This window comes from Hydrogenophaga sp. A37 (assembly GCF_002001205.1).
Lineage (GTDB): Bacteria > Pseudomonadota > Gammaproteobacteria > Burkholderiales > Burkholderiaceae_C > Hydrogenophaga.
Genome location: NZ_MUNZ01000144.1, coordinates 1 through 55,935, shown reverse-complemented (window position 1 = coordinate 55,935; position 55,935 = coordinate 1). Strand labels below are relative to the sequence as shown.

Annotated in this window: 52 protein-coding genes (1 of these 52 only partly in view); 28 read left to right on the top strand and 24 right to left on the bottom strand. The window is 66.5% G+C overall.

The window, feature by feature from the left end; genetic code table 11:
* The 10 genes from B0E41_RS20075 to B0E41_RS20030 all read left to right on the top strand — a co-directional run.
* Positions 1 to 668 carry the 3' portion of a CoA transferase gene (locus B0E41_RS20075; protein WP_077333741.1) on the top strand. Its footprint begins 553 nt before the window's first position, so only the last 668 of its 1,221 coding nucleotides appear in the window; its start codon lies beyond the left edge, outside the window; its stop codon occupies positions 666 to 668.
* A 23-nt stretch (positions 669 to 691) separates the two neighbouring features.
* Entirely contained in the window at positions 692 to 1,513 is an 822-nt protein-coding gene (gene aroE / locus B0E41_RS20070; protein ID WP_077333739.1) for a shikimate dehydrogenase, read from the top strand.
* Positions 1,514 to 1,577: 64 nt separating this feature from the next.
* Positions 1,578 to 2,261 carry a TetR/AcrR family transcriptional regulator gene (locus B0E41_RS20065; protein ID WP_077333737.1) on the top strand — a complete coding sequence of 228 codons (684 nt, stop codon included), beginning with the start codon at positions 1,578 to 1,580 and terminating at the stop codon, positions 2,259 to 2,261.
* Positions 2,262 to 2,385: 124 nt separating this feature from the next.
* A complete protein-coding gene (locus B0E41_RS20060; RefSeq protein ID WP_077333735.1) occupies positions 2,386 to 2,919 on the top strand; it encodes a TRAP transporter small permease in 534 nt (177 codons plus the stop codon).
* A 23-nt stretch (positions 2,920 to 2,942) separates the two neighbouring features.
* Positions 2,943 to 4,223 carry a TRAP transporter large permease subunit gene (locus B0E41_RS20055; protein ID WP_077333733.1) on the top strand — a complete coding sequence of 427 codons (1,281 nt, stop codon included), beginning with the start codon at positions 2,943 to 2,945 and terminating at the stop codon, positions 4,221 to 4,223.
* A gap of 89 nt (positions 4,224 to 4,312) precedes the next feature.
* Positions 4,313 to 5,311: a TRAP transporter substrate-binding protein gene (locus B0E41_RS20050; protein ID WP_077333731.1), complete on the top strand. Its 999-nt coding sequence runs from the start codon at positions 4,313 to 4,315 to the stop codon at positions 5,309 to 5,311.
* Positions 5,312 to 5,505: 194 nt separating this feature from the next.
* Positions 5,506 to 6,552 (top strand): Gfo/Idh/MocA family oxidoreductase, encoded by a 1,047-nt coding sequence (locus B0E41_RS20045; protein ID WP_077333729.1) that lies wholly within the window; start codon positions 5,506 to 5,508, stop codon positions 6,550 to 6,552.
* Between the two features lie 35 nt (positions 6,553 to 6,587).
* On the top strand, positions 6,588 to 7,064 hold the full coding sequence (gene aroQ / locus B0E41_RS20040; RefSeq protein WP_077333727.1) for a type II 3-dehydroquinate dehydratase: 477 nt from the start codon (positions 6,588 to 6,590) through the stop codon (positions 7,062 to 7,064).
* A gap of 174 nt (positions 7,065 to 7,238) precedes the next feature.
* Positions 7,239 to 8,072, top strand: a complete 834-nt coding sequence (locus B0E41_RS20035; RefSeq protein WP_077333725.1) for a ThiF family adenylyltransferase — start codon at positions 7,239 to 7,241, stop codon at positions 8,070 to 8,072.
* A 10-nt stretch (positions 8,073 to 8,082) separates the two neighbouring features.
* Positions 8,083 to 8,922, top strand: coding sequence for a DMT family transporter (locus B0E41_RS20030; RefSeq protein WP_253195048.1), 840 nt, complete (start codon positions 8,083 to 8,085; stop codon positions 8,920 to 8,922).
* Positions 8,923 to 8,930: 8 nt separating this feature from the next.
* Here the strand turns inward: B0E41_RS20030 and B0E41_RS20025 are convergent, their stop codons facing one another.
* Positions 8,931 to 9,410, bottom strand: a complete 480-nt coding sequence (locus tag B0E41_RS20025) for a VOC family protein (protein ID WP_077333721.1) — start codon at positions 9,408 to 9,410, stop codon at positions 8,931 to 8,933.
* Between the two features lie 290 nt (positions 9,411 to 9,700).
* Positions 9,701 to 10,963: a hypothetical protein gene (locus B0E41_RS20020; RefSeq protein WP_077333719.1), complete on the bottom strand. Its 1,263-nt coding sequence runs from the start codon at positions 10,961 to 10,963 to the stop codon at positions 9,701 to 9,703.
* Positions 10,964 to 11,196: 233 nt separating this feature from the next.
* Here B0E41_RS20020 and B0E41_RS20015 point away from each other — a divergent pair, with 233 nt between their 5' ends.
* Positions 11,197 to 11,538 carry a flagellar basal body protein gene (locus B0E41_RS20015; RefSeq protein ID WP_077333717.1) on the top strand — a complete coding sequence of 114 codons (342 nt, stop codon included), beginning with the start codon at positions 11,197 to 11,199 and terminating at the stop codon, positions 11,536 to 11,538.
* Positions 11,539 to 11,720: 182 nt separating this feature from the next.
* Positions 11,721 to 12,575 (top strand): DUF3047 domain-containing protein, encoded by an 855-nt coding sequence (locus B0E41_RS20010; RefSeq protein WP_077333715.1) that lies wholly within the window; start codon positions 11,721 to 11,723, stop codon positions 12,573 to 12,575.
* A gap of 6 nt (positions 12,576 to 12,581) precedes the next feature.
* Here the strand turns inward: B0E41_RS20010 and B0E41_RS20005 are convergent, their stop codons facing one another.
* The 8 genes from B0E41_RS20005 to B0E41_RS19970 all read right to left on the bottom strand — a co-directional run bounded on the left by B0E41_RS20005 (position 12,582) and on the right by B0E41_RS19970 (position 21,776).
* The gene (locus B0E41_RS20005) at positions 12,582 to 13,214 is read right to left on the bottom strand and encodes a hypothetical protein (RefSeq protein ID WP_077333713.1); all 633 of its coding nucleotides are present in this window, start codon (positions 13,212 to 13,214) and stop codon (positions 12,582 to 12,584) included.
* 49 nt (positions 13,215 to 13,263) lie between these two features.
* Positions 13,264 to 14,706 carry a phosphatidylserine/phosphatidylglycerophosphate/cardiolipin synthase family protein gene (locus B0E41_RS20000; protein WP_077333711.1) on the bottom strand — a complete coding sequence of 481 codons (1,443 nt, stop codon included), beginning with the start codon at positions 14,704 to 14,706 and terminating at the stop codon, positions 13,264 to 13,266.
* A complete protein-coding gene (locus B0E41_RS19995) occupies positions 14,706 to 15,419 on the bottom strand; it encodes a YebC/PmpR family DNA-binding transcriptional regulator (protein ID WP_077333709.1) in 714 nt (237 codons plus the stop codon). Before B0E41_RS19995 ends, B0E41_RS20000 begins: the two co-directional genes overlap by 1 nt.
* A gap of 150 nt (positions 15,420 to 15,569) precedes the next feature.
* Positions 15,570 to 17,270 (bottom strand): DUF262 domain-containing protein, encoded by a 1,701-nt coding sequence (locus B0E41_RS19990; protein WP_077333707.1) that lies wholly within the window; start codon positions 17,268 to 17,270, stop codon positions 15,570 to 15,572.
* Positions 17,271 to 17,542: 272 nt separating this feature from the next.
* Positions 17,543 to 19,702, bottom strand: coding sequence for a xanthine dehydrogenase family protein molybdopterin-binding subunit (locus B0E41_RS19985; RefSeq protein WP_077333705.1), 2,160 nt, complete (start codon positions 19,700 to 19,702; stop codon positions 17,543 to 17,545).
* Between the two features lie 2 nt (positions 19,703 to 19,704).
* Positions 19,705 to 20,172, bottom strand: coding sequence for a (2Fe-2S)-binding protein (locus B0E41_RS19980; protein ID WP_077333703.1), 468 nt, complete (start codon positions 20,170 to 20,172; stop codon positions 19,705 to 19,707).
* A 155-nt stretch (positions 20,173 to 20,327) separates the two neighbouring features.
* Complete coding sequence (locus B0E41_RS19975; protein ID WP_077333701.1) at positions 20,328 to 20,759, bottom strand: type II 3-dehydroquinate dehydratase; 432 nt, start codon at positions 20,757 to 20,759, stop codon at positions 20,328 to 20,330.
* A 12-nt stretch (positions 20,760 to 20,771) separates the two neighbouring features.
* Complete coding sequence (locus B0E41_RS19970) at positions 20,772 to 21,776, bottom strand: TRAP transporter substrate-binding protein (RefSeq protein ID WP_077333699.1); 1,005 nt, start codon at positions 21,774 to 21,776, stop codon at positions 20,772 to 20,774.
* Positions 21,777 to 21,898: 122 nt separating this feature from the next.
* Here B0E41_RS19970 and B0E41_RS19965 point away from each other — a divergent pair, with 122 nt between their 5' ends.
* Positions 21,899 to 22,690, top strand: coding sequence for an IclR family transcriptional regulator (locus B0E41_RS19965; RefSeq protein WP_077333697.1), 792 nt, complete (start codon positions 21,899 to 21,901; stop codon positions 22,688 to 22,690).
* An 87-nt stretch (positions 22,691 to 22,777) separates the two neighbouring features.
* The gene (locus B0E41_RS19960) at positions 22,778 to 24,034 is read left to right on the top strand and encodes an Hsp70 family protein (protein ID WP_077333695.1); all 1,257 of its coding nucleotides are present in this window, start codon (positions 22,778 to 22,780) and stop codon (positions 24,032 to 24,034) included.
* A gap of 21 nt (positions 24,035 to 24,055) precedes the next feature.
* Here the strand turns inward: B0E41_RS19960 and B0E41_RS19955 are convergent, their stop codons facing one another.
* The 4 genes from B0E41_RS19955 to B0E41_RS19940 form a co-directional block, all read right to left on the bottom strand.
* Positions 24,056 to 25,195, bottom strand: a complete 1,140-nt coding sequence (locus B0E41_RS19955; RefSeq protein WP_077333693.1) for a DUF1501 domain-containing protein — start codon at positions 25,193 to 25,195, stop codon at positions 24,056 to 24,058.
* 4 nt (positions 25,196 to 25,199) lie between these two features.
* A complete protein-coding gene (locus tag B0E41_RS19950) occupies positions 25,200 to 26,579 on the bottom strand; it encodes a DUF1800 domain-containing protein (RefSeq protein ID WP_077333691.1) in 1,380 nt (459 codons plus the stop codon).
* Between the two features lie 115 nt (positions 26,580 to 26,694).
* Positions 26,695 to 27,717: a putative sulfate exporter family transporter gene (locus tag B0E41_RS19945; protein ID WP_077333689.1), complete on the bottom strand. Its 1,023-nt coding sequence runs from the start codon at positions 27,715 to 27,717 to the stop codon at positions 26,695 to 26,697.
* 20 nt (positions 27,718 to 27,737) lie between these two features.
* Positions 27,738 to 28,718 carry a tripartite tricarboxylate transporter substrate binding protein gene (locus tag B0E41_RS19940; RefSeq protein WP_077333687.1) on the bottom strand — a complete coding sequence of 327 codons (981 nt, stop codon included), beginning with the start codon at positions 28,716 to 28,718 and terminating at the stop codon, positions 27,738 to 27,740.
* A 114-nt stretch (positions 28,719 to 28,832) separates the two neighbouring features.
* Between B0E41_RS19940 and B0E41_RS19935 the strand changes: the two genes are divergently transcribed.
* The 4 genes from B0E41_RS19935 to B0E41_RS19920 all read left to right on the top strand — a co-directional run bounded on the left by B0E41_RS19935 (position 28,833) and on the right by B0E41_RS19920 (position 32,935).
* Positions 28,833 to 29,873 (top strand): AraC family transcriptional regulator, encoded by a 1,041-nt coding sequence (locus B0E41_RS19935; protein ID WP_077333685.1) that lies wholly within the window; start codon positions 28,833 to 28,835, stop codon positions 29,871 to 29,873.
* A gap of 119 nt (positions 29,874 to 29,992) precedes the next feature.
* Positions 29,993 to 30,973, top strand: a complete 981-nt coding sequence (locus B0E41_RS19930) for a quinone oxidoreductase (protein ID WP_077333683.1) — start codon at positions 29,993 to 29,995, stop codon at positions 30,971 to 30,973.
* A 22-nt stretch (positions 30,974 to 30,995) separates the two neighbouring features.
* Positions 30,996 to 31,844 carry a TauD/TfdA family dioxygenase gene (locus B0E41_RS19925; RefSeq protein WP_077333681.1) on the top strand — a complete coding sequence of 283 codons (849 nt, stop codon included), beginning with the start codon at positions 30,996 to 30,998 and terminating at the stop codon, positions 31,842 to 31,844.
* Between the two features lie 32 nt (positions 31,845 to 31,876).
* Positions 31,877 to 32,935, top strand: coding sequence for a 3-keto-5-aminohexanoate cleavage protein (locus B0E41_RS19920; RefSeq protein WP_077333679.1), 1,059 nt, complete (start codon positions 31,877 to 31,879; stop codon positions 32,933 to 32,935).
* A 31-nt stretch (positions 32,936 to 32,966) separates the two neighbouring features.
* On the opposite strand, the gene ybaL is transcribed toward B0E41_RS19920, so the two are convergent.
* Positions 32,967 to 34,661 carry a YbaL family putative K(+) efflux transporter gene (ybaL, locus tag B0E41_RS19915; RefSeq protein WP_077333809.1) on the bottom strand — a complete coding sequence of 565 codons (1,695 nt, stop codon included), beginning with the start codon at positions 34,659 to 34,661 and terminating at the stop codon, positions 32,967 to 32,969.
* A 158-nt stretch (positions 34,662 to 34,819) separates the two neighbouring features.
* Positions 34,820 to 35,776 (bottom strand): LysR family transcriptional regulator, encoded by a 957-nt coding sequence (locus B0E41_RS19910; RefSeq protein WP_143433924.1) that lies wholly within the window; start codon positions 35,774 to 35,776, stop codon positions 34,820 to 34,822.
* Positions 35,777 to 35,849: 73 nt separating this feature from the next.
* On the opposite strand from B0E41_RS19910, the gene B0E41_RS19905 reads away from it, so the two are divergent.
* The 3 genes from B0E41_RS19905 to B0E41_RS19895 all read left to right on the top strand — a co-directional run bounded on the left by B0E41_RS19905 (position 35,850) and on the right by B0E41_RS19895 (position 38,124).
* Positions 35,850 to 36,449: an NAD(P)H-dependent oxidoreductase gene (locus B0E41_RS19905; RefSeq protein ID WP_077333677.1), complete on the top strand. Its 600-nt coding sequence runs from the start codon at positions 35,850 to 35,852 to the stop codon at positions 36,447 to 36,449.
* A gap of 162 nt (positions 36,450 to 36,611) precedes the next feature.
* Entirely contained in the window at positions 36,612 to 37,496 is an 885-nt protein-coding gene (locus B0E41_RS19900) for a pirin family protein (protein ID WP_077333675.1), read from the top strand.
* Between the two features lie 64 nt (positions 37,497 to 37,560).
* Positions 37,561 to 38,124: a hypothetical protein gene (locus B0E41_RS19895; protein ID WP_143433923.1), complete on the top strand. Its 564-nt coding sequence runs from the start codon at positions 37,561 to 37,563 to the stop codon at positions 38,122 to 38,124.
* Between the two features lie 125 nt (positions 38,125 to 38,249).
* On the opposite strand, the gene B0E41_RS19890 is transcribed toward B0E41_RS19895, so the two are convergent.
* A complete protein-coding gene (locus B0E41_RS19890; protein WP_077333671.1) occupies positions 38,250 to 39,161 on the bottom strand; it encodes a sugar phosphate isomerase/epimerase family protein in 912 nt (303 codons plus the stop codon).
* A gap of 4 nt (positions 39,162 to 39,165) precedes the next feature.
* Positions 39,166 to 40,089 carry a VOC family protein gene (locus B0E41_RS19885; protein WP_077333669.1) on the bottom strand — a complete coding sequence of 308 codons (924 nt, stop codon included), beginning with the start codon at positions 40,087 to 40,089 and terminating at the stop codon, positions 39,166 to 39,168.
* A gap of 205 nt (positions 40,090 to 40,294) precedes the next feature.
* On the opposite strand from B0E41_RS19885, the gene B0E41_RS19880 reads away from it, so the two are divergent.
* Both B0E41_RS19880 and B0E41_RS19875 read left to right on the top strand, forming a co-directional pair.
* On the top strand, positions 40,295 to 41,083 hold the full coding sequence (locus B0E41_RS19880; protein WP_253195036.1) for an IclR family transcriptional regulator C-terminal domain-containing protein: 789 nt from the start codon (positions 40,295 to 40,297) through the stop codon (positions 41,081 to 41,083).
* Positions 41,084 to 41,105: 22 nt separating this feature from the next.
* Entirely contained in the window at positions 41,106 to 42,626 is a 1,521-nt protein-coding gene (locus B0E41_RS19875) for a rhomboid family intramembrane serine protease (protein ID WP_077333665.1), read from the top strand.
* Positions 42,627 to 42,630: 4 nt separating this feature from the next.
* Here B0E41_RS19875 and B0E41_RS19870 read toward each other — a convergent pair whose 3' ends face one another.
* From B0E41_RS19870 to aroC, 3 genes are all read right to left on the bottom strand, one after another.
* On the bottom strand, positions 42,631 to 43,983 hold the full coding sequence (locus tag B0E41_RS19870) for a tetratricopeptide repeat protein (protein WP_077333663.1): 1,353 nt from the start codon (positions 43,981 to 43,983) through the stop codon (positions 42,631 to 42,633).
* Positions 43,984 to 44,057: 74 nt separating this feature from the next.
* Positions 44,058 to 45,236, bottom strand: coding sequence for an MFS transporter (locus B0E41_RS19865; RefSeq protein ID WP_253195034.1), 1,179 nt, complete (start codon positions 45,234 to 45,236; stop codon positions 44,058 to 44,060).
* On the bottom strand, positions 45,229 to 46,329 hold the full coding sequence (gene aroC, locus B0E41_RS19860) for a chorismate synthase (RefSeq protein ID WP_077333644.1): 1,101 nt from the start codon (positions 46,327 to 46,329) through the stop codon (positions 45,229 to 45,231). The genes B0E41_RS19865 and aroC overlap by 8 nt, the downstream gene beginning before the upstream one ends.
* A gap of 165 nt (positions 46,330 to 46,494) precedes the next feature.
* Between aroC and B0E41_RS19855 the strand changes: the two genes are divergently transcribed.
* Positions 46,495 to 46,923, top strand: coding sequence for a cupin domain-containing protein (locus B0E41_RS19855; RefSeq protein ID WP_077333622.1), 429 nt, complete (start codon positions 46,495 to 46,497; stop codon positions 46,921 to 46,923).
* Between the two features lie 126 nt (positions 46,924 to 47,049).
* On the opposite strand, the gene B0E41_RS19850 is transcribed toward B0E41_RS19855, so the two are convergent.
* Complete coding sequence (locus tag B0E41_RS19850) at positions 47,050 to 47,706, bottom strand: glutathione S-transferase (protein WP_077333600.1); 657 nt, start codon at positions 47,704 to 47,706, stop codon at positions 47,050 to 47,052.
* A gap of 133 nt (positions 47,707 to 47,839) precedes the next feature.
* Between B0E41_RS19850 and phaZ the strand changes: the two genes are divergently transcribed.
* Positions 47,840 to 49,060 carry a polyhydroxyalkanoate depolymerase gene (phaZ, locus tag B0E41_RS19845; protein WP_077333580.1) on the top strand — a complete coding sequence of 407 codons (1,221 nt, stop codon included), beginning with the start codon at positions 47,840 to 47,842 and terminating at the stop codon, positions 49,058 to 49,060.
* A gap of 54 nt (positions 49,061 to 49,114) precedes the next feature.
* Here the strand turns inward: phaZ and B0E41_RS19840 are convergent, their stop codons facing one another.
* On the bottom strand, positions 49,115 to 49,582 hold the full coding sequence (locus tag B0E41_RS19840) for a CBS domain-containing protein (RefSeq protein ID WP_077333577.1): 468 nt from the start codon (positions 49,580 to 49,582) through the stop codon (positions 49,115 to 49,117).
* A 119-nt stretch (positions 49,583 to 49,701) separates the two neighbouring features.
* On the opposite strand from B0E41_RS19840, the gene B0E41_RS19835 reads away from it, so the two are divergent.
* From B0E41_RS19835 to B0E41_RS19825, 3 genes are all read left to right on the top strand, one after another.
* Positions 49,702 to 51,012: an O-acetylhomoserine aminocarboxypropyltransferase gene (locus B0E41_RS19835; protein WP_077333575.1), complete on the top strand. Its 1,311-nt coding sequence runs from the start codon at positions 49,702 to 49,704 to the stop codon at positions 51,010 to 51,012.
* Between the two features lie 67 nt (positions 51,013 to 51,079).
* Positions 51,080 to 51,901 (top strand): alpha/beta hydrolase, encoded by an 822-nt coding sequence (locus B0E41_RS19830; RefSeq protein ID WP_077333573.1) that lies wholly within the window; start codon positions 51,080 to 51,082, stop codon positions 51,899 to 51,901.
* A gap of 5 nt (positions 51,902 to 51,906) precedes the next feature.
* Entirely contained in the window at positions 51,907 to 55,413 is a 3,507-nt protein-coding gene (locus B0E41_RS19825) for a two-component regulator propeller domain-containing protein (protein ID WP_143433922.1), read from the top strand.
* A 19-nt stretch (positions 55,414 to 55,432) separates the two neighbouring features.
* Here the strand turns inward: B0E41_RS19825 and B0E41_RS19820 are convergent, their stop codons facing one another.
* Positions 55,433 to 55,801, bottom strand: coding sequence for a DUF2917 domain-containing protein (locus B0E41_RS19820; protein ID WP_077333569.1), 369 nt, complete (start codon positions 55,799 to 55,801; stop codon positions 55,433 to 55,435).
* Positions 55,802 to 55,935 lie beyond the last annotated feature (134 nt).

Here is a 55,935-nt window from a genome sequence, read left to right as displayed (position 1 = left end):
CCCTGCTCGGCCGCGTCACCAGCGGGAGGGGCCAGCACATCGACATGGCGCTGTACGACACCCTGGTCTCCATGCACGAGTACGCGGTGCAGTGCTACACGCTCTCGGGCGGCACCGTGCTGCCGCAGCAGACCGGGCACGACATGCCCACCTCCACGCTCTACGGCGTGTTCCGCGCCAGCGACGGCGACCTGGTGATCGCCGCTCAGGTGGACGACGCCTGGAAGCGCTTCGCCGCGATGCTGGAACAACACGGTGGCCCCGTCGGCTTCGGTGGCGACGCACGCTTCCACAGCCTGAACGGCCGCAATGAACACCGGGTGGAGATCCTCGCAGCGGTCAAAGCCTGGGTAGCGGCGCGCAGCGTGGCCGAGGTGCTGGCCCTGCTCGACGGCATCGACGTGCCATCGGCCAAGGTGCAGCGCATCGACGACGTCATCAACGACCCGCAGATCCAGGCGCGCGGCATGGTCCAGGAGCAGGACCACCCACGCTACGGCAAGCTGCGCCTGCCCAACCTGCCGTTCCGTTTCTCCGACTGCGACACCACCATCCACCGGGTCGCGCCCGACCTGGGTGAACACAACGCCGAGGTGGCGGCCACCCTGGGCTACAGCGCCGGCGAGATCGCCGCCCTGCAGGCCGACGGCGTGCTGTTTGCCCAGTAACCCACCCCGTTTTGGAGCCCACCATGACAGACGTCTATGCCGTGATCGGCAACCCCATCGGTCACACCAAGTCGCCACTCATCCACGGCCTGTTTGCCGAGGCGACGCAACAAGACATGGTCTACAGCAGCATCGAAGGCCGGATCGGCCAGTTCGCGGCCGACATGGCCGCCTTTCGCACGGCGGGCGGCCGTGGGATGAACGTCACCGCGCCCTTCAAGCTCGACGCCTTCGCCTGCGCCACCGAGCGTTCACCGCGTGCGCAGATGGCCGGCGCGGTGAACGCGCTCAAGTTCGACGGCGACCGCGTGATCGCCGAGAACTTCGACGGTGTCGGCCTGACCCGTGACGTCACCCACAACCTGGGCTGTGCGCTCCAGGGCAAGCGGGTGCTGCTGCTCGGCGCGGGTGGCGCAGCGCGAGGCGCGCTGCTGCCTTTTCTGGAGCAACAGCCGGCCAGTCTGGTGATCACCAACCGCACGCTGGACAAAGCCGAAGCGCTGGCGAAGGAAGCCGCCGCCCACGGCCCGGTGAGCGCCTGCGCATATGCCGAGCTGGTGGGCCAGCAGTTCGACGTGGTGTTCAACGCCACCTCGGCCAGCCTGCGCGCCGAGCTGCCGCCGGTGCCCGCTGCGGTGTTCGCGCCCGGCGCGCTGGCCTACGAGCTGGCCTACGGCAAGGGCCTCACACCCTTCCTGCGCCTGGCCCAGCAGGCCGGGGTGTCCCAGCTCGCCGACGGCGTGGGCATGCTGGTGGAACAGGCCGCCGAGGCCTTCGCCTGGTGGCGCGGCGTGCGCCCGCAGACCGGCCCGGTGATTGAACGGCTGACCGTGCCGCTGGTCTGATTCCGGGCAACCCGAACCCACAGAAAAGGGCCCGCCGTGCGCACCTTGATCCTATACTGCCGAAATGAACGAACCAGTACATTCCCGGAGACAAGGGGTTCGCGCCAGGCCGCTTGCAGTGAAGGAGCCCACGCGCACCAACGACCCCGAACGCACCATGGCCAACATCATGGAAGTGGCGATGGCGGAGTTCGCGGAGAAGGGGCTGGCGGGTGCGCGCATCGACGAAATCGCGGCCGCCACGCACACCAGCAAGCGCATGATCTATTACTACTTCGGCAGCAAGGAAGGCCTGTACCTGGCCGTGCTGGAGGAGTCGTACCGCCGCATGCGGGAGATCGAAGGCCAGCTCAAGCTGGACGACCTGGAACCCGAGGCCGCGTTGCGCCGCCTGGTGGAATTCACCTTCGACCACCACGCGGGCAACGAGACCTACATCCGCCTGGTCGTCTCGGAAAACATGAACCGCGGCCAGTTCCTGGCACAAAGCAAAAGCATCCAGCAGCTCAACGTGCCGGCCATCTCGTCCATCCACAAGCTGTACGAGCGTGGCGTGGCCAGCGGCGCGTTCCGCCCGGGTCTGGACCCGATCGACATCCACGCCTCGATCTCGGCGCTGACGTTTTTCAACGTCTCCAACCGCCACACCTTTGGCCTGATTTTCAAGCGCGATTTTGCGACCCAGGCCGTGGCCACACACCGGCGCGCGGCCGTGGTGGACATGGTGGTGCGCTTCGTCAGGAAATGACGCCCCAAAGGGGACCCAGCGAAGAAACAGGCGGATGAACGGCGGTAAAAATTAGGGTAATCCCTGATTTATAAAAACTAACCAGTTCGTACATTTACGACTCAGAACAACCAGGAGACACACCGTGATCCAGAAAATTCTTGACCAATACTGCCGGGCACTGTCGGTGCTCATGGTCGTCAGCCTCGTGCTGATGGTGATCATGGTGTTTGGCAACGTTGTCATGCGCTATGGCTTCAACTCCGGCATCACCCTCTCTGAAGAGCTGTCACGCTGGCTCTTCGTGTGGATGACCTTTCTGGGTGGTGTGGTGGCGCTCAACGAACGCGCCCACCTCGGCACCGACTCGCTCATCTCCCGCCTGCCACGGGCCGGACAGAAGCTGTGTCTGGGCGCCAGCCTGGTGGCCATGCTGCTCATCTGCGGGATGATCTTCAAAGGCTCGCTGGAACAGGTGAAGGTCAACTGGGAGTCCACCAGCGCCGTCATGGAAACCTCAATGGGCTACTTCTACGCCAGCGGCATGGTCTTCGCCATCCTGGGCGCGCCCATCCTCGTCTTCAACCTCTGGCGCCTGCTCTCCGGCCAGATGGCCGACAACGAACTGATCGGCATCCGCGAGTCGGACGACATGCCCCACGGCGACCCCCACCCCTGATCTGAGCCCCACGGAGACACCACATGACCATTGCCATCTTCCTGGGTGCCCTGATCGCTGCGATGGCGATCGGCATTCCCATCTCGTTCTCCCTGCTCATCAGCGGCACCGCGCTGATGTGGCACCTCGACATGTTCGACTCGCAGATCCTGGCGCAGAACCTGATCGAGGGCTCCAACAGCTTCCCGCTGCTGGCGGTGCCCTTCTTCATGCTGGCCGGTGAAATCATGAACGCCGGCGGCCTGTCCAAGCGCATCGTGCTGTTCGCCATGTCGCTGGTGGGCCACGTGCGCGGCGGCCTGGGTTACGTGGCCATCATGGCCGCCGTGATCATGGCCGCGCTCTCCGGTTCGGCCGTGGCCGACGCCGCGGCACTCTCGGCCCTGCTGCTGCCGATGATGGTGCACGCTGGCCATAACAAGGCCCGCTCTGCCGGCCTGCTGGCCTCGGCCTCGATCATTGCGCCCATCATCCCGCCCTCGATCGGCTTCGTGATCTTTGGCGTCGCGGCCAACGTGTCGATCTCCAAGCTGTTCCTGGCCGGCATTGCCCCCGGCGTCATGCTGGCGGCCGCGCTGTGCTTCACCTGGTGGTGGGTGGCGCGCAAGGAAATGGTGACCCCGCCCGCCCGCAAGAACAGCGGTGAAGTGATTCATGCCCTCAAGGAGGCGGCTTACGCCATGGGCCTGCCGGTGATCGTGATCGTGGGCCTGAAGTTCGGTGTGTTCACGCCCACCGAAGCGGCCGTGGTCGCGGCGGTGTACGCCCTGGTGATCTCCATGTTCGTGTACCGCGAACTCAAGTGGAGCCAGCTGTTCGGCCTGTTCCTCGCCGCGGCGAAGACCACCTCGGTGATCATGTTCCTGGTGGCGGCCGCCATGGTCTCGGCCTGGCTCATCACCGTGGCCCAGTTGCCGGCCCAGCTGGTGGAGCTGCTGGCCCCCCTGATGGACAACCCCAAGGTGCTGATGGCCGCCATCATGCTGCTGGTGATCATCGTGGGCACCGCGATGGACATGACGCCCACCATCCTGATCCTGACCCCGGTGCTGATGCCCATCGTCAAGGCAGCCGGCATCGACCCCGTCTACTTCGGCGTGCTGTTCATCATGAACAACGCCATCGGCCTGATCACGCCGCCCGTGGGCACCGTGCTCAACACCGTGGCCGGCGTCGGCAAGATCAGCATGGACGACGTCACCAAGGGCGTGTGGCCTTTCATGATCGCGCAGTTCCTGCTGATGTTCCTGATGGTGCTGTTCCCCGAGATCGTGACGGTCCCGGCGCGCTGGCTCGCGGGCTGACCCGCCTGTTTTTCCTTCGCCACCCGTGTCTGGTACGCCGCAGGTGGCCCCCTTTTTCTGCGTACTTTTCTCATCCCTCTGGAGACAACATGAAACGTCTGATGCTCAAAACCCTGGTGGCCGCCTTGGCCGTGGCTGCTTTCGGTGTGGCGCAAGCCCAGGAACGCACCCTGAAGTTCGGTCTGAACGGCCCCGAAGGTCACCCCGCGGTCGCCGGCATGAAGAAATTCAAGGACGCCGTGGAAGCCAAGTCGGGCGGCAAGTTGAAGGTCAACATCTTCCTGAACGGCTCGCTGGGCAGCGACCAGGCCGTGGTCTCCGCGCTCAAGGGCGGCACCATCGAAATGGCCGTCATGAACAGCGGCATCCTGGCCAGCGAAGCCAAGGAACTGGCGATTTTCGACTTCCCCTTCCTGTTCGCCAACGAAAAGGAATCCGACGCCATCGTGGACGGCCCCGTGGGCAAAAAGATGCACGCCCTGCTCGAAGCCAAGGGCATCGTCGGCCTGTCGTACTGGGAACTGGGCTACCGCCAGATCACCAACAGCAAGCGTGCCATCGTCTCGGTGGAAGACATTGAAGGCCTGAAGCTGCGCGTGATCCCCAACCCGATCAACGTGGACTGGGTCAAGGCCCTGGGCGCCAACCCCACGCCGCTGCCTTTCCCCGAGGTGTACGCCGCGCTGGAACAGAAAGCCATCGACGGCCAGGAAAACCCGGTCTCCGTGATCGCGTCCAACAAGTTCTGGGAAGTGCAGAAGCACATCACCCTGACCAACCACCAGTACAACCCGCAATCGGTCATCTTCAGCAAGAAGGTCTGGGACAGCCTGACCCCCGCCGAGAAGAAGATCATCGACGAGTCGTCTGACGAAGCCGCTAAGGCACAGCGCGAAGCCGCACGCGGCGCCGTGGCCAAGAACCTGGACCTGCTCAAGCAAAACGGCATGACCATCAGCCAGTTCCCGGCGGCCGAAGTGGCCAAGCTGCGCACCAAGATGCAGCCCGTGATCGCCAAGTACTCCGCCACCGTGGGTGAAGCCACGGTCAACGAAGTCATGGGCGAACTGGCCAAGCTGCGGAAGTGATTTGACCCACCCCTGCCACGGCCCTAAGGGGCCGTGACCCCCTCAAGGGGGCGGCGCTGGCGGCCCGGCTAAGCCGGTTCCGCGGCGCCTGCTGGGTGAAGTCATTTCGCGCCGCCTTCCTGCCTTCCTTCTTTCGTGTCTGCCGGTTCCGCATTCGGAGCTGGCAGACAACCTTTCACGAATCTCTCTCCACCATGCCCAAGACCCGCATTGCCGTTGCCGGTGCTGGCCTGATCGGTCAGGCCCACATCGGTGTGCTGCTGGCCAGCCCGACGTGCGCGCTGTCGGCCGTGGTGGACCCTTCTCCTGCGGCCGCCGCTGTGGCCTCTGAGGCCGGTGTGCCGCTGTACGCGAGCATCGACGAGCTGCTGGCCCAGGGCCGGCCCGATGGCCTGTTGCTGGCCACGCCCAATTCGCTGCATGTGCCGCAGGCGCTGCAGTGCATTGCCGCAGGCCTGCCCATCCTGCTGGAAAAACCCATCGCCACCACCGTGGCCGAAGGCCAGACGCTGGTGGACGCCGTCGAGCGCAGCGGCGCCCGGGTGCTGATCGGCCACCACCGCGCGCACAGTCCCATCATGGCCAAGGCCCGGCAGGTGGTGCAGTCCGGCCAGCTCGGCCGGCTGGTCACCGTCATGGGCAGCGCCACTTTCTACAAGCCCGACGCCTACTTCGACGGCGGCCCGTGGCGCCGCGAGGCTGGCGGCGGCCCGATCCTGATCAACATGATCCACGAGGTGCACAACCTGCGCATGCTGTGCGGCGAGATCGTGGCCGTGCAGGCGTTCGCGTCCAGCGCCATACGCGGCTTCGCGGTGGAAGACACCGTGGCCATCAACCTGCGCTTTGCCAACGGCGCGCTGGGCAGCTTCATGCTCAGCGACACCGCCGCCTGCCCACGCAGCTGGGAGCAGACCTCGCAAGAAAACAAGGCCTACGCGAGCTGCGACGACGAAGACTGCTACGTGGTCGCCGGCACCCACGGCAGCCTCTCGGTGCCAACCATGCGCCTCAAGACCTATCCGCGCGACGAAGACCGCTCGTGGTGGAAACCGTTTGAGGTGGGCACCGTGGGCATGGTGCGCGACGACCCGCTCAAGCACCAGATCGAACACTTCGGCGCCGTGGTGCGCGGCGAAACCACCCCGCTGGTGAGCGCGCGCGACGGCCTGCAAAATCTCCGCGTGACCGAAGCCATCGCCGAGGCGGCCGCCAGCGGCCGCGTGGTCGACTTGCACTGAACCCCACCCACCCCGCATTCCCCCCTGGAGAACCCATGAAAAAAATCCTCGTCCTGAACGGCCCCAACCTCAACCTGCTCGGCCAGCGCGAGCCCGCGCAGTACGGCTACACCACCCTGCCCGACGTGGAGGCCTTCTGCAAAGCGCACGGCGAGAAGATCGGCTACGAAGTGGAGTGCCTGCAGAGCAACTGGGAAGGCGCGCTGATCGACAAGATCCACGAGTACGGCCGCCTCTTCAAAGAAGGCAAGGCCCTGGGCGTGGTCATCAACCCCGGCGCGCTGACCCACACCTCCATCGCGCTGCACGACGCCATCAAGGGCGTGGAGCCGCTGCCCGTCATCGAGTGCCACATCTCCAACGTGCACGCCCGCGAAGCCTTCCGCCACCACTCCTGGGTGTCGCCCGCCGCGGCCGGCATCGTGATCGGTTTCGGCGTCGACGGCTACCTGATCGCCATGGACGGCCTGGTGCGCAAATTCGTGAACTCCGCCGCCACCCAGAAGCCCTGAGCTGAGTACCCGCAGCGTCGCTGACGCCTGCGTGTTTACCCTCAAAGTGCGCGATAAACGCACACAAGAGATCGTTCAACAGACAACACAAACACGTCAGACAACCCGCTTTCAGCCCGACGCTCCTACAGTCCCGCCCAGCCTGTCTTCGCCTCATCCGCACGAGTCCAGATCATGATCAACGGCCACACCGAACTCATCGCCCACATCGGCTACCCGACGCACAGCTTCAAGTCGCCGTCGATCTACAACCCCTATTTCGAGCACGTCGGGGTGAACGCCATCGTCGTGCCCATGGGCTGCAAGCCCGAGGACTACCCGGCCTTCCTCAAGAGCGTCTTCGCGCTCACCAACATCCGTGGCGCGCTGATCACCATGCCGCACAAGGTGGTCACCGTCGGCCTGCTCGACGAAGTGACACCCACCGTCAAGGTGGCCGGCGCCTGCAACGCGGTGAAGCGCCTGCCGGACGGCCGCCTGGTCGGTGACCAGTTCGACGGCGCCGGTTTCGTGCGCGGCGTGATGCGCAAGGGCCTGAAGCTCGACGGCGCGCGCGTGCTGGTGGTGGGCAGCGGCGGCGTGGGCTGCGCGATTGCCGCCTCGCTGGCGGGCGCGGGCATTGGCGCCATCAGCCTGTACGACGTGCACGCCGCCTCGGCCGAAGCCCTGGGCCAGCGCATCCGCGACAACTACCCGGCCATCACCGTCCGCACCGGCAGCAATCACCCGGCCGGCTTCGACCTCGTGGTCAACGCCACGCCCATGGGCATGAACGAAGGCGACCCGCTGCCCGTGGACGTTTCGCGCCTGGACGCGCGCACCTTCGTCGGCGAGGTCGTGATGCGCACCGAAATGACCGCCTTCCTCAGTGCCGCGAAGGCCAAAGGTTGCCCCGTGCAAGTGGGCACCGACATGCTGTTCGAAATGATTCCCGCGTATCTGGAATACTTCGGCTTCCCCACCACCACCGCCGACGTGCTGCGCTCGGTGGCCCGCCTCAGCTACTGAGCACGCCGCGCTGTCGGGCCGCGCCGTCGCCGCCACCGCCTGCTTCGCCCTGCTCGACACCACCTCGCAATACGTGGGCGGCGTGGTGCCCGTGATGATGGCCGTGTGGCTGCGCTTCGTGGTGCAGACCGGCATGACCGCCGCCATGCTCTACCCCAGCCAGGGCCGGTCGCTCTTCATCACCAAGGCACCTGGCTGGCAGCTGCTGCGCGGTGCACTCATGGTCAGCTCGGGCACGCTCGCCTACATGGCGCTGCAGCACGTGCCGGTGGGCGAATTCACCGCCATCCTCATGCTCGTGCCGCTGGCCATCACCGTGCTCGCCGCGCCGCTGTTGCGCGAGCGCGTGTCCGCCCTCACCTGGGTTCTCGTGGCCGGCGGCTTCATCGGCGCGCTGATCGTGATCCGCCCCAAGACCGCCGATTTCGCGGGCGGCCTGCACGGCGCCATGTTCCTGCCGCTGGTGCTTGTGTTCATCAATGCGCTGTTCCAGATCGTGACCAGCAAGATGGTGAAGACCGAAGACCCGGGCACCATGCACTTCTACACCGGCCTCACCGGCCTGGTGTTCGGCACCATCGCCCTGCCCTGGAGCTGGGCGCCCATGGCCACCTGGCAACTCTGGGCGTTGGTCGGGCTCATGGGCGTGTTCGGCTCGCTCGGCCACTATCTGATGATCCAGGCCTACCACCGCGCGCCTGCCTCTCGCATCACCCCCTACATGTACGCCCAGATCGCCTTTGCCACGCTCGGGGGCTGGGTGGTGTTCGGGCATGCGCCCGATGGGTGGACGGTGCTGGGGGTGGCGTTGATAGCGCTGTGTGGCGGGTTGGGGGTGCGGGTTCGGTGAAGGAAGCGTCAGCCGCGGCGGGCTGCTTCGATCGCTGCGATGTCGATCTTTGTCATTTCCATCATGGCTTCGAACGCGCGTTTGGCCGCCGCCGCATCAGGGTCGGTGATCGCGGCCGTCAGGGCCCGTGGCGTGATTTGCCACGACAGCCCCCACCGGTCCTTGCACCAGCCGCAGGCGCTTGCCTGGCCGCCATTGCCGATGATCGCGTTCCATAAACGATCCGTTTCGGCCTGATCGTCGGTCGCCACCTGGAACGAAAAAGCCTCGCTGTGCTTGAACGTCGGCCCGCCGTTCAGGCCGAGGCAAGCGACGCCCATCACCGTGAATTCGACCGTCAGGACATCGCCCTGTTTTCCCGAGGGATAGTCGCCCGGCGCGCGAAGGACCGCTCCCACCGCGCTGTCCGGGAAGGTCTCGGCATAGAACTTCGCGGCCTCCAGCGCCGTGCCGTCGTACCAGAGACAAATGGTGTTTTTGCTGTTCATTCGAGCGCTCCTGAAGTGGGGCAGCTATTTGACGTTCAGTCCGCCTGATGGGTCAACATCAAGACCCCCATGGAACCGTGGGCACGGATGGGATCGGTCCATGCCCGAAACTGGCCTTCGAGGCGCCGACGTCGGGAGGTCGACCCACCAGCGGCATCCGCGCCGTTTAACTTTTCGCCCTGAAGCAGCCTGTGAGCCTGCCTGGGGCATTTAAGAATCCACTACTCAGTGGTGCAGCTTCGCACAGCCAGCTTGCCCGCCGGGCCAACCGGGCGAGTCAATCTATTTCTCTAATTCGCGACCCCTATGGGTCGAAGCGGTCCGCGAAAGCTGGCATGCCAAAGTGGGCTTTCTTCTTTCAGAAAGAAGTACGTTGCCCCGGCCGAGTCCGTTTTGCCATCGACAACGGGAGAAAGGCCGCTTCTACTGCTGAAGACAACACCGACGATGTGGTCCGGTGCGCGATGGAGGAAGGCGCTAGCTCTGATTCTCAATGCCGTTGGTTGCTCCTTAGAGCCCCCGTCTTGTTCGTGTATTGACAGTAACTGATCTGCATCGATGCCTTGCAACTGCACCCAGAACAATGCACCACGCTTGCGTGTGAACTGTCGCGCCGCAGAGTCGTCGAGGGTCGCAAACACCTGGTCCAGCACATCGTCCTCAACTGCACTTTGCATCACAAAGGCAAGCATTCCGCCCGCTGGGGTCCCGTAAACGGCTACCTCTCGATTGGCGGTACCCGTCGCATCGTCAATTGCCTTCCTCAACTCGTCACGGCTCCTGTCCTTCGCCGCTTCGATCCTGGCCGGATCGAAGGGCTCTATGCGCACTACCGCGCCTCCACCCAAGGTCGCTCCACTACCTGCCAAGATTCGAGTAACAACCTCTCTCCCAAGAGCGCCTTGTTCCTGCGCGTCATCCGGTATTCGATAGGGAACAGTCAGCACAACCGCAAGCCCCGAGCGCAAGTTCTGTGCAACGCTAGCCAAGTCTTTCCACAGCTCGCTCCAGAAATCCAGTGAAGCGCGTCGATGGATACGGCGGCCTTTATTTTCCGAAATGGACTTGCACTCGATCTCGAGCCCACTAGGGCCGAGGTCACCAATCAAGAGATCAAAAGATCCCTCGTTTTTCACTCTGTGCCAAGCCACACGATGCCCCCGACGGGCGAAGTGAGTCGCTGCTTGCAACTCCAAACGCAGACCGTGCATCTCCGTGGAACTGCTGAGGGCAGTTCGAACCCGTCTGACGAATGCTTTGGCCTGCTTGGCCGGGCTCATCTCCAGGACTCTGAGCACCTGGGCAGCAAAGGCCAGCGAAGGAAAGGTGCTTGGGTCGTTACAGGCGTCGTGGGGCACCGTGCCAAACCGCGCCACCAGTCTTCGCAGCCGGTCCAACTGGTATGCGATGGCGTACTCCGAACGCAGGTAGTCACCAAGAAAGTGATTCGCCCGAATCGCCTCTTCCTGCCGCGCCACCGCACCTTGCCAGTGTTCAGCACCAATTGCGGTCGCTAGGCGCCGGTAAATCCTGGGTACATCCTCTGTGGTCATCTGTATAGCTGGCACGTCGCCTCCCTCTTGCCTTTCGATCGAAAGACAAGACTACCAAACTGGCGGAACTCGAAAGCTGACCGTCGTGGCGGTCAGCTCATGTCCGATAGCCGCCCAAGCGACTGAAACCCCCGATCCACCGCCACTCGTCGGACACACCGATCAACCCCTTCAGTCTTCAACCATCCCGCCGAAAAGTCTGTCAGACGCCCCACATCTCGCCGCCACACACCATGTCCATCTCCGCCCTCTCTGGCTCCTCCGTCGCCGCCATCGGCCTGAGTGGCATGCGCGCCGCGCAGCTTCGGCTGGACACGAGCGCGCACAACGTGGCCAACGCGCAGACGCCGGGTTTCCAGCGGCAGGGGGTGACGCAGACGGCCCGGCCAGGCCTGGGAGGTGTGGACGCGCAGGTGAATCAGGACGCGGCGGGCACGTCGGCTGGTGGCGACTTCGGGCACCTGGCCGAAGACATGGTCGCGCAGCGCATGAGCGTCTACAGCTTTGCGGCCAACCTGCGCACGGTCGAGACGGAAGACCGCGTGTTGGGCACGCTGCTGGACACCCGGGCCTGATCCCAACCGGTCGAACACCGGCGCCTTCCAGCCGTAACAGGCCGCGAGGCCGGTAACCGAAGGCAAAGAGCGCGGCGCTGCAAGCCTCCCTTAAGGCGGGAAACGGCACAATACGTCCCAATTTTTCGCCCTCTTTCGCCCACGCTGGCCCGGCACCCGGCCAGCCCTGACCGCCGTTCGCCATGACGCTTCTTCCCCGCCCCTCCCCTCTCACGCCGCACATCACGACCCGTTTCGCGTCGCTGCTGCTGTGCGCTGTGCTCGCCGCCTGCGCCGGGCCGCAGACCGACACCACAGACGTGGTGGAGGCCGACGAGTCGGAAGAAGACGGTGGCCGCGCCAAGTCGCGCCCGGTGGTGCTGGACGGCACGGCCTGGCAAAGCCGCAACCACATCGAGGGTGTGGCGCCCGCGGCGCGCTGGGAGCATCAGGTCTACATGAACCGCCGGCCCACGCACTACAACGCCACCGAGCACGAAGGCCGCCCGGCGGTGATGGCCCAGGCCGAGGGCGCCAACAGCACGCTGAGCCTGCCCCTGGCGCCCACGCCCGGCGCGCTGCCCAAGCGCATCCGGTTCTCGCTGTTCGTCCCGACGCTCAACCCGGCGTTCGACCTGAAGGAAAAGGGCGAAGACGACGCGGTGGCGCGGCTGATCTTGAGTTTTGAGGGCGACCGCAGCAAGCAGTGGACGGCGCGTGACCACATCGTGTCCGAGCTGTCGAGCCTGATCGCGGGCAAGCCGCTGCCCTACGCGTCGATCATGTATGTGTGGGACAGCCGCTACCCCGCGGGCAGCGTGATCCCCAACCCCTACACCAACCGCATCCGCCAGATCGTGGTGGAGTCCGGCCCGGACCGCCTGAACCAGTGGGTGGACTTTGACCGCGACATCGAGGCCGATTTCAAGAAGGCCTTCGGCGAAACGCCCGGTGCGCTGATCGGGCTGGGCCTGATGACCGACTCCAACAACTCGGGCGCCACGGTGACCGCCTGGTACGGGCCGCTGGACGTGACGCTCTCGGCGCCCACGCGTTAACAGCGATCAGCCGCGCTGATCTTTCAGCGCAGCGGCCATGCGCCGCGGGAAGCGCCGGTGGAGGAACAGGTCGCTCACCTCTTTGACGCTGAGGTAACGGCCGGCCTTGCCTTCTTTGCCCATGACCTGCAGCAGGATGGGCCATTCACCGTCCATGAGCTGGCGGTCGAGCAGCCGCGGGCTGGCGGCGCGCTCGATGTTGGCGTCCATCATGCGGTCCAGCGCGGCCCGGTCAAGGCCGCGCTCCTTGCGGCCCCGGGCGTTCACGTGGTCGCTGGCGAATTGATCAAGCCGGTCCAGTTGCTCGGCGTCGACGGTCGCCGTCGCGCTCAGGATGCCCGAGCCCGCACCCTGTTTGTCCAGCGGCCCGCCGCGCAGCGCGTTCAACGCCACACCGTCCATGCCAGCGCGCAGCAGTTGCAGCGGGCCCAGGCCGTTCGCCGCCAGTGCCACCGCGCGGATCGCGGCGGCCGGCAGCGTGGGCTCGCCCTCGCCGGTGCGGGCCACTTTCAAGATGGCGTCCGTCAGCTCGCCGATGGGCACCACGTCGTCGGGCACCAGACCCTGGGCCACCAGGGTCCTGAGGAACGGGCAGGGGTTGTTGGGCGACACGGGTTTCTGGCGGGGCGTGGTGGGCATGGTGGTTCCTTCGTGGCAAACAGGCCCCATGCTAGCGCCGGGACGCGCGCTACAGCAGAAAGTCCAGGAAGCTCGCGAACGGCGTGACCATGCGCATCTGAAAGATCGCGTCGGCGTCGGCGCCTTCGATCAGCGCGTTGTAGCCGCCCGCCCCGGGCGTGCCGCTGATGGGGCGCGATTGCTTCAGGCGCGCCTGCAGGCTCTTGGTCATGGTCGCGGCCAGCGTGGGGTTGTCGCGGCAGATCACGATCAGCTCGGAGTTGAGGTTGGCCGAGCGCGGGTCCATGTTGTAGGTGCCAACCACCACGGTGCGGTCGTCGAACACGGCGCGTTTGCCGTGCACGCCCCAGCGCGCGGAAGCGGGTGCTCTCTCGCCCTGCTTCAGCGGCCGGCCGTCGTAGCCCCAGATTTCGAGGTTGGGCAGGTTCAGGCGGTCCAGCGAGTCGGAGAGGCTGGCCACGGCGTAAAACGCGTCGGTCGAGTGCAGGGTGTTGGTGAGGAACTGCAGCTTCACGCCGCGCTTCAACACGCTCTGCAGCAGCCCGATGCCGTCGCCGCGCAACACGAGGTAAGGGCTTTCAACGATCACGCGTTGGCGCGCTTCGCTCACCAGCTGCGCAATCGCGGTGTAGACGCGGCGGCGCTCGACGCCGGAGCCCGGGTAGTCGGTGACGAAGTGGGTGTCGTTGCAGGTGGTGAAGCTGTGCTGCGGCTGGTGCGCCTTCAACTCGGCGCGCAGCGCGACTTCGGTGGCGGTGGGCTGGGCGAGCAGATCGAGGCCGGCCGCGCTCGCGTCGACCGCCAGGTCTTTCGGGTTGGTCACCCAGTCCGACGCCCAGTAGAGCTCGAAGCTGTCGACAATGGCCGAGGCAATCTCGCCCCGGATCAGCAGATCGCTGTCAAGAAAGTTGTAGTGGGGCGAGAGGTCGAAGTAGTCGTTGCCGATGTTGCGCCCGCCGATCACCGCCTCCTTGCGGTCGACCACGAGCAGCTTGCGGTGGGTGCGGTGTTGCATGGCGAAGAAGCGTGCGATACCCGAGGTGTTGTAGTAGCGCACCTGCACACCCGCCGCCTCCAGCGTGCGCGCGTAGTGCGGCGCGAGCTTGAAGATGGGCATGGCGAAATCAACCAGAATGCGCACCTTCACGCCCTGTGCGGCCTTGCGGGCCAGCGCCTGCGTGATGAGGCGGCTGGCTTCGTCGATTTCGTAGATGAAGAACTCGAGCTCGATGGATTCGCGGGCCTCTTCGATCATGCGCAGGCGCACGGCCAGCGAATCAAAGCCCACATCGAGCAGCGCCACGGGGTGCGGCTTGCGCGAACGCACGTCGGTGGCCGCGTGCTGCGGCGCCTGGCCCAGCCACTGGCGCTCGCTTGCTTCCTGAATGCCCATGAACGCGGCGTAGAACAGCAGCGGCACGCCGATCACCAGCACCAGCAGCGCGATGCCGATCCAGCGCACGAAGCGCCAGGGGTTCCAGCGCGAGGCCATCAGCCGGCCAACCCCGCGAAGACGTTCTGCACGTCTTCGTTTTCGTCGATGGCGGCGAGAAAGGCCTCCACCTCTTCCAGCGCCTCGGCGCTCAGGCTCGCCGGGTTGACCGGGTTCTTGGGCCGGTAGCCGAGCTTGGCGGACAACACGGTGAAGCCCTGCGCCGGCAGCGCGCGGCTGACCAGGTCGAGGTCGGTCGGGTCGGTGAGGAAGACACACACACCCTCTTCGTCGGCGGGTTCGAAGTCTTGCGCGCCGGCCTCGATGGCGGCCATCTCGGCGTCGGCGCCCTTGGCTGCGGCCTCGGCCTCAATGATGCCGACGTGGGCGAAGTCCCACGACACCGTGCCGCTGCTGCCGAGTTGGCCCTTGCGGAACAGCACGCGCATGTCGGAGGCGGCGCGGTTCACGTTGTCGGTCAGGCACTCGACCATCACCGGCACGCGGTGCGGCGCGAAGCCTTCATAGATGACGTGTTCGAAATGCACGGCCTCGCCGGTGAGCCCCGCGCCCTTCTTGATCGCGCGGTCCAGCGTCTCCTTGGGCATGGACACCTTGCGCGCCTGCTCCATCACCAGCCGCAAGCGCGCGTTGGCCGCCGGGTCGGCGCCGTGGCGCGCGGCGATCATGATGTCTTTGGCCAGCTTGCCGAAGAGCCTGCCCTTGGCGTTGGCCGCCAGATCCTTGTGTTTCGCTTTCCACTGCGCGCCCATGGGGAGTTCCTTGTGTTGTGTGCTGACCGGGGGTCCATGAGTTTAGTGGAGCTCCGTCTTGGGGAATGGCTTGAAGCAGCGCTGATCCACGCGCCCCTACTCACGGATTTGAGCGTTGGGTTTAACCGAGAACGACTCTTACCCAGTCCATCAGGAAAAGTCTGAACGCCAAATGTGCGCTGCCCGCTCAGCCATGCGCCGCTGCCTGGCCATCAATGTGGCAGGGCTCCAGTCTGTGGTTCCAGATTCACTCAACTGCCTGGTCTGCTCGTAAGCACTGTCGCGATACAGCTCCAGCTTTTCGCCAAAGGCGGCATTGCGACAGTTGCGATTCAAGGAGGGCTCCAGCAGCAACAGGTTACCCAGTCGGTAGATAAAGTCTTTTTGACGCTCAGGATTGAATGCCTCATCCCATTCACCTGCCGGATTCTCTGGAAGGATGTGCTCGATGGTTCCGGGGTCGGTTTCCCAATCTCTGTTGACTCCAGCGACATCGCTCTCAAGCTGACAGAGCATGTACTTCACCACCTTCTTTCGGCGACCCGTGGTCTCCATCTCCTTGTGCGAGAAGTCACGCATGAACTTTTCGTCATCAACGTAGACACCTCGCAAAAGCCCGAAGACCTCAGCTGGAGTGGATGCCGCACCATCGAGCACAGCTTTGGCTGCGCGGTGGTAGACCGGCTCCAGTTCATTCGTATTCAAGCTACCGATCACGGTGTAACGAACAGAGAGCACGCACAACAATTTCAAAACACGCGTGAAGTCGTCTGGGTTCATGCATTCCCAGGCAGCAAAAACGAGTGGCATGTGCTGACGCACACCAAAAAGCATCAAATCACGCACATATGGCCGAGCCATCGGGCGGTCCATCCAGAACTCATGGGCCGTGTCATCCATGGCGGCAAATACATCGGCGCGCTGCTCCAAGGCACCCATCAGCGCAAACACATCGGCCGATGAGCGCACATCTTCCCGCACCTTCTTGAAAAGACGCTGCTTGCGTATCTGCGGAGAACGACACAACAGGTGGTAACGCAGAAAATCCGGAAACCGTTCGTGCTTGACAGTGCCGATCATCTGGTGCCAGCGCCGCTGAAGTGCCTTCAGATCTGTAGCAGTGGCCACCCGAGAAAACAGATAGTTCTTGAGCAGGTCGGTTGAAGACAGTTCCAGGCCCCGCGCATTGAGGGTTTCAAACACCGTGTAAGCGCTGATGTCATCTTCCACCGTGATCAAGATGAAGAGCAACTGCCGCGCTACCGTGTCAGACAGCAATCGCGCCAGAGCCTCGCCCTCCAGACCCGACTCGGCCAAGCGTTTTCCAAACCATTCAAAACACTGCCACAGCAGGCGGTTGGACTTGGGCAAACCTCTCGGATTCAACGGCGGACGCAACTGCACCAGATAGTCCTGGAAAAAACCGTCGTCGGTATCGTTCAAAAACAGCTTGCTGCTCTCCAGCAACGAAGCTGGATCCTTTTCACCAATGAAGCGGTTGCGCAGCTGGGCGGCCCGGTCCGCATTGGCCGCACGGCTTGCGTGGTCACCCGGCAAATTGTGAAGCCGCTGGATCACCGCAAGCGCCAACAGGCTGAGCGTGGCCACCCGCTGCTGCCCGTCAATGATCTGAAACTCACGGTCTGAAGACGCCTCGACCACCAGCGCCCCCATGTAGTGAAAGCTGCCCGGAGAGGTCAGCAACTCCTGCACGTCGGTCCAAAGGTCTTCCCATTGCTCTTCTTCCCAAGCGTAGTCACGCTGAAACGAAGGCACTCGGTACTTTTTGCCGTTGCCGATCAGGTCCAGAAACGTCACGTCCTGGGTCTTCAACAGATTGCTCTTGGCCATGTTCTTGATGCTGGAAGGTGGGATACAGCGGCGACGATGAGGTGCAGCCCACAGTCTGCTTTCCGACACTGGAAACCCCAACTGTACGATTTCTTCGTACGGTTGCCATAGGCCGACTCCGTCCGCATTGTCCGCCCAAGGTCTGGCTAAACAAGCAACGTCATCGTGATGCGCCTGAGAACTTGTCCAACCATCCTCTGATCAAGAAAAAACCCCGGCCTTGCGAATGGCCGGGGGTTGCACGGGAGGCTTGTGAGAGACGTTGGCGGGCTTCAGGCCTTCTTCAGTTGCTCCGTGTCAAACGGCAGGCTGCGCAGGCGTTTGCCGGTGGCGGCGAACAGCGCGTTGGCCACGGCGGGCGCGATGGGCGGTGTGCCGGGCTCGCCGATGCCGCCGGGTTTTTCGGTGCTCTTGACGATGTGCACCTCCACCTTGGGCATCTCGTGGTGGCGCAGCACGGGGTAGTCGTGGAAGTTGCCCTGCTCCACCCGGCCGTCTTTGAGGGTGATCTTGCCGTAGAGCGCGGCGGTGAGGCCGAACACGATGCCGCCTTCGATCTGGCGTTCGATGATCGCGGGGTTGACCGTCATGCCGCAGTCCACGGCCGCGACCACGCGGTGCACCTTGGGCGAGCCGTCGGGGTTGACCGAGACCTCGACCACCTCGGCCACGTAGCTGCCGAAGCTCTGCGCCACCGCGATGCCGCGGAACACGCCCGCCGGCAGCGGCTTGCCCCAGCCGGCCTTCTGCGCCGCCACTTCGAGCACCTGCTTGTAGCGCGGCTGCTTGTCGAGCAGGGCGCGGCGGAACTGATAGGGGTCCTTGCCGGCGGCGGCGGCCATCTCGTCGATGAAGCTCTCCATGAAGAAGATGTTCTGCGAGTGGCCGACCGAGCGCCAGAACCACACAGTGGGCCCGGGTTCCTTGCGGCCATAGGCAAGGCGCTGGTTGGCGATGTTGTAGGGGTGGTCGGCAATGCCTTCCATGGCGAAGCTGTCCACGCCGTTTTCAGGGATCTTCATGAAGCCCGAGGCATCCATGATGGAGGGCGAACCCACGCCTGCATTCAACACGGTGGCCTTGCCGTCGGCGCTCAGGCCGCCGCTGAATTTCGCCACCGACGCGGGCCGGTAGAAGCCGGCGGCCATGTCGTCTTCGCGGGTGTAGATGAGCTTGACCGGCGCACCGCTGATCTTGGAGAGCAGGGTGGCGTCGATCACGAAGTCGGGCGCGAAGCGGCGGCCGAAGCCCCCGCCCAGCATCATGGTGTTGACCTTGACCTTGCCCGGATCAACCGAAGCCACCTGGCTCAGGATGCCCTGCACCGGGCCCTGGCTCTGCGTGCCGGCCCAGATCTCCACGCCGTCGGGCTTGACCCAGGCGGTGCAGTTCATCGGCTCCATGCAGGCGTGGGCCAGGTAGGGCACCTCGTAGGTGGCCTCCACCGTCTTCGCGCCCTTGGCGTCGGCCGAGCCGGTTTGCAGCGCCACGGCGCTCGCCGTCGACGCGCCCTCGGTGAGCATGGCCGTGACCTTGGCCGAATTCAGGCCGGTGTTGGCGCCGAGGTCCCAGTACAACTCCAGCGCGTCGCGCCCCTTCTTCGCCGCCCAGTAGCCGGTGGCCAGCACGGCCACCCCGGTGGGCAGTGCGATGACCTGCTTCACGCCCTTGACCGCCTTGGCCTTGCTGTCGTCGAGCTTGGCCACCTTGGCGCCCGGCAACGGCGCGCGTGCCATCACCGCGACCAGCATTCCGGGCAGGTCCACGTCGATGCCGTATTTCGCCGAGCCATTGGTCTTGCCCGCCGTGTCCAGCCGGGCCTTGCGCTGGCCGACGATTTTGAAATCTTTCGGGTCTTTCAGCGCCACCTTCTCGGGCGGCTTCTGCTTCGCGGCGGCTTCGGCGAGCGCGCCGTAGCTGAGCTTCTTGCTGCCATGGATCACCTGGCCGGCTTCGGTGCGGCACTCGGCCGCTGGCACCTTCCATTGCTCGGCGGCGGCCGCCACCAGCATGGCGCGCGCGGTGGCGCCGGCGTTGCGCATCACGTCCCAGTGGCCGCGCACCGTGGTCGAGCCGCCGGTGGCCTGCATGCCGAAGGCGGGGTTGTTGAAGGCGGTGTTGGCGGGCGCCTGCTCCACACGCACGTTGGCCCAGTCGGCGTCCAGTTCTTCGGCCATGAGCTGCGGAATCGCGGTCAGCACGCCCTGCCCCATTTCTGACGATCCGCAGACCACGGTGATGCGGTTGTCGGGCGTGATGCGCAGCCAGGCGTTGGGCGTGAAGCTGGCCTCGGCGGCGAGCGCGCGGCCGGCGTGCGGCAGCGTGAAGCCGACCACGAGCGCAGCGCCCGCGCCGGCCAGGAAACCCCGGCGTGTGGCGGTGAAGGGGGCACCGGCGGGGCTGTGAATGTCGGGTGTTTGGGGGGTGTTCATGATCAGGCCGCCTTGCTCAGTGCGACCGCGGCGTCCTTGATGGCCGCCTTGATCTGGTTGTAGGTGCCGCAGCGGCAGATGTTGCCGCTCATGGCCTCGTCGATGTCCTTGTCTGAGGGCTTGGGTTTGGCCGCCAGCAGCGCGGTGGCGCTCATGATCTGGCCGCTCTGACAGTAACCGCACTGCGGCACGTCGTGTTTGACCCAGGCGGCCTGCACCGCCTTGCCGGCCTTGCTGGCGCCCATGGCTTCGATGGTGATCACCTTCTTGCCGGCGGCGGCCGAGAGCGGCGTGGAGCAGGAGCGAATGGGCACGCCGTCCAGGTGCACGGTGCAGGCGCCGCAGAGCGCCATGCCGCAACCGAACTTGGTGCCGGTGAGCTTGAGGTCTTCGCGGATGGCCCAGAGCAAGGGCATGTCGGGCTCGGCGTCGATGGACGCGGCGCGGCCGTTGACGGTCAGGTTCTGCATGGGGTGGTCTCCTGGTTTTTTGGGGTGCGCCCGGGCGTTCTCTGCGCCCGGGTCGTTCGCCAATGTAGCGACCCCTCTCCCGGCCCCCAGGTGGGCAAACCCTTGTCCCACGTCACCGTGGGGACAAGTTGCTCCGTTTCAGGCCATCCGCCCGGTCAGCTCACCAGCTCCACCAGCGCACGCAGCCCGCAGGTGTAGGAGCGCCAGCCCAAGCCCTGCACCGTGCCGCGCACGGCCGGCGAGATGATGGAGTGCGAGCGCCAGGGCTCGCGCGCCGCGATGTTGGAGAGGTGTACCTCGATCACCGGGAAGGGCATGGCCTTGATCGCGTCGTGCAGCGGCACGCCGTGCTGCGTGAGCCCGGCGGGGTTGATCAGCGCGCCCTGCGCCGTGTCGATGCACTCGTGCAGCTTGTCGATCAGCACACCCTCGTGGTTGGACTGCAAGATCTCCAGGCTCACGCCCAGCTCGGCGGCCAGGTCGGTCAGTGTCTGGTTGATCTCGGCCAGCGTGGTGGTGCCGTAGATGTGGGGTTCGCGGCGGCCGAACAGGTTGAGGTTCGGGCCGTGCAGGACAAGGATGTTCATGGTGAGCAACCTTCAGCGCGCGGTGCGGGCCAGCTCGGACTGGTAGAGCTTGACGAGTTCGGGGTCGTAGCTGGCGGCCATCCTGTCGGTCACGGGCTTGACCATCTGGCCGATGCGGCCCTGCTCGGCGGGGCTCACCTCGTTGTACTGCATGCCCTTGGCCTGCAGCTCGCCCACCGCCTTCTGCGCGGCGGCGCGGCTGGCCTGGCGCTGGTAGGCGCGCGCTTCCTGCGCTGCTTCGCTCAGGATGCGCTGCTCGGTGGGCGAGAGCTTGTCCCAGAAGCGTTTGCCCACCAGCACGATGTTGGCGGCGTACACGTGGTTGGTGGCGCTCACGTGTTTCTGCACCTCGTAGAACTTGTTGGAGAGGATCACCGAGAAGGGGTTCTCCTGCCCGTCCACGGCCTTGGCCTCCAGCGCACCGTACAGCTCGCCGAACGCCATGGGCACGGGGTTGGCCTTGAGCGCCTTGAAGGTTTCAAGGAACACCGGGTTGGGGATCACGCGCAGCTTCAGGCCCTCGAAGTCTTCGGGCTTGGTGATGGCGCGTTTGCTGTTGGTGACGTTGCGGAAACCCAGGTCCCAGTAGCCCAGCGCGACCAGGCCTTTTTCGGGCAGCTTGGCGATGAGGGCCTGGCCGAACGGGCCGTCGAGCAGCGCATCGGCCTGCGCGAAACTGCCAACCGCAAACGGGAAGTCGATCAGGCCGAACTCCTTGACGATGCCGGCGAGCGAGGTGGTGGCCGGCGCCGTCATCTCCTGCACCCCGCCCTGCAGCGCGGCCTGCTGCTGCAACTCGTTGCCCAGCGTGGACGAGGGGAACTCCTGCACCTTGAGCTTGCCGCCGCTTTTGGCGGCCACCAGCTCGGCAAAGCGCTTGACGCCCAGGCTCACCGGGTGGTCGGTGTTGTTGAGGTGGCCGAACTTGATGGTGCGTTCCTGCACGTCCTGGGCGTGCAGGGCGCCGCTGGCCAGCAAGGCCGTGGTGAGCAAAGCGGTGGTGAAAAGGGTTCGCATGGTGTCTCCTTGTGGGGGTGATGGCGGCCCGCGTGTTGCGGGCCGTTGGGGCGTATTCTTGGAACACGACAAGAAAGTCTTTCCCAACCGGAAACCAGTTTCTTCATGCGAAAAAATCACCCATGAGCCTCGCCCTCGACCGCGGTCTTGCCCTGCTCGAACACCTCGCCGCCCACCCCGACGGCGTGCCCCTGGCATCGCTCGCGGCCGAGCTGGACATGCCGCTCAGCGCCTGCCACCGCCTGCTGGCCGCGCTGCAGGCGCGCGGCTATGTGCGCCAGGCCCGCGCTCAGGGCGACTACCTGCTCACCACCAAGATCGTCTCGCTCGGCCTGGGCTACCTCAGCGGCGCCGGCATCGTGGACATTGCCGAGCCGCTGCTGGAGCGGCTGGCGCAGCGCACCGGCGAGCTGGTGCGCCTGTCCATCGTCGACGGCGACCGCCTGACCTGGATCGCCAAGGCGCAGGGCGTGCGCAAGGGCCTGCGCTACGACCCCGACATGGGGCAGGACGCGCGCCTCTCGTGCACCGCCTCGGGCCACGCCTGGCTGCTGTCCATGAGCGACGAGCGCGCGTTGGCGCTGGTGTCCCAGCAGGGCTTTGGCGAACCCGCCGAGTACGGCCCCAAGGCCCCCACCACCGTGAAAGCCCTGCTCGGTTTCCTGCACGCGGCGCGGGTGCGCGGCTACGCCGTGATCGACGAGCTGTTCGCGCCTGGCATGAGCGCCATCGCCGTGCCGGTGCTGCGCCGGCGCGAGGCCATCGGCGTGATCAGCGTGGCGGGCCCGCGCCAGCGCCTGACCCCCGCGCGCATACACGAGATGGCGCCCGACCTGCTGGCCGCGGCCGCCGAACTGGGGCCCATCTGCAACACCAGCAGCCTGTTCGGGCGCCCGCCACTCGGCAAGGGTTGAGCCGGTTCCGGGAGGTGGGAGAATGCCGGTCCCCCCGGCTCTCCCGGGACGCGGACACACTGCCCGCCCTTCTGCTTCTTTTCCCCCATGCAATATCCGCTCGCCGGCACCCTCGGCATTGACTTCGGCACGTCCAACTCCGCCATGTCCTGGGCCAGTCCCCACGGCCTGTCGCGCCTGATCCCGCTCGAAGGCGACGCGGTCTCCATGCCCACCGCCGTGTTCTTCAACGCCGAAGACCACCTCACCCACTTCGGCCGCGATGCCGTGGCGCAGTACCTGGCCGGCACCGAAGGCCGGCTGCTGCGCTCGCTCAAGAGCCTGCTGGGCAGCCCGCTCATCAACGAGAACACCGAGGTCAACCACCGCTCGATCAGCTTCCTGGAGATCGTGACCACCTTCCTGGTGGAGCTGCGCGAGCGCGCCGCGCAGACGCTGGGCAGCGCGCCCGAGCGCGTGGTCATGGGCCGGCCCGTGCACTTCGTCGATGACGACGCCGAGCGCGACGCCATGGCCCAGGCGTCGCTGCTGGAAGCCGCGCAGGCCGCCGGCTTTCGCGAGGTGAGCTTCCAGCTCGAACCCATCGCCGCCGCGCTGGACCACGAGCGCCGGCTGGACCGCGAGGCCGTGGTGCTGATCGTCGACATCGGCGGCGGCACCTCCGATTTCACCGTGGTGCGGCTCGGGCCGCAGCGCATGGCGCTGGCCGACCGCTCGGGCGACGTGCTCGCCACCACCGGCGTGCACATCGGCGGCACCGACTTCGACCACCGCCTCAGCCTGGAGCAGGTGATGCCGCTGCTGGGCTATCGCCAGCTCGGGCCGCAGGGACGCGAGGTGCCCAGCCGGGTGTTCTTCGACCTCTCGACCTGGCACCTGATCCAGTGGCTCTATGTGCCGCGCGCCATCAGCCAGGCGCAGGCGCTGCGCGTCAACTACAGCGACGCGCGCCTGCACGAGCGGCTGATGCGCGTGCTGCGCGAGAAACACGGCCACCACATCGCACACGAGGTCGAGCTGGCCAAGATCCGCTGCTCCATGGCCGACGCCGACACCACCGTGGACCTTTCCATCGTCGAGGCGGCGCTCACCGCGCCCCTGGGCACGGCCGCGCTGCACGAGCACCTGGACGACCTGCTGCAACGCACCGTGGCCTGCGCGCGCGAGTGCGTGCAGCGCGCCGGCCTGCGCGATCACCAGCTCGACGCGGTCTACCTCACCGGCGGCTCGTCGGCCCTGCGGCCGTTTCAAGAGACGCTGCGCGCGGCGTTCCCGAGCGTGCCACTGATCGAGGGTGATCTGTTTGGTGGCGTGGCCTCGGGGCTGGCTTATTCGCGGGGGTGAAGCCTGCTGGGCATGACGCCGCTATGACCGCAGAAGACGCGGCACCAACGGCCTTTTACCGCCGTGCGGAAACAGCACCGGCGACAGCCGTTCCGGCTCCAGCGCAAAGCTCTCCGCACACGCGGCGGTGATCAGCGCGTCCAGCGCCAGTGTGGGCTTCAGGTCGCGACCGTCGAGCAGGTGGGCGCTGGAGAGGCCCGGCCAGTCGGCCACGGTGCGTCCACCTTCCACGGCACCCCCGACCAGCATCGCCATCGCGCCCGTGCCGTGGTCGGTACCGCCCGTGCCGTTGGCGGCCACGGTCCGCCCGAACTCGGTGGCCACGAGCACCACCGTCTGCTCCCACACCGGCCCCAGTCCCTCCTGAAGGCCGGCAAGCATGTGGTCCAGGCTCCTGAGCTGCGCGGCCAGCCGCGCCGCCTGACCGCTGTGCGTGTCCCAGCCGCTGGTCTCGATCATCGCGATGCGGGGCCCATCGGCACGCCCGAGAAAGCCAGCGGCCATGCGCCCCAGCGCGCCCGCGTCCTGGCGGTTGGCGCCGCCGCCCATGCCACCCGCCATGCCGCGTGCCTCCAGCGCGGACGACCACAGCGCGTGCAGCTGGCCGTCCTGGGCGTACAGCTGTTCCACGCGCACCATCAGATCTTCGTTGGCCTGAGGCAGCGCCGAGGGCGCGTAGGAGGTGACCGGGACCGCGCCCCGGAACGCCATCGGGACGGCGGGCGAGAACGCGATGGCCTCTTTGCCTTCACGCGGCAACACGCCCAGCAGCCGGTTCATCCAGCCGTCCTTCACCTGGTATGGCGCGCTGCCGCCGGTTTCCAGCACGTTCTGTCCGTCGAAGTGGGACCGGTCGCGGTACGGCGATGCCACAGCGTGAAACAGGGTCGCCTGCCCGGCGGCATACAGCGTGCGCAGATGGCCCAGGGAGGGATGCAGTGCGAAGCTACCGTCCAGCTTCAGCGCGCTGGCCGGGTCGATGGCCAGAGCGCCCCGCGCGCTCGCATAGGCCGGGTCGGCGTAGGGAATCAGCGTGTTCAGGCCGTCGGCCGCGCCGCGCTGGATGATGAAGACAAAGCGCCGCTCGGTGGCGGCCTTCGCGAACAGAATGCGGGGGGCGGCCAGCAGCGCGGCGGAGCCCAGGAAGCGGCGTCGATCCATCGTCTTACCTCCTCAGGAATTCGGGCGCCACCAGCAGCAGGGCCAGGGCGGTGCCACCGCTGTCGGCGCGGGCAATCGCGCCAGCGGTGGCCTCGGTCAGTGCACCGCCCGGCAAGACCCGTGGCGCCAGCGCCCGGGCATCGAGGGTGTCGCCTGCTTGCTGGGCGAAACGCTGCGCGGCCTCCACGCGGCGGATCAGCGCGTCGGGGGCCGCCCAGGTCGCGCTCAGGTCGCCGTAGCCCGCTGGCGACCCGGGCCGCCACACCGGCTGGCCGAGCTGGGTCATCAGATTCGTGGCCTGCCGCGGCGGCAACTCCCGCCGCCCCAAAGCGCGCAGGCTGGACACGCCCCACTCCCAGGGCGACTTGAACTTGGGCTGCGCCGACGCCCAGGCCTCCGGTGAAGCCACCAGGGCCCGGTACACGCTGGGCAGGTCGCCACCAGTGCGCAGGAAGCTGTCGGCCAGGCGCTGCACCAGCGCGGGCGGCGGGTCGTCCGCGACGAAGTGGCGCGCGAGTTTGGTGGCGATGTGTCGGGCGGTCGCGGGTGCGGTGGCCAAGTCGTGGAGGATGGCGCGGGCCTGCTGTTCGCCGCCGTCGGCGTAACGGCCGCCGAGCACGGTGCGTGCGCCCGGCTCGTGCAGGGCGGGAGCGAAGCGGAACGTGGCTTCGGCGCCCTCGCCGGGCTCGTCGCCGGGCTCGTCGCCGGGCAGTGTCCAGCCGGTGAGCGCCCGAGCGAACTCCGTCACGTCGTCCTGCGTGTACCCGCTGCGCACGCCCAGCGTGTGCAACTCCAGAATCTCGCGCGCCAGGTTTTCGTTCAGCCCTCGAACCCGCTGCTGCCGGGCCGCTGCGCGCTGGCCGGCGGCACTGCCCGGGCCCACCGACTGGGCCTGGTCCAGGTAGAGCAGCATCGCCGGATGGCGCACGGCGGCCAGCAGCAGGTCTTCAAAGCGCCCCAGCACATTCGGACGGATCGCGTCTGCCTCGAACCCGCCCGCCAGCCCCACCACCAGCAGCTTGTCGACCGACACCGCGAAGTGGTTGGACCAGAAGTGCACCAGCCGCTCAACGAACGGTGTGTCCGTCTGCAGAGCGCTGTCGGTCCGGGCGCCCACCGCCATCACATACGCATCCCGCCCCTGGCGCAAATAGGCTTCCCGGATGCCACTGCGTTGCCCTTCCGGCGCCAGGCGCACCGCGCGCTGCTGCGCCAGCCAGGCCTCGACGAGCGCCGGCGTGCGCTCGGCAGACCGCCAGGGCGGCGGCAGCGGCTGGTGCTGTTCAAACTGGGACAACAACCACCGTTGGGGGTTGTCTGGTGGCGGCTCGTCGGGCCGGGCGCCGAGGCCAAAGCGGTTCAGGGCTGTCGCTGGAGCGTTCATCGCTGCATTCTCGGTCTGTCGAATGCAGCGCGGGGTGAAGGGTTGGTGTCTGGCGCGTAAAGGCGGGCGAGGCCGGCGCTGGCTGTCGAGGTTGGCGAGTTTAACGCCGCGCCACTCAGCCGTTGATGCGCAACAGCCCGTAGAACAGCGCAGCGAGAAACACGGTCTCCAGCACCATCAGCGCCACCGGTTTCCAGCCCACGGTGACGATCTCGCGCAGGTGGGTCTTCATGCCGATGGCGGCCATGGACGCGACCAGGAAAAACTGCGAAGCGCTCTGGCCGCCCTTCACCACCACCGCCGGCAACCAGCCGGTGCTGTTGACCAGCATCAGCACCGCGAAGGCCACGGCGAACCACGGCAGCAGCGGCGGGCGCGGGCCACCGGCGTCGCCACCGCCCTGCGCCCGCTGGTGCCGGCGTGCCAGCCAGGCCGCCAGCGCGATCACCGGCAGCAGCATCGCCACGCGCAAGAGCTTGACCAGCGTGGCCGCGTCGCCCGCTTCGTGCGACAGGCTGTAGCCCGCGCCCACCACCTGGGCCACGTCGTGGATGGTGCCGCCGATGAAGGTGCCCGCGTCCAGCGGCGAGAGGCCGAGCGCGTGCGTGATCGGCGGGTACAGGATCATGGCCAGTGTGGAGAGCGTGCTCACGCCGATCACGGTGAACAGCGTGGCGCGCTCCTTCTGCGGGTGGGCCGGCATCGCGGCCGACAGCGCCAGCGCCGCCGAGGCGCCGCAGATCGCCACCGCGCCGCCGGTGAGCAGGCCGAAGAACATCTGGAAGCCCATCAGCTTCGCGAGCACGATGCCCACGCCAATGGTCAGCGCCACGGCCAGCACCACCATCGCCACCGGCTCCCAGCCCAGCGCCATCACCTGGGTGGTGGTGATGCGCAGCCCCAGCAGCGCCACGCCCAGGCGCAGCACCTGCCGGGCGGTGAAGTCGATGCCGGGCGCGCTGCGGCCCTCGGCCGAGAGGAAGTTGAGCGCCATGCCCAGCAGCAGCGCGAACAGCATGACCGGCGCGCCGTAGTGGCTGGCCAGCGCCATGGCGGCAATGGCCACGGTGGCGCTGAGCGTCACGCCGGGCAGCCAGTGCGCCGCCTGGGTCTTGAGGCCGTTGACTCGCGACGCCATGGCGGTTGGCCCGGCGGCGTTCACGGGTTGAGCTTGATGTCGAAGGTCTTGACGATGGCCGCGTTGCGCTCGAAATCGGCGCGCAACGACTTGGCCATCTGCTCGGCGCTCTCGTCACCGCCGGCGTCGAACCCCGCGCCCAGCAGGCGGTCGCGAACCTTGGCCGAGGCGGCCGTCTTGTCCACGGCGGCGTTGATCTTCTCCACCAGCGCGGTCGGCACGCCGCTGGCGACGATGATGCCGATCCAGTTGCTGAAATCGAGGTCGGGGTAGCCCTGCTCGGCCAGCGTGGGCACGTTGGGCAGGTGCGGCGAGCGCTTCTTGCTGGCCACGCCGTAGGCCTGGACCTTGCCGGCCTCGATCAGCTTCTTGGCCGTCGCCATGCCGTCGAACATCAGCGGCACCTGGCTGCCCATGACCTGGGCCAACGCGGGCGGCGAGCCGGCGAAGGGCACGTGCTGCATGTCCAGCCCGGCCTTCTGGTTGAGGATCATGCCGGCGTAGTGCGAGCTGGTGCCCGCGCTGTACGAGGCGAAGCTGACCGTGCCCGGGTGGGCCTTGACCCAGGCGATGGCACCCTTGAGGTCCTTGGCCGGCACGTTGGGCGCGCCGATCATCACCATGCTGGCGTGGGCGATGGCGGTCACGGGCTTGACGTCTTTCAGCGGGTCGAAGGCCGTCTTCATCACGTGCGGTATTTCGGTCAGGATGTTGCTCGCCGTCATCATGATGGTGTTGCCATCGGCGGGCGCCGCGATCATGGCCTGCACCGCGATGGCGCCGCCCGCGCCCGGCTTGTTGTCCACCACCACCGGCTGGCCGATGTCGGCCGAGAGCTGGTCGGCCACGATGCGGGCCACCACGTCCATGGTCCCGCCGGCCGGCGCGGGCACCACCATGCGCACGGGTTTGTCGGTCCAGGCCTGGGCCGCCGGCAGGGCCAGCGCCAGGGCGGCGGCGCACGCGGTGCGGCGAAGGGGTGAAAAAGAAAAGCGCTTCATGGTTGTCTCCAGTGTGTTCTCGGGCCATGGCTCGGACCCTGGGGCAAATACTAGGATTCGCCCCTCGACTCTGCTTGCTTAATTGGGACAGTCATTTTCGATATTGGGACATTCATGGATTACCCCTACGTGCCCGTGGTGCGCAGCGCCAGCCTCAACGGCTACCTCGATCTGGCGCAGTCCGTCGGCCTGGACGCCCACGCCATGCTGCGCCGCGCCGGGCTCTCACCGCGCAGCCTGGAGAACCCCGAAACGCCCTTGAGCACCGCGGCCGTGAGCGCGCTGATGGAACACAGCGCGCAGGCCAGCGGCGTCGAAGATTTTGGGCTGCGCTTGGCGGCGCGCCGGCAGCTCAGCAACCTCGGTCCGATCAGCCTGGTGCTCAAGGAAGAGCCGACCGCGCGCGCCGCGCTGGACACCCTGTGCCGCTACCTGCGCCTGCTCAACGCCTCGCTGCTCACGCGCATCGAGGAACACGGCGACCGGCTGGTGATCCGCGAAGAAATCCTGGTCGAACAGACGGCCAGCACGCGCCAATCGATGGAGCTGGCGGTGGGCGTGATGTTCCGCATCCTGCGCGAGCTGCTGGGCCTGCAGTGGAAGGCGGTGCGCGTGTGCTTCAACCACCGGCCACCGCGCGACACCAAGGCCCACCGTGCCTTCTTCGGCACCACCGTGGACTTCAACAGCGAGTTCAACGGCATCGTCTGCCACACGGCCGACCTGCAGGCACCGATGGCGGGCCACAACCCGGAGATGGCGCGTTTCGCCCGCGAGTACCTGGACCGCGCGCTCTCGGGCCAGCACCAGAGCACCAAGGCCACCGTGCGACAACTGATCGCCGCGCTGCTGCCCGGCGGGCGCTGCACCTCGCAGCAGGTGGCGCAGCACCTGGGCGTGGACCGCCGCACCATCCACCGCCACCTGGCCAAGGAAGGCGAGACCTTCGCCACCCTGCTGCAGTCGGTGCGCTCGGAGCTGGCGATGCGCCAGGTACAGGACAGCGACCTGCCGCTGGCCGAGGTGGCGCAGCTGCTGGGGTTCGCAGCGCCGGCCGCTTTTTCGCATTGGTTCCGCGGCACGTTTGGCTGCAGCGTGACGGCCTGGCGGACACAGGAAAAGGCGAAAGCGGCGGTGCGTCAGGGTCAACCCTGACTGTCCCACATTCGCAAGCCATTGTCCCAATATGACAAGCATCGAATGGCGGTGACTCCTACGATGCGCTCCATGGCCCGGACACCCGGCGCCTCGAACACACGAAGGAGACAACCCCCATGGCCACAGCCATCCGCATGCACCGCACCGGCGGCCCCGAGGTGCTGGAACTCGAACATGTCGAGGTCGGCGAGCCCGGCCCGGGCCAAGTCCGCTTGCGGCAGGCCGCCGTCGGCCTGAACTACGCCGACACCTATTTCCGCAACGGCACCTACCCCATGCCCCTGCCCGCCGGCATGGGCGTTGAGGCCGCGGGGGTGGTGGCAGCCATCGGACCCGATGTCACCAACGTCGCCGTCGGCGACCGCGTCACCTACACCGGCTTTCTCAACACCCTGGGCGCCTACGCGACCTCCCGCCTCATCGCCGCCGCGCCGCTGATCCAGTTGCCCGACGGCATCGGCTTCGAGACAGCGGCCGCCATGACCATGCGCGGCCTGACCTCGGCCTACCTCATGCGCCGCATCCACCCCTTCAAAGCCGGCGACACGCTGCTGTTGCACGCGGCGGCCGGCGGCGTGGGCCTGATCGTGGCGCAGTGGGCACAGCTGCTGGGCATCACCGTGATCGGCACCGTGTCCACCGACGCCAAGGCCGAAGTGGCCAACGCCCACGGCTGCACCCACACCATCAACTACAGCCACGAAGACGTAGCCGCCCGGGTGAAAGAACTCACCAGCGGCCAGGGCGTGGACGTGGTGTTCGACAGCGTGGGCCAGAGCACCTTCATGGCCTCGCTGGACTCGCTCAAGCGCCGCGGCCTGATGGTCTGCGTGGGCACGGCCAGCGGCCCCATTGAAGGCTTCAACCCCAACCTGCTGGCCATGAAGGGCTCGCTCTACCTGACGCGCCCTGCGCTCGCCGACTACATCGCCGACCCGGCCGAGAAGGCCGAACTGGCGGCCGAGGTGTTCGGCCACGTCGCGGCCGGGCGCATCCGCATCGAGGTGAATCAGCGCTACGCACTCGCCGACGCGCAGCAAGCGCACCGCGACCTCGAATCGCGCCAGACCACCGGCTCGTCGGTCTTCGTGATCTGAGCCACACAGAGGAGACAAGACCATGAAGATCGAACAACTCACCTGCGCCATCGGCGCTGAACTCACCGGCGTGAGCCTGGCCGACGCGGCGCGCGACGACGCGCTGTTTGAGGAGATCAAGGCCGCGCTGCTGCAGCACAAGGTGCTGTTCCTGCGCAACCAGGACATCTCGCGCGCCGAGCACGTGGCCTTCGCACGCCGCTTCGGTGAACTCGAAGACCACCCGGTCGCCGGCAGCGACCCGGACCACCCCGGCCTGGTGCGCATCTACAAGACGCCCGATGCGCCCAACGACCGCTACGAAAACGCGTGGCACAGCGACGGCACCTGGCGCGAGGCGCCCGCCATGGGCTGCGTGCTGCGCTGCGTGGAATGCCCGCCCGTGGGCGGCGACACCATGTGGGCCAACATGGCGCTGGCCTACGAGCGCCTGCCCGAGCAGATCAAACAGCAGATCGCGGGCCTGCGCGCGCGCCACAGCATCGAGTGCAGCTTCGGCGCGGCCATGCACATTGAGCGGCGCCTGGCGCTCAAGGCCCAGTTCCCCGACGCCGAGCACCCCGTCGTGCGCACCCACCCTGACACCGGCGAAAAGATCCTGTTCGTCAACGGTTTCACCACGCACTTCACCAACTTCCACACGCCCGAGAACGTGCGCTACGGTCAGGACTTCACGCAGGGCACATCGGCCCTGCTGCAGTACCTGATCAGCCAGGCCGCGATCCCCGAATACCAGGTGCGCTGGCGCTGGCAACCCAACAGCGTCGCCATCTGGGACAACCGCGCCACCCAGCACTACGCAGTGATGGACTACCCGCCCTGCCACCGAAAGATGGAGCGCGCCGGCATCGTCGGCACGCCCACGTTCTGATCCCACCTTCCCACCGACACCGGAGACCCACCATGAACTTTCTCGACGGCTCGCTCTTCCCCGAAAACCAGGACAAGCTGGTCATCACCGCCGCGCCCTACGGCCCCGAGTGGATTCCCTCGGACTTCCCCGAAGACATCCCGGTCACCATGGAAGCGCAGGTGCAGAAGGCCGTGGACTGCTACGAAGCCGGCGCCAGCGTGCTGCACCTGCATGTGCGTGAACTCGATGGCAAGGGCAGCAAGCGCCTCTCGAAATTCAACGAGCTGATCGCCGGCGTGCGCAAGGCCGTGCCCGACATGGTGATCCAGGTCGGCGGCTCAATCAGCTTCGCGCCCGAGTCCGACGGCGCGGCCGCGAAATGGCTCAGCGACGACACACGCCACATGCTGGCCGATCTCGACCCCAAACCCGACCAGGTGACGGTCACCGTCAACACCACGCAGATGAACGTGCTGGAGCACATGGACGAGCGCGACATCGCCGGCACATCGCTGGCGCTGCCCGAGAACCGGCGCGCCTACAGCGAGATGATCGTGCCGTCCAACCCGGCCTGGTTCGAGGAACACATCCGCCGCCTGTCCGCCGCCGGCATCCAGAGCGCCTTTCAGTTCTACAACATCAACAGCTACGAGACCGTGGAGCGGCTGATCCGCCGCGGTGTCTACAAGGGCCCGCTGGTGATGAACTGGGTCGCCATCAGCGGCGGCATGGACGCGCCCAACATCTACAACCTGGCCAACTTCGTGCGCGCCATCCCCGACGGCTCCATGCTCACGGTCGAGAGCAGCATGCGCAACACGCTGCCCATCAACATGATGGGCATGGCCATGGGCCTGCACGTGCGCTGCGGCATCGAGGACAACATCTGGAACCAGACCCGCACGGGAAAGATCGGCACCGTCGAGCAGATCCGCCAGCTGGTGCGCATCGCGGGCGAAATGGGCCGCCCGGTGGCCAACGGCCAGGAGGCGCGCGCCATCCTCAAGATCGGCGTGTTCTACGACACGGTAGAAGAGACCCTGGCCGCCAACGGCTTCGCACCCAACCCGCGTGGCGGGCAACAGGGCTTCTTGCGCAAGGTGGCCTGAACGGGCCGGGTCCGGGGCGCGGGCGTGGGCCTCAGCGCCCCGGCTCGGCGCGCGCCATCACATGGCGCACCATGGCCTCGGCCAGCTCGGCCTCGCCGAGAAACACGTGGCCGGCCCCGTCGTCGCGCAGGCGCTGTGCTTCTTCTTCGTTGTGCGAACGCACCGCGACCTCGATCCCGGGGTTGAGGGTGCGAGCGGTGTCGATCATGGGCCGCGCCGCCATGGCGTCGGGCGTGGCGATCACCAGCATGCGGGCGCGCGCCACGTGCGCCTGCACCAGCACCGCCGGGTCGGCGGCGTCGCCATAGACCGCCGGAATGCCCTGCTCGCGCAGCCGCTCGACGATCTCGCGGTTCTGTTCGGCCACCACAAAAGGCTGCTGTGCGTTGGTGAGTGCCTGGGCGATGCGGCGGCCGACGCGGCCGTAACCGACCAGCACCACCTGGCGCGACAGGAAGCGCTCTTCCGTGGCGGTGGGCAGCTCGGCCAGCGGGTCGTCCCGGGCCTCCAGGTGGCGCACAAACGCCGAGCGCGCGCGCAGGAAGCCCTGAACGGGCGCGATGGCCTTGAACAGCAGCGGATTGACCGCAATCGAGATCAGCGCGCCCGCCAGCACCAGGCTCTGCCCCTCAGGCGGCAGCAGCCCGAGCGCGGCCCCCAGGCCGACCAGGATGAACGAGAACTCGCCGATCTGGGCCAGGCTGGCCGAGACCGTGAGCGCGGTGTTGAGCGGGTAGCGCAGCGCGATCACCAGCAAAGCCGCCGCCAGCGACTTGCCCAGCAGGATGATGGCCACCACCGCCAGCACCTGCAGGGGCCGCTCGACCAAGACCGACGGGTCGAACAGCATGCCCACCGACACGAAGAACAGCACCGCGAACGCGTCGCGCAGCGGCAGCGACTCCTCGGCCGCGCGGTGGCTGAACTCCGACTCGCGCAGCACCATGCCGGCAAAGAAAGCCCCGAGCGCGAACGACACGCCGAACAGCGCGGCCGATGCAAAGGCGATGCTCACCGCCGCCGCCACCACGCACAGCGTGAACAGCTCGCGCGAGCCGGTGCGCGTGACCTGCCAGAGCACCCAGGGGAACAGGCGCCGCCCCACCACCAGCATCAGCGCCACGAAGCCGCCCACCTGCAGCAGCGTCAGGCCCAGGGTCTGCCAGATCGACGTGTCGTTGCCGGCCGGCTGCGTGCCACCGAAAACGCCCGCCAGCGGAGGCAGCAGCACGAGCACCAGCACCATCGCCAGGTCTTCGACCACCAGCCAGCCCACCGCCACGCGCCCGGTGAAGGAATCCAGAATGCCCAGGCTTTCCAGCGCGCGCAGCAGCACCACCGTGCTCGCTACCGAGAGCGAGATGCCAAACACCAGCGCCGGGCCCATGCCCCAGCCCCACCAGAGCGCCAGGCCCATGCCCATGAGCGTGGCCACCACCATCTGCACCACCGCGCCAGGCAGCGCGATCTTGCGCACGGAGAGCAGGTCGTCGAGCGAGAAGTGCAGGCCCACGCCGAACATCAGCAGCATCACGCCGATCTCGGCGAGCTGGGCCGCGATCGCCGCGTCGGCCACGAAACCGGGCGTGAACGGCCCGATCACCACGCCCGCGAGCAGGTACCCCACGAGCGCCGGCAGGCGCAGCTTCGTGGCCAAAAAACCAAAGATCAGCGCCAGGCCCAGGCCGGCGGCGATGGTGTTGATGAGGGAAACGTTGTGTGGCATGGTCGGGTCCTGTTCGTCCGGAGGGCGGGCAGCGGCGCTGGCCATTGATGGGCATCGAAGGCCCGCGGGTGCGGGCACTTCACAGTGTGTGGCACATCCTGCCATGGTGTCGGCGGGGCAGACCAAAAACCTTCCCCCATCCGCCCGCCCACGCCGGCTCACACCACCGGCCGGCCGCTGCAACCCCGCAGCGCCACTTGCAGCATGTCGACGAACGCGCGCGTCTTGGCCGGCATGAGCTTGCGCCCCGGGTACACCGCCCAGGCGGTGCTGGTGGGCAGCTCCCAGGCCGGCAGCACGCGGCGCAGCCCGCCGGCCCGCACGTCGGCCACCGCATAGTGGTCGGGCACGGCGACGATGCCGGCACCGGCGCGGGCCAGGCGGATCAGCATCTCGGGCGAGTTGGCGCTGACGCGCCCGGCGGGCACGCCGCTCCAGCGCTGCTCGCCCTGCATCAGCGTCCAGCCGGCGGCCTCGCCATTGCCACGCAGCAACCGCACGGCCGAGTGGCCGGCCAGGTCGTCCGGGGTCTGCGGGTCGCCGTGTTCGGCCAGGTAGTCGGCCGAGGCGTACAGGCCGTGGGTGAACACCGCCAGCTTGCTGGCCACCAGCATCGCGTCGTCGGGCAGGTCGCCCATGCGCATCGCCACGTCGAAGCCCTCGCCCAGCAGGTCCACCCGGCGGGGCGAGAGGTCCAGCTCCAGCGAAATGGCCGGATGCAGCGCCATGAAGGCGGCCAGGCTCTCGACCAGCACCATGTTGGCGAAGTCGCCCGGCATGGACACGCGCAGCCGCCCGCTGGGCGCGGCCTGGCGCTGCTCGCGCAGCAGGCCCACGGCGTCCAGCTCGGCCACCACCTGGCGCGCATGCTCCAGCAGTTGCAGGCCGAATTCGGTGAGGGTCTGGCGGCGCGTGGTGCGCAAGAGCAGGCGCTCGCCCATGCGCTGTTCCAGGGCGGCCAGCCGGCGCGACACGGTGGATTTGGGCAGGCCCAGGCGCTCGGCCGCGCGGCTGAAGCTGCCCAGCTCGGCCACGCGGGCAAAGATCAGCAAGTCGTTGGGGTCGATGCCCTGTTCGGTGCTTGATTGTTCCATCATGGCAACAATCATATCCATCTCAACGGATTCCCAGGGTGATTGATGCTGCATACAGTCAGCCCATCGACCCACCCTTCTCAAGGAACCCACCATGAACATCCTGCAAATCAACGCCAGTGCTCGCCGCGAAGGCGCCAACTCCACCAAGGTGGCCAACAGCGTGGTGGAGCGCCTGAAGGCCGCCAACCCCACCGCCACATTCACCCTGCGTGACCTGGCCGTGACGCCGCACCCGGTGCTGGACGAAGCCGCCCTGGGCGCCCTCTTCACCCCGGCCGAGCAGCGCAGCCCCGAGCAAGCCGCCCGCGTGGCGCTGGACGACGCGCTGATCGCCGAGATCCAGGCACACGACACCCTCGTGCTGGGCGTGCCCATGTACAACTTCGGCGTGCCGGTGCAGCTCAAGGCCTGGATCGACGCGATTGCCCGCGCCGGCACCACCTTCCGCTACACCGCCACCGGCCCCGAAGGCCTGCTCACGGGCAAGACCGTGTACGTGGCCCTGGCGCGCGGCGGCCTGTACCGCGACACGCCCAACGACTCGCAGGTGCCTTACCTCAAGGCCGTGCTGGGCTTCCTCGGCCTGACCGACGTTCGCTTCATCTACGCCGAAGGCCTGAACATGGGTCCGGAAGCCGTCGCCAAGGGTTTTGCACAAGCCGAACAGGACATCGAAGCGGCGTTGAATTGACCCACCCCCGCCGCGCTACGCGCGCCCCCTCAAGGGGGCAACGCGAGTGGCCCGGCGGAGCCGGTTCCACCGCGTTCTGGGTGGACCCATTTCGCGCCGGAGCGGTTGCTGACCCCACCGCACGCGCTGCGCGTCCCGCCCCCACTTCACAAGGAGACTGCCATGACCACGACCCTCATCACCCCCAGCGTCCAGCAGGCACGCCGCGTGGAGCGGCTGATCGCGGGGCAGCCCACGTCCGACGGCGCGGGCGTGAAGCTCACCCGCGTGCTCACGCAAGACCTGCAGCGCAGGCTCGACCCGTTCCTGATGCTCGACGCCTTCGGCAGCGACAACCCCGACGACTACATCGCCGGCTTCCCCGACCACCCGCACCGCGGCTTCGAGACCATCACCTACATGATCGCGGGGCGCATGCTGCACCGCGACAGCGCGGGCCACGAGGGCCTGCTGGAGAACGGCGGCGTGCAGTGGATGACCGCCGGCAAAGGCGTGATCCACTCCGAAATTCCGCAACAGGAAGAAGGCGTGATGGAGGGCTTTCAGCTCTGGCTGAACCTGCCCGGCCGCGACAAGATGAATCCGCCCTGGTACCGCGATTTCAAGAACGCCGAGCTGCCCCAGTTCACCACGCCCGAGGGGGTGAGCGTGACCGTGATCGCCGGTGAAAGCCATGGCGTGGGCGGGGCCGTGACGCGCGACACCACTGCGCCGGTGTACCTCGACCTGCACCTGCCCCGCGGCGCGTCGTTTGCGCAGGCCCTGCCCGCCGGTCACAACGCCTTCGTCTACGTGTACCGCGGCGAGGTGAAGATCGATGGCCAGAGCGTGCCGGTCCAGCGCATGGCCCTGCTCGCCAACGAAGCCAGCGCCGACGGCGTGGTGATCGAAGCCAGCAGCGACGCCAAGGCCCTGCTCATCGCCGGCCGGCCGCTGAAAGAACCCATCGCGCAATACGGCCCGTTCGTGATGAACACGAAGGATGAGATCTACCAGGCGCTGAACGACTTCCGCGATGGGCGGCTGGGCGAGGAAGCGCGGGCCTGAGCCCAACACAGCACACGTCCTGGGCGGAAGGTCCGCCTCGGGGACGGGGGCGACAATGCCGGGCATGCGAACGACCTCGACGTCACCGACCACCCTGTGCCTGCTGGCCCTGGCCTTGGTCAGCGGCGGCGCGCACGCGGCGGGATCGCTATGGCAGCGGGACCTGAAATGCGCCAGCGAAAAGAGCGAACGCGCGCGCGTAATCTGCCGGGCGCTGGAAAAGGAGATGCAGTGGGCGGGCACGGGTCACGCGATGCCCGGCCTGCCGTCTTTCCAGGTGACCTTCAAAACCGCCGCACGCGTGTTCTGCCGTTTGCCCATTCGCCCTGAAGACACCCCGACGCTGGTCGAGATGGGCCTCTGGCACCGCTACGCGAGCACTGACCACAGCATGCGAGCGGCCCAGTTGACCAAGGGCACCACCTCGCTGTTGGCGTTGCTGGGCGATGAAGCCAAACCCCACTATCCGTCGGTGCAAGCCATCCACAAACCGGAGGCCTGGATGACGGACCGGGAAATTGACACGCTCAGGCACGAGATAGAGAACATGACGGACCACCCAGCCAGCGTGTTCAGCCCCCGCTCTCCCGATTTTCTGCTCAAGGGCGGCTGCCAGAAAGTCCCATGAACACCCGCTTCGGCCGTTCATCCTGGCTGACAAGCTGAGCGGCCGACACCGCCCCGAAAAAAACAACCCCCGTCAGCGTGCCACTGGCGGGGGTTGTCCGTTGAACCGGGCCTGAGAGGCTGAGGTCAGCCCACCGATTTCAAGCGCATCTGGTTCGGCAGCGGCACCGAGCGGCGCAGCACGTCCTCGGCCAGCCACAACGCAGCGCGCTTGCCGCGTTCGGCCACCATGGGCAGCGGCATCTGCTGGTAGTCGTCGTTGAAAACCTCGAAGCTGTAGTCGCCGTCGTAGCCCAGGCGGTCCAGGCGCTGCACCAGGTCCACCAGTTGCTCGCTGTGCACACCTTCACCAGGGAACACGCGGAAGGTGCGCGCGGTGCTCATGCGCTCTTCAAAAGTCTTGGTCTCCTGCCACATGAAGTCGGCCAGCTGCACCAGAAAAATCTTGCTCGGGTCGAGGTAGTCGATCTCTTCCAGGCTGGTCTTGGCCGCGAAGACGTGGAAGGAGTCCAGCCCCAAGCCAAGGTTGGGGCAGTCGGCGCGGCAGACCACGTCCCAGGCGGTCGTGAACTCGTTGACGGTGCGGCCCCACGACAGGCCCTCGTAGGCGATTCGGATGCCCAGCGGCAGCGCCAGCATGGCGAGCTTGCGCAGATCGCGCGCGAGGTGGTCGAGGTCTTGGCTGGCGTGGGCCGAGGTGCTGGAGCAAGCGAGCAAGACCTTGCAGTCGAGCGCCGCGCACATCTCCAGCATGGCCTTGGCGATGTCCACCTTGTAGTGGTGCAGGTGGCCGCTGAGGCCTTCGAAGTCGCGCAGCACCTGAAAGCCGGTGCCGCGCAGGCCACTGGCTTTCACGGCCTGCACCGCCGCGTCGATGCCGCCGGGGTGGCCGTTGATGTCGTTGGCCTTGAGCATGACCTGCGAGAAGCCGGCGGCCTTCATGGCCGCGAGCTTGGCTTCGAGCGGGCCGGCCAGGGTGATGGTGTCCATGCCGAAGCCGGAGATGGCTTCGATGATGGCGGCTTGGGTGGGTCTCATGGCCTCACTCCCCGCGGCGCTGTTCGCTGTGCACCAGCTCGAACACCACCGAGCCGAGGTAGGTCTTGCTGATGGCGCCGCGCTGCTCGGTGTGGGCGGCTTCGGTCTCGACGAACTCCACGCCCAGGGCGCGCAAGGCCTTTACTGCGGCGATCACGTCGGGCACGCCCAGGCCGATGCGTTGCAGCTTCTCGTCAGCGTCGTGCACGTTGAGCGGTGGCTCCACGAGTTGCAGCATGAAGCGCTTGGCCGGGTCGAGTGCGGGCGTGCGCAGCAGCGTGCCCTTGGGCATGATGCCGAAGCGCTGCTCGTCGGGAATCAGCTCGGTGCCGAACAGCTCGGCATAGAACTCGATCCAGTCGTTGCTGCGCTCGGGGCCGATGTACTGCACGACGCCGAAGAAGTGGATGCCAGCCGTGGCGGGCGGGCGCTGGTCGACGGTGGGGATCGGCACGAAGTCCACGTCGTAGATCGAGAACTCCTTGTAGCGGTCCACGAAGTAGATGCGGCTGCCGCCAGCGCCGTGGACGGCGGGGATGTTGAGCTCCATCACCTCGGCGTGCGTGGGCACCGCCCAGGCGCCGCGCTCCAGCACGTAGTGGTAAGCGGCGCGCGCATCGCGCACGCGCAGCGCCATGGCCGAGATCGAGGGCACCTCACTTCCGTGGCCCGCGCCCTGCGCGTCGCTGGGGTGGGCGTTGACCACGATGTTGAGCTCGCCTTGCCGGTACAGCAACACCTCACGCGAGCGGTGGCGCGCCACCGGGCGAAAGCCCATCATCTCCAGCACCTGGCCGAGCGCCTGGGGCTTGGTGGTGGCGTATTCGATGAACTCGATGCCGTCCAGCCCCAGCGGGTTGGCGGCGTCGCTGAACGAGGCTTGCAGGGGCTCGCGGTGGTCGGGGGTGTTGAGCAGCAGGTCACTCATGAATATGTCTCCGTGGGGCGGGCGGCGCCAACGCGGCGGGCCCGGAAATGCACTGCGTGCACTGTAGAGGTTTCGGCCGATGCCGGGCAGGAATGGGTGTGCAGAACTGGCCGATAATCGCACGCCATCACATGCTGATCGCACGATATCAGGGTTTGCGAGATCCGTTCAATCGCTCTCCCTGAGCCCCAAGAAAGGCCACGCCGTGTCACTCACCGCTCCCGCTTCCAGCCCTGCCCCGCTCGAAAAACGCGACTGGATCGCCGGTCTGGAAAAAGGCCTGGCGGTGATCGAAGCGTTTGACGACCAACACCCGCGCCTGACCGCGAGCCAGGCCGGCGCGCGCTGCGGCCTCACGCGCACCGCCGCGCGCCGCTACCTGCTGACGCTGGCGCACCTGGGCTACGTGGGCAGCGACGGGAAGCTGTTCTGGCTCACGCCGCGCATCCTGCGGCTGGGCCACGCCTACCTCGAATCGGCCCGCCTGCCCCGGCTGGTGCAGCCCTTTCTGCAGCGCATCGCGGGCGGCACGCAGGAGATCGCCTACCTCGGCGTGATCGACGGCGACGACACCGTGTACATCGCGCGCAGCGGTGCACAGCGCCACATGAACGCGGGCTACATGCTGGGCTCGCGCGTGCCGGCGCAGGTAACGGCTGCGGGCATGGTGATCTTGTCGGCTCAGGGCGAGGCAGCGTCTGACGCGTGGCTGGAGCAGCACACGCTGCGCGCCTTCACCTCGTTCACCACCTCCAGCAAAGACCAGTTGCGCAGCGAACTCAAACGCTGCCGCCGCCAGGGCTGGGTGCTGTCAGAGCAACAGCTGGAGCTGAACTACCGCGGCATCGCCGTGCCCCTGCTCGACCGCAACAACGAGGTGCACGGCGCGATCAGCATCACCATGCCGATCAACCAGGAGTTGTCGGACGACGCGGTCAAGCGCGTGCTGCCCGTGTTGCAGGAAGCCGCGCGCGGACTGCGCCATCTGATCTGAACCACCCTCCGACCATCGCCCCATGTTCTTCGCCATCCCCCTCACCAACAAACCCACCTGGCAATCCCCGCCCTGGATGACGGTGCTCCTCATCGTGATCAACATGATGGTGTACTGGGGCTGGCAGGCGCCGGAAGACCGGCTGATGCAGCGCAACGCCGAACGCTACGCGGACAGCGGACTGGCCGCCATCGAGGTGCCCCGCTACATCGACCACCTGAAGCAGACAACCCCGAGCGACCCCAGGGGCAAGGAGCACCTGGACGCGGTACAGGCGATGTGGGGCGCCAAGGCGGCGGACGTGCTGTACGTGGACATGTGGCACGAACAGGATTTCCGCCAGGCATTGCTGGCCGGCCGTGTGATCACGGTGGACGATCCGCAGTACGAAGACTGGCGCAGCCGCCGAACCCGGGTGACGCCGTACGAGCCCCGGCCCTTCACCTGGCGCTGGGCCCTGCACTTCGAGCGCGGGCTCTCCGAACCCTGGCTGAACTGGCTGACCGCGACCTTCCTGCACGGCGGTGTGGAGCACCTGCTGGGCAACATGGTGTTTCTCTTCCTGTTCGGCTTCACGCTGGAGATGGCGCTCGGTTCCGGCACCTACCTCGTGATGTACCTGCTGTGCGGCATGGGCGCCTCGGCGGTGTCGCTGGGCATGCACGCCGGCTCGATGGGCCTGGGCCTGGGCGCGTCGGGTGCGATCTCCGGGCTGATGGCGATGTACGTGGTGATGTACCGGCTGCGGCGCGTCAACTTCTTCTACATGTTCATGTTCTATTTCAACTACGCCCGCTGGCCGGCGCTGGTCATGCTGCCGGTCTACATGGGCCACGAGCTGCTGCAGCAGTGGATAGGCAACCAGGGCGTGGACTACATGGCGCACTTCGGGGGCCTGTGCAGCGGTGCCTTGCTGATGGCGGCGCTGATGATGGTGAAAAAGCTCGAGGCCCCGTCGAACCTGGCACCGCCCGAAGCCAAACCGATGACAGACGACGAGGCCCAAGCTCAGGCCAGCATCCAGCGGGCGCAACGGCTGAGCGACGAGCTGGACTTTTCAGCGGCCAGCCAGGCCTGGCAAACCGCCGCCCGCCTGCGACCACGCGACGCCTCGGTGCTGGAACCGTGGTTCGAGGTGGCCAGGCACTTCCCGGACAGCGAAGGGTTTCACGCCGCAGCCAAGGGCCTGCTGAACCTGCCAGCCAACGACACCGCCGCCCGCCGGCGCCTGCACACCCACTACCACGCCTACCTGAAGCTGGCCAAACCCGGCATGCGGCTGAGCGCCGGCACGCTGGTGCACCTGATCCCGGCGTTTGCGAAGCTGCAGGCCTGGGACGACGCGCAGCACCTGGCGCGCGTGTTGCACCGGAGCACGCCGGTGCACCCGAAGTGGCCCGAGACGCTGACCCAACTGGTCCACAGCCTGGTTCACCACAAAGAGTTTGAAGCGGCCATGCGCTGGCTGCCCGCGCTGCAGACCCACGCGCCCACAGACCCCATCACCCAGATGCTGGCGCGGAGCCACCCTCCGGCGCCCTGAACTCTCAGGCAGCGGACGTCGGCAGGTCCCCGGTGTGGTCACGCAGCAGCCACGCCGCCTCTTTGGTGCTGGGGTGCAGCGGGTGGAGTTTGGCCATGGCGCGGTACACAGCGAGGGCCTGGTCGGTGCGGCCCAGCCCCTGGTGCAGCACGCGGGCGATCAGTTCGTAGGCTTTCGGCACCGACGCATCGCGGGGATAGCGTTTGTCGAAGCCCTTGAGCAGCGCCAGGGCCAGCTTGTGGTCCATGGCTTTCCAGGCCAGCTCGGCCAGCGTCAGGGTCAGCTCGGCCGACTCCAGCGTCAGGTCGGGGGCCTTGGCGAGGGTGGCACCGTACACCTGCAGGGCATCCTGGCCCTTGTGTTCTTTGAGCAGGGTCTGGATGTATTTCTGTGTGAACCAGGTCAGCGTGTCTTTCTTGTCCGCCGTCAGCAACAGCACACGGTGGTAGCGGCGCTGGTCCGGCAGGGACTCGGGGCTGGCGCGTTGCCAGTCGTAGGCCAGGTCGTAGGCGTCCTTGATCTGCCCATCGCGGATCAGGTCGGCCACCTGGGCATCGCGCACCCGGACCTCGGGATTGGGCCCGGCGCGGCGAGCGCCCTGCCCGTTCGGCACCAGCTCGTTCGTGGGGTCCTGCACCAGGTCGATGTCCAGGTTCTCGTGGTTCTGGAACATCACATAACCCACCATGCTGGCCGTCACCCACGAGAAGTACACCGCCACGAAGGCCATCACCGGGGCGATCAAGCCCTTGGGTGCCAGCGGCAACAACAGGCCCCAGGCCACCGGCATGCCCAAGCTCAGCAGCAGCATGAACACGCACAACAGCAGGTAAGGCATGCCCACCGCCGACATGGCCCGCAGCAGCTCGGCGGGGTTGATCGCGCTGCGGAAGCTGCAGGTCTGGATCAGCACCATCAGCGTGGCAGGCAACACGAGGGAAGAGATCAGGTTGCCCATGAGACCCAGCCCCTCGCCGACCGACGCCAGCATGGCAATGAACAGCCCGTGCACCATCAGCACCCCGAGGAATTTCCAGGGCAGGTTCGTCCATGCGGGATCGCTGCGGGCGCTGTCGTAGTCCGAGCTGTTGAGCACGCCCGTCGAAGCCATCGCCGCCACCTTGAAGCTGTAGCGGGCGGTGGCCAGCAGGATGCCGATGACGGCAAACACCCCGATCAGCGGGGAGACCATCACCGCCAGCGCACACAGCGACAGGAACACGGCATAGGTCAGCGGCCGGGGCTGGAACGGGAACAGGAAGAAGGCGTTGAGGCGGTGCCAGAAGGGTGGAATTCTGGGCGGCGCATCGTGCGCGCGGGAGCGGTGGGAGACCGGCGTTTGGGGGGATGGGCTCATGGCGATGTGTGACAGCTTGTAATCAAGAACCGTGGCATTGTGCCTGCGCCCCGAAGGCGTCCAACGGAACCTGTTCACACCACGGCGGAGAGGTGTTCCAGCCGCCGCAGCCGCCAGGCACACAGCGTGGCCACGATGGCCAGCCCGCCCGACAGCCAGAACACGCTGGCCAGTCCGAGAGCCGAGCTGAGCACCCCGCCCCCGAGCCCACCGAGCACACCTGGCAGGCCATAGCCGATCACCGTGTAGAGCGCCTGCCCGCGCCCGCGCAGCCGGCCGGGGAAGTGGTGCGAGAGCAGCGCGATGCACACGGTGTGGTGCGCGGCGAAGGTGATGGCGTGCAGCGCCTGCGCCGCCAGCAGCAGCGGCCACACCAGCGGCAGGCCGGCGGTGAGCCCCATGCGCAGCGCCATCAGCGCAGACGCCAGCACCAGCCAGCCCGTCAGAGAAAGCAGCGGCAGCCAGCGGCCCTGGGTGAAGAACCAGCCGATCTCGATCAGCACCGACACCGCCCACAGCAAGCCGATCACGGTCTTGCTGTAACCCAGGCTGTCGAGGTAAAGCGAGAAGAAGACGTAGATGAAGATGTGCGAAAGGATGTGAAAGAACACCGCCGCGAAGAACCAACGCACCGTCGGTTGTTTCAGAAGGGGCCAGACGGCGGGGTGGTCGTCGTCGTGATGCACGGCCTCCTTGTGGTCGGGCAGCAGCCAGACGCTCACCACCACCGCCGCCAGCGTGACCAGCGTCCAGGCGGGGAAATGCCCCATGCCAAAGCGCTCGAACCACCAGCCCGCGACCATCACGGTGATCAGGAACCCGAGCGAACCCCAGAGCCGCACACGACCGTAGCGCTTGGCGTCAAACGCCCCGCCCTGGCTCACCAGGTGCGCCAGCGCGGCCTCGCTCATGGGCATCATCGCGCTGGTGTGGGTGAACATGAGCAGCAGCACAACGAACAGCGCCACCGGGCCGAGCGGAAACCACAGCGCCAGCGAGAACACGAGCGCCGCCGTGGCGCCGTAGCGCAGCAGCTTGACGCGCTCCCCCGTGCGGTCGGAGAGCGTGCCCCAGGCATAAGGCGCAAACAGGCGCGTGGCCGACTGCACCGAGGTCAGCACGCTGATGGCGAACAGGCCGAAGCCCAGCTCTTTCAGCCAGAGCGGCAGGTAGGGATTGAAGAAGCCGATGTGCGCGAAATAACTCGCAGACAAAGCGGCAAACGGCAGCAGCTGTTTGCGCTGCTCAGGCACGGCCGGCGGCGGCGATGTCCGGCGTGTCCACGTGCACATCACCGCACTGCGCACGGTGGCGCAGCGCGTGGTCCATCACCACCAGCGCCAGCAGCGCTTCCATGATGGGCGCGGCGCGGATGCCGACGCAGGGGTCGTGGCGGCCCTTGGTGATCACTTCGGTCGGCGCGCCCGCCACATCGATGCTGTCGCGCAGGATCAGGATCGAGCTGGTGGGTTTGATGGCGATGGACACGTCCAGGTCCTGCCCGGTGCTGATGCCGCCGAGCACGCCACCGGCCTTGTTGCCCACGAAGCCTTCGGGGGTGAGCGAGTCACCGTGCGTGCTGCCGCGGTCGCTCACGCTGGCGAAACCGGCGCCGATCTCCACGCCCTTCACGGCATTCAGGCCCATCATCGCGTAGGCGATGTCGGCGTCGAGCTTGTCGTACAGCGGCTGGCCCAGGCCCACCGGCATGTTCTGCGCCACGACACGCAGGCGCGCGCCACACGAGTCGCCGCTCTTGCGCAGTTCGTTCATGAAGGTTTCGATGGCCGACACATCGGCCACCGGCGCGAAGAAGGGGTTGTTGGGCACGTGGCCCCAGCTTTCGAAGCCGATGGCCACATCGCCCACCTGCGTCATGCAGGCGTGGAAGGTGGTGCCGTATTTTTCTTTCAGCCACTTCTTGGCCACGGCGCCAGCGGCCACGGTGGGTGCGGTCAGGCGGGCCGAGCTGCGGCCACCACCGCGCGGGTCGCGGATGCCGAACTTCTGCCAGTAGGTGTAGTCGGCGTGGCCGGGGCGGAAGGTCTGCAAGATGTTGCTGTAGTCCTTGCTGCGCTGGTCGGTGTTGCGGATCAGCAGGGCGATGGGCGTGCCGCTGGTCTTGCCCTCGTACACGCCACTGAGGATTTCGACCGCATCGGGCTCATTGCGCTGGGTCACGAACTTGCTGGTGCCGGGGCGGCGACGGTCCAGATCGAGCTGGATGTCGGCTTCGGTCAAGGCCATGCCCGGCGGGCAGCCGTCGATCACGCAGCCAATGGCCGGGCCGTGGGATTCACCGAAGTTGGTGACGCAAAACAGGGTGCCGAAGGTGTTGCCGCTCATAGTGGACCGGATTATCCCAGAGGGGCATGCGGCTCCCGGGATGGTGCTCCCGCACCCAGCTTGGTGCGTGCCCATGCCCATCAGGGCAGAAAGGCCAATGGAACGCTTCATGCTTCATGCCGCACCGCAACAATCCGATTGCGTCCACCCGACCAGGAGCGCCCCATGCTGGACCGAACCACCACCCTGTTCTCCCACGTCAAGCCCGGCGAAAACGAGTTCGTGCGCGGCGGCCTGCGCGACTTCTTTCTGTACCGCGACCTGGGCATCGCCGCCGCCACGCACGGCCAGGTGGTCGCGCACCTGGTGAAGGCCAACCTGCCGCCCGACGGCGGCACGGGCTGGCACATCCACGAGGCCGACTTCCAGATCGTGATCATGACCAAAGGCTGGGCCAAGTTCATGTATGAAGACCAGGTGACGCTGGTCGAGGCCGGCGACGTGGTGCACCAGCGCCCGGGCATCCGCCACTACCTGTTCGACTACTCACCCGACATGGAATACCTGGAGATCGTCTCGCCAGCCGATTTCAAGTCGGTGCCGGTCGACCCGGTGTGCGAGATCCCGCCGCCGACGCCCTGGACCGAAGCGTGAAGCGATGTGCGAGGAATCTCCGGCGCGGAACGCCTTCACCCAGAACGCCGCGGAACCGGCTTCGCCGGGCCGCCAGCGTTGCCCCCTTGAGGGGTGACGCGCCCTTAGGCGCGGCGCGGGGGTGGGTCAAAACTCAGCGTCGAGTTCGTCAATCTCGTCCGGCTCGGCCTCAGCCGCCGCCACCCATTCTTCGACCGCCGGCAGCGCCGTGATGGCGTCGCAGTAGGCGACGCAGGCTTCGTCCAGCGGCACGTCGTAGGTGATGAAGCGCATGACCACCGGCGCGAACATGGCGTCGGCGATACAGGGCTTGGCGCCAAACAGGAACGGGCCGCCGTACTTGGCCAGGCACTCCTGCCAGATGGTTTCGATGCGATCGATGTCGGTCTGGGCCCGCGACCAGAGCTTGAAGCCCGGGAAGTGCGCCTTGATGTTCATGGGCAGCGAGGAGCGCAGGGCCGAGAAACCCGAATGCATCTCACCGCAGATGGCGCGGCAATGCGCCCGCGCCGCGCGGTCGGCCGGCAGCAGGCCCGCATTGGGCTTGATCTCGTTGAGGTACTCGCCGATGGCCAGCGTGTCCCACACATGCACGCCGTCGTGGTCCAGCGAGGGCACGCGCATCGAGGCCGAGAGCAGCAGCATTTCGGCCTTCATGGCCGGGTCGTCGGGCGAGATGACGTGCTCGGTGAACGCCAGCTTGGCGAGTTTGGCCATGAGCCAGCCGCGCAAGGCCCAGGCTCCGTAGTTCTTGCTGCTGATCGTCAGTACCGCTTTGGCCATGGGGTGCTCCTGGTTGGTGGCGTGGTGAGCAATCCCTGTGCCACCTGTGTGCACCGGCCCTGCACCAGCGCTGTGCACAGGCTGCTGGCCCGTTCCTTGCCTGCAAGCGACATCTCCTACAGGAAAGACCGTCATGCTGTATCAGGCTTACCAACTTCAGTCCGACCTGGTCTCACCGTTGCGGCTCGCGGCACAGCACCTCAGTGCGTCGCTCTGGTTGCAGAAAACCGAACGCACCATGGTGCGCAAGGTGGCGGCCGCCTGCGACGTGCTCTCCCGCCTGCGCCTGACCCACACGCGCCCGCCGTACAACATCCACTCGGTCATGCTCGGTGAGCGCGAGGTGGCCGTGGTCGAAGAGACCCTGCTCACCCTGCCCTTCGGCACGCTGCTGCGCTTTCGAAAGGTGGGGGCGGACGACCTGCCCTTCCAGCCCCCGGTGCTGCTGGCCGCACCGCTCTCGGGCCACTTCGCCACGCTGCTGCGCGAGAGCGCGCGCACCCTGCTGCAGGACCACGACGTCTACATCACCGACTGGCACAACGCGCGTGACGTGTCGCTGCTGCACGGTGGCTTCAGCCTGGACGACTACGTCAGCTACTTGATGCGGTTCACCGAGACCATCGGCCCTGGCGTGCACATGGTCGCCGTGTGCCAGCCCTGCGTGGCCGCGCTCGCCGCCACGGCTGTGATGGCCGAAGACGACAACCCAGCCCAGCCGCGCAGCCTGACGCTCATGGCCGGCCCGGTGGACTGCCGGGTCAACCCGACCGAGGTCAACAAACTGGCCACCAGCCAGCCCATCGAGTGGTTCGAGAAGAACCTGATCAGCCACGTGCCACTGCCACACGCCGGTTTCATGCGCCGCGTCTACCCGGGTTTCGTGCAGCTCTCGGCCTTCATCAGCATGAACCCCGAGCGCCACAAGCAGTCGTTCCGCAACATCTACGAGCACCTGGAGCACGGCCGGCTGGAGGAAGCCGCGACCATCCAGGACTTCTACGAGGAATACCTGGCGGTCAACGACCTGCCGGCCGAGTTCTACCTGGAGACGGTGGAGAAGGTGTTCCAGACCTACGACCTGCCACGCGGCGTGTTGACCTACCAGGGCCGCACGGTGAACCCGGCCGCCATCCGCCGCACGGCGCTGATGACGGTCGAGGGCGAGCGCGACGACATTTGCGCCGTGGGCCAGACGGTCGCCGCGCAAGACCTCTGCCCCAACGTGCGCCCCTACCTGAAAACCCACCACATCCAGACCGGTGTGGGCCACTACGGGGTGTTCAGCGGGCGCCGGTGGAACCAGCAGATTTATCCGCGGGTGCGCGACATGATCCACGCATCGATGGGATGACCCCAAAAACACAAACGCCCCGGAGATCGGGGCGTTTTGCTGAGTGGGGAGCGTTCAGGGGAAGTTCGGCTCGTTCTTGCCGGTTTCTTCTTCGGGCCAGTCGCGGATGTAGGCCTTGAGCATCTTGTTCTCGAAGTTCTGGCTGTCCACCACGGCCTTGGCCACGTCGTAGAAACTGATCACCCCCATGAGCATCTTGCCGTCCATCACCGGCATGTAGCGGCTGTGGCGCTCCAGCATGAGTGGGCGCACCTGTTCGAGTTCGGTTTCGGGCGTGCAGCTCATGGGCTGACGGTCCATCACCGCGCTGACGGTGCGGTCGCCGAGGCTGCCACCGTTTTGGGCAAGGGTGTGGATGACCTCGCGGAAGGTCAACATGCCCGCCAGCTCACCCCGGTCCATGACCGCCAGCGAACCGATGTCGAACTGGGCCATGGTTTCGATCGCCCGGCTCAGGGATTCGTCGGGCTGGATGGTGTAGAGCGTGCCGCCCTTGACGCGCAGGATGTCACTGACTTTCATGTCTTTTCTCCTCGGTGGTTGGCTGTCCCCAGCATGGCTGGCATGCACCGCAATATAGCCCACAATCCAGCCAATCTCACGCCTTTGGTGGGCGTGTTGAACAACTGGAGACACGTTCCATGCCCGGCTATTCCGACCCCGGCTTCGACACGCTCGCGCTGCACGCAGGCGCCACGCCCGACGCCACCGGCGCGCGCGCCGTGCCGATCCACCTCACCACCTCCTTCGTCTTCGAATCCAGCGACCACGCGGCCGCCCTGTTCAACCTCGAGCGCCCAGGCCACGTCTACAGCCGCATCAGCAACCCGACCAACGCGGTGTTCGAGCAGCGCATGGCGGCGCTGGAAGGCGGCATCGGTGCCATCTCGGTCGCCAGCGGCCAGGCCGCGCTGCACCTGAGCATCGCCACCCTCATGGGCGCGGGTTCGCACATCGTGGCCAGCACCGCACTCTACGGCGGCAGCCAGAACCTGCTGCACTACACGCTGCGCCGCTTCGGCATCGAGACCACCTTCGTGAAGCCCGGCGACATCGACGGCTGGAAGGCCGCTGTGCGGCCCAACACCAAGCTGTTCTTCGGCGAGACCGTCGGCAACCCCGGCCTGGACGTGCTCGACATTCCCACCGTGGCGCAGATCGCGCACGAGGCCAAGGTGCCGCTGCTGGTGGACAGCACGCTGACCACGCCCTACCTCATCCAACCTTTCAAGCACGGCGCCGACCTCATCTACCACTCGGCCACCAAGTTCCTCAGCGGCCACGGCACCGTGATCGGTGGCGTGGTGGTGGACGGCGGCAGCTTCGACTGGGACGCATCCGGCAAATTCCCCGAACTGACCGAGCCCTACGACGGCTTCCACGGCATGACCTTCAGCGAAGAAAGCACCGTGGGCGCCTTCCTGCTGCGCGCGCGCCGCGAAGGCCTGCGCGATTTCGGCGCCTGCCTCTCGCCGCACAGCGCCTGGCTGATCCTGCAGGGGCTGGAGACGCTGTCGCTGCGCATGGAGCGCCACATGAGCAACACCGAGAAGGTCGTGGCATTCCTCGCCAGCCATCCGCTGGTGAGCCGCGTGGGCCACCCGATGCTGGAAACGCACCCCAGTCACGCGCTCGCGCAGAAGCTGCTGAAACACGGCGCGAAAGGCGCGGGCGCGGTGTTCAGCTTCGACATCAAAGGCTCGCGCGAGCAGGGCAAGGCCTTCATCGAAGCGCTCAAGATCTTCAGTCATCTGGCCAACGTGGGCGACTGCCGTTCGCTGGTGATCCACCCGGCCAGCACCACGCACTTCCGCATGAGCGACGAGGCGCTGGCAGGCGCGGGCATCGGCCCCGGCACGATCCGGCTGTCCATCGGTCTGGAAGACCCGGACGACCTGATCGACGACATCAAACGCGCGCTCAAGGCGGCAGAAAAGGCAGGCAACCCATGAGCCCCCACGTTCATCACTTCGTGTATTCACTGCCCCCCAAGGGGGCGGCCCGGCGGGAGGCCTGACCATGTACCTGCAAGTCAACGGCGCACAAACCTACTGCTACACCGGCGGCAAAGCCTTCGACGCCGCCAAACCCACCGTGGTCTTCATCCACGGTGTGATCAACGACCACAGCGTCTGGATTCTGCAAAGCCGCTACCTGGCCAACCACGGCTTCAATGTGCTTGCGGTCGACCTGCCCGGTCACTGCAAGAGTGGCGGCGAAGCGCCGTCTTCTGTCGAAGAAGCCGCCGCCTTCATCGCCGCCCTGCTCGATGCAGCGGGTGTTCAGAAAGCCGCGCTGGTGGGCCACAGCTGGGGTTCGCTGATCGCCATGGAAGCCGCCTCCCGGCTGAAAGACCGTGTGAGCCACCTGGTGCTGGTGGGCACGGCCTTCCCCATGAAGGTCTCGCCCGCGCTCATCGAGGCGTCACTCAACGAGCCCATGAAAGCGCTGACCATGGTCAACGTGTTCTCGCGCAGCACCCTGGCCGCACCCCCCTCGGCGCTCGGCCCGGGCACCTGGGTCTACGGCGGCAGCATGGCGCTGGGCCAACGGGTGCTGGCCAGCAACACCACCGTCAACGTGTTCCACAGAGGCTTTGTGGCCTGCGACCGCTACGCGGGCGGCGAGGCGGCGATGGCGGCCATCACCTGCCCGGTGCTCTTCCTGCTTGGCGCGCAGGACCAGATGACGCCGCCCAAGGCCGCGCAAGGCCTGATCAATGCCGCCCAGTCTGCGGGCAAAGCGGTGCGAGTGGTGAGCCTGCCGGTCGGTCACCACCAGATGACGGAAACGCCAGACGCCACGCTGTTCGCCATCCGCGACTTCCTCCTGGGTCGCTGAAGCGCTTGCAGGGCACCGGCGCGCTGATCAGACGCAGAAGGAGGAAAAAGTCGACGGGCGCGTCGTTCTATTTCTCGCCACCGACCTTCAATCGAGGAAAATGGCCAGAACACAGCACGAACTGCCATCATGTGAAAAATGGCGGCGATCGACGCAACCGGATTCTGTACAAGAACGGCGACAAGAACAACATGAACGTTTACGCATTCTTGAAGGCTGCGATCGCTTCATCCCTGTCCGTGCTGGCATTCCTGGGTTCAGCACCCATGGTGGCCCAGGCTCGCGAGCCGTCGGATGCCGTGAGTCTGGCAGTGATCGCTGGCACCGACATCCCGTTCGCAGCCTTAACCGGAGAAGCGGGTCTGCCCTCCGGGAACGTGTATGGCATTGCCCAAGACACACAAGGCTTCCTGTGGTTTGCCACCGGTGATGGCCTGAGTCGTTTCGACGGCTATGCCTTCCGGAACTTTCGATTCGATCGCAACAACCCCAACGGTCTGGGCCACAACACCGTCGTGACCATTCGCCCGGGACGCGGTGGCGTTTTGTGGCTGGGCACCTCCGGCGGTGGGGTGGACCGGTTTGACCCGGTGACAGAAACCTTCACCCACTACCGCCACGACCCTAACAACCCCGGCAGTCTGAGCAGCAACAGCATTTCAAGAACTGGCCTGCAGGAGGATCCCCAGGGTGTTTTGTGGGTGGGCACCAATGACAGTGGGCTGAACCGGCTTGATCCGGCAACGGGCGCCGCGACCCACTTCCGACACGACCCTCAAGACACCAACAGTCTGAGCAGCAACAACCTCGAAAGTGTCTACCGGGATTCCGGGGGAGCGCTGTGGATCGGTACGACCAACGGGGGGCTGAACCGGCTGGATACAGCCACCGGGCAGATCACCCGCTATCCATCGCGTCCAGACGACCCGCACACCCTGCCCAGCCCGCGCGTGTTTGCGACGCATGAAGACCGCGCCGGGAGGTTCTGGGTGCTGACCGAAGGGGGCATCGCCTTGCTGGATCGGTCCACCGGTCGCGTCACCCGCCACGCCATCGGAGCGGTGCAGCAGGCAGCGGCCAGCCTCAATGCGACCACCACCATCTACGAAGACAGCAAAGGCACCCTTTGGCTGGGCACAGGAGGCGCAGGTGCCTTGAAGTTCGACCCCGCGCGGGGCACCTTGGAGCAATACCGGCACAACCCCGCAAACCAGCACAGCCTACGCAACAATTTCGTCAGCTCGTTCTGGGAAGACCCTTCCGGGACGATGTGGGTGGGCACCCTGGGCGGTGGGGCGAACAAGCTGTCCACGCGGCCGCCCAAGTTTTCCCGTTACCGACACGGACAAGACGCCCACAGCGTGGCCGACAACTTCATCCTCTCCCTCTTTGAGGACCGGAAAGGCGTGGTGTGGATCGGCAATGATCGAACCCTCAACCGCTGGGACCGCAGCAGCAACACGTGGCGAATCTACCGCAACGACCCCGCAGACCCGACCAGCATCTCCAACGGTTCGGTGACGGCCATCCAGGAAGACCCGGATGGCACGCTCTGGTTCGGAACCTACAACGGTGGGCTGAACCGCTTTGACCCCAGGACCAACCGGTTCAAGGTCTACAAGGCGTCGCCCAATGCTCCGCATGCGCTCAGCGACGACATCATTCGCTCGCTCTACCGCGACGCCAACGGTGTCTTGTGGGCGGGGGGCTGGAGCAACGGACTGAACCGCTTTGATCGCACAACGGATAGCTTCCAGCGGTTCCAGCACGATCCGGGCAAGCCGAGCAGTCTGGGAGGCGGCTCGGTGACCGACATCTACGAAGACCGGGCGCACACCTTGTGGGTGGCCACGGAAGGTGGTGGTCTCAACCGGTTCGACCCAGCGACAGAAACGTTCAAGCGGTACCGGAACGACCCCAAAGATCTGGCCAGCCTGCCCGACGATGCCGTGCGGGTCCTCCATGAAGACCGGGCCGGTCAGTTCTGGGTGGGAACAGCCGGTGGCTTGTGTGCCTTCAACCGGACGGATGGAACCTGCACAACGGTCTACACCCTGAAGGAGGGGCTGCCCAACAACACCATCGAAGGCATCCTGGAGGACGCTCAAGGCAACTTGTGGATCAGCACCAACAACGGCCTCGCCCGCTTCAACCCCAAGACCAAGGCCTTTCGAAACTACGATGTCCTGGACGGATTGCAAAGCAACGAGTTCAATGTCTTCACGGCCTTCCATAAAAGCCCACGCACCGGCGAGATGTATTTTGGTGGCATCAACGGCTTCAACGTTTTTGACCCCGGCAACATCCAGGACGACCCCTTTGTTCCGCCAGTCGTGCTTACCGATTTCCGGCTGTTTGGCAAGTCGGTGCCGGTAGGTGGCATGGACCCAGTGTTGACGAAAGACATCAACAAGACGGATGCGCTGACACTTCCCCACTTTCAAAACAGCCTCTCGTTCGAGTTTTCAGCGTTGAGCTATGTCACGCCGACCAAAAACCGGTACCGCTACCGACTGGAAGGTTTTGACACCCACTGGCGCGAGGTGGGCAGCAACGAACGGTTGGCGGTTTATACCGGCCTGCCGTCGGGCCAATACCTGTTCCGGGTGCATGGTTCGAACGAAGATGGGGTCTGGAACGATCAAGGCGCCAGCGTCAAGGTGACCATCACGCCACCGTGGTGGGCAGCGTGGTGGTTCCTTGGCCTGATGCTGACGCTCCTGCTGGGCCTGGCGTTCAGCGCGGATCGCCTTCGGGTCATGCGCCTCAAGCGATACAGCCAGAAACTGGAGCGCGACGTGACCGAGCGCACGGCCGAACTGGCCGCAAAAAACAAGGAGCTGGAGGCCTTTTCCTACTCCGTCTCACATGATTTGCGCACGCCACTGCGCCACATCGACGGCTATCTGTCGCTGCTCAAGGAAAGCGCTGCGCCAACGCTCGACGAAGACAACCTGAAGCACATCGAAACGATTGCCAGCGCGACCCGTCGCATGAGCACACTGATCGACGACCTGCTGTCTTTCTCGCGGATGGGGCGCCAGGAGATGTGCAAGACGGCCGTGGACCTGGGGTCCTTGGTCGCCGATGTCGTTCGGGAGATGGCCCCCGAGACCGAGGGCAGAGACGTCGACTGGCACATCGCCGAACTGCCCGTGGTTACCGGGGACCGCGCCATGTTGCGTGTGGTGCTGGTCAACCTGATCTCGAACGCCCTGAAATTCACCCAGAAGCGTGAGCGAGCAGAGATCACCATCGGCTGCCTGCCTGACCCAGCGGCCGACACCGTGGTCTTCGTTCGGGACAATGGCGCCGGTTTCGACATGCGGTACCACGACAAGCTCTTCGGCGTCTTTCAGCGCCTGCACCGCATGGAAGATTTCCAGGGCACGGGCATCGGCCTGGCCAACGTCTTCCGGATCATCGCCCGGCATGGCGGCAAGGCGTGGGCAGAAGGAGAGGTCGACGCCGGTGCGACCTTCTATTTCTCGCTACCGAAGGGCAAAGCCTGAGGACCGCCCAGCGTCAGGTTCAGCGCACAGCCGCCGAAGCGACCGACGCCGACGCGCGGAGCCACCTGCCCAGCCGTGCGCCCAAGCGCCACAGCACAGCCCAGGCGGCCGGGCGCGACGCGGGTTGGGCCAACGGCACCAGCTGGTACTCGCTGTAGCAGGACGGTGCGTCCTCGGGTCGGCGGGGCTCGGCGTCTGCGCCGATCACCACCCAGTCCTGCAGCAGGTCGATGGTGGCGCCGGGGCCGAGAAACAGATCCTGCGCCACGTTCGGCTGGGTCAGCCAGAGGCGGCCGCTGACCACCCTCAATCGCACGCCGGTGCTGGCGTGGATGAGCCGGGTCTGGCGGGGCAACAAGCGGGTGGGCTGGGCGGTGGTCGGGTGCATGGCGGGCCTCCTGTGAATGAGCCTCCACTGTCCTGCTTCGAGGGCTCGCGCGACAGACACACAGACCGCACAGTTCGCGCCATCAGATGCAGCACAGGCCCCATCTGTGTGGTCGGTTTCGGGGCCATCTGTAC

Excerpts from the sequence above, each read along its gene's own strand:
- aroE (WP_077333739.1), top strand. The coding sequence starts at position 692 with ATGACAGACGTCTATGCCGTGATCGGCAACCCCATCGGTCACACCAAG.
- B0E41_RS20065 (WP_077333737.1), top strand. The coding sequence starts at position 1,578 with ATGAACGAACCAGTACATTCCCGGAGACAAGGGGTTCGCGCCAGGCCG.
- B0E41_RS20055 (WP_077333733.1), top strand. The coding sequence starts at position 2,943 with ATGACCATTGCCATCTTCCTGGGTGCCCTGATCGCTGCGATGGCGATC.
- B0E41_RS20050 (WP_077333731.1), top strand. The coding sequence starts at position 4,313 with ATGAAACGTCTGATGCTCAAAACCCTGGTGGCCGCCTTGGCCGTGGCT.
- B0E41_RS20045 (WP_077333729.1), top strand. The coding sequence starts at position 5,506 with ATGCCCAAGACCCGCATTGCCGTTGCCGGTGCTGGCCTGATCGGTCAG.
- aroQ (WP_077333727.1), top strand. The coding sequence starts at position 6,588 with ATGAAAAAAATCCTCGTCCTGAACGGCCCCAACCTCAACCTGCTCGGC.
- B0E41_RS20035 (WP_077333725.1), top strand. The coding sequence starts at position 7,239 with ATGATCAACGGCCACACCGAACTCATCGCCCACATCGGCTACCCGACG.
- B0E41_RS20025 (WP_077333721.1), bottom strand. The coding sequence starts at position 9,410 with ATGAACAGCAAAAACACCATTTGTCTCTGGTACGACGGCACGGCGCTG.
- B0E41_RS20020 (WP_077333719.1), bottom strand. The coding sequence starts at position 10,963 with ATGACCACAGAGGATGTACCCAGGATTTACCGGCGCCTAGCGACCGCA.
- B0E41_RS20015 (WP_077333717.1), top strand. The coding sequence starts at position 11,197 with ATGTCCATCTCCGCCCTCTCTGGCTCCTCCGTCGCCGCCATCGGCCTG.
- B0E41_RS20010 (WP_077333715.1), top strand. The coding sequence starts at position 11,721 with ATGACGCTTCTTCCCCGCCCCTCCCCTCTCACGCCGCACATCACGACC.
- B0E41_RS20005 (WP_077333713.1), bottom strand. The coding sequence starts at position 13,214 with ATGCCCACCACGCCCCGCCAGAAACCCGTGTCGCCCAACAACCCCTGC.
- B0E41_RS20000 (WP_077333711.1), bottom strand. The coding sequence starts at position 14,706 with ATGGCCTCGCGCTGGAACCCCTGGCGCTTCGTGCGCTGGATCGGCATC.
- B0E41_RS19995 (WP_077333709.1), bottom strand. The coding sequence starts at position 15,419 with ATGGGCGCGCAGTGGAAAGCGAAACACAAGGATCTGGCGGCCAACGCC.
- B0E41_RS19990 (WP_077333707.1), bottom strand. The coding sequence starts at position 17,270 with ATGGCCAAGAGCAATCTGTTGAAGACCCAGGACGTGACGTTTCTGGAC.
- B0E41_RS19985 (WP_077333705.1), bottom strand. The coding sequence starts at position 19,702 with ATGAACACCCCCCAAACACCCGACATTCACAGCCCCGCCGGTGCCCCC.
- B0E41_RS19980 (WP_077333703.1), bottom strand. The coding sequence starts at position 20,172 with ATGCAGAACCTGACCGTCAACGGCCGCGCCGCGTCCATCGACGCCGAG.
- B0E41_RS19975 (WP_077333701.1), bottom strand. The coding sequence starts at position 20,759 with ATGAACATCCTTGTCCTGCACGGCCCGAACCTCAACCTGTTCGGCCGC.
- B0E41_RS19970 (WP_077333699.1), bottom strand. The coding sequence starts at position 21,776 with ATGCGAACCCTTTTCACCACCGCTTTGCTCACCACGGCCTTGCTGGCC.
- B0E41_RS19965 (WP_077333697.1), top strand. The coding sequence starts at position 21,899 with ATGAGCCTCGCCCTCGACCGCGGTCTTGCCCTGCTCGAACACCTCGCC.
- B0E41_RS19960 (WP_077333695.1), top strand. The coding sequence starts at position 22,778 with ATGCAATATCCGCTCGCCGGCACCCTCGGCATTGACTTCGGCACGTCC.
- B0E41_RS19955 (WP_077333693.1), bottom strand. The coding sequence starts at position 25,195 with ATGGATCGACGCCGCTTCCTGGGCTCCGCCGCGCTGCTGGCCGCCCCC.
- B0E41_RS19950 (WP_077333691.1), bottom strand. The coding sequence starts at position 26,579 with ATGAACGCTCCAGCGACAGCCCTGAACCGCTTTGGCCTCGGCGCCCGG.
- B0E41_RS19945 (WP_077333689.1), bottom strand. The coding sequence starts at position 27,717 with ATGGCGTCGCGAGTCAACGGCCTCAAGACCCAGGCGGCGCACTGGCTG.
- B0E41_RS19940 (WP_077333687.1), bottom strand. The coding sequence starts at position 28,718 with ATGAAGCGCTTTTCTTTTTCACCCCTTCGCCGCACCGCGTGCGCCGCC.
- B0E41_RS19935 (WP_077333685.1), top strand. The coding sequence starts at position 28,833 with ATGGATTACCCCTACGTGCCCGTGGTGCGCAGCGCCAGCCTCAACGGC.
- B0E41_RS19930 (WP_077333683.1), top strand. The coding sequence starts at position 29,993 with ATGGCCACAGCCATCCGCATGCACCGCACCGGCGGCCCCGAGGTGCTG.
- B0E41_RS19925 (WP_077333681.1), top strand. The coding sequence starts at position 30,996 with ATGAAGATCGAACAACTCACCTGCGCCATCGGCGCTGAACTCACCGGC.
- B0E41_RS19920 (WP_077333679.1), top strand. The coding sequence starts at position 31,877 with ATGAACTTTCTCGACGGCTCGCTCTTCCCCGAAAACCAGGACAAGCTG.
- ybaL (WP_077333809.1), bottom strand. The coding sequence starts at position 34,661 with ATGCCACACAACGTTTCCCTCATCAACACCATCGCCGCCGGCCTGGGC.
- B0E41_RS19910 (WP_143433924.1), bottom strand. The coding sequence starts at position 35,776 with ATGGATATGATTGTTGCCATGATGGAACAATCAAGCACCGAACAGGGC.
- B0E41_RS19905 (WP_077333677.1), top strand. The coding sequence starts at position 35,850 with ATGAACATCCTGCAAATCAACGCCAGTGCTCGCCGCGAAGGCGCCAAC.
- B0E41_RS19900 (WP_077333675.1), top strand. The coding sequence starts at position 36,612 with ATGACCACGACCCTCATCACCCCCAGCGTCCAGCAGGCACGCCGCGTG.
- B0E41_RS19895 (WP_143433923.1), top strand. The coding sequence starts at position 37,561 with ATGCGAACGACCTCGACGTCACCGACCACCCTGTGCCTGCTGGCCCTG.
- B0E41_RS19890 (WP_077333671.1), bottom strand. The coding sequence starts at position 39,161 with ATGAGACCCACCCAAGCCGCCATCATCGAAGCCATCTCCGGCTTCGGC.
- B0E41_RS19885 (WP_077333669.1), bottom strand. The coding sequence starts at position 40,089 with ATGAGTGACCTGCTGCTCAACACCCCCGACCACCGCGAGCCCCTGCAA.
- B0E41_RS19875 (WP_077333665.1), top strand. The coding sequence starts at position 41,106 with ATGTTCTTCGCCATCCCCCTCACCAACAAACCCACCTGGCAATCCCCG.
- B0E41_RS19870 (WP_077333663.1), bottom strand. The coding sequence starts at position 43,983 with ATGAGCCCATCCCCCCAAACGCCGGTCTCCCACCGCTCCCGCGCGCAC.
- aroC (WP_077333644.1), bottom strand. The coding sequence starts at position 46,329 with ATGAGCGGCAACACCTTCGGCACCCTGTTTTGCGTCACCAACTTCGGT.
- B0E41_RS19855 (WP_077333622.1), top strand. The coding sequence starts at position 46,495 with ATGCTGGACCGAACCACCACCCTGTTCTCCCACGTCAAGCCCGGCGAA.
- B0E41_RS19850 (WP_077333600.1), bottom strand. The coding sequence starts at position 47,706 with ATGGCCAAAGCGGTACTGACGATCAGCAGCAAGAACTACGGAGCCTGG.
- phaZ (WP_077333580.1), top strand. The coding sequence starts at position 47,840 with ATGCTGTATCAGGCTTACCAACTTCAGTCCGACCTGGTCTCACCGTTG.
- B0E41_RS19840 (WP_077333577.1), bottom strand. The coding sequence starts at position 49,582 with ATGAAAGTCAGTGACATCCTGCGCGTCAAGGGCGGCACGCTCTACACC.
- B0E41_RS19835 (WP_077333575.1), top strand. The coding sequence starts at position 49,702 with ATGCCCGGCTATTCCGACCCCGGCTTCGACACGCTCGCGCTGCACGCA.
- B0E41_RS19830 (WP_077333573.1), top strand. The coding sequence starts at position 51,080 with ATGTACCTGCAAGTCAACGGCGCACAAACCTACTGCTACACCGGCGGC.
- B0E41_RS19820 (WP_077333569.1), bottom strand. The coding sequence starts at position 55,801 with ATGCACCCGACCACCGCCCAGCCCACCCGCTTGTTGCCCCGCCAGACC.